Annotated in this window: 51 protein-coding genes (1 of these 51 running past the window's edge); 40 read left to right on the plus strand and 11 right to left on the minus strand. The window is 54.7% G+C overall.

Features of this window, described 5'->3' with window-relative positions:
* From ACRDCA_RS07975 to ACRDCA_RS08035, 13 genes are all read left to right on the plus strand, one after another.
* Positions 1-742, plus strand: a 742-nt coding sequence (locus ACRDCA_RS07975) for a hypothetical protein (RefSeq protein WP_438689051.1), incomplete at its 5' end; no start/stop codon positions are given.
* A gap of 16 nt (positions 743-758) precedes the next feature.
* Positions 759-1,007, plus strand: a complete 249-nt coding sequence (locus ACRDCA_RS07980; protein WP_438689052.1) for an acyl carrier protein — start codon at positions 759-761, stop codon at positions 1,005-1,007.
* A 4-nt stretch (positions 1,008-1,011) separates the two neighbouring features.
* Entirely contained in the window at positions 1,012-1,746 is a 735-nt protein-coding gene (locus ACRDCA_RS07985) for an SDR family oxidoreductase (RefSeq protein WP_438689053.1), read from the plus strand.
* Between the two features lie 341 nt (positions 1,747-2,087).
* Complete coding sequence (locus ACRDCA_RS07990) at positions 2,088-2,648, plus strand: tyrosine-type DNA invertase (protein WP_438689054.1); 561 nt, start codon at positions 2,088-2,090, stop codon at positions 2,646-2,648.
* A 536-nt stretch (positions 2,649-3,184) separates the two neighbouring features.
* Positions 3,185-3,733: a tyrosine-type DNA invertase gene (locus tag ACRDCA_RS07995; RefSeq protein WP_438689055.1), complete on the plus strand. Its 549-nt coding sequence runs from the start codon at positions 3,185-3,187 to the stop codon at positions 3,731-3,733.
* 499 nt (positions 3,734-4,232) lie between these two features.
* Entirely contained in the window at positions 4,233-4,766 is a 534-nt protein-coding gene (locus tag ACRDCA_RS08000) for a fimbrial protein (protein WP_438689056.1), read from the plus strand.
* A gap of 92 nt (positions 4,767-4,858) precedes the next feature.
* Positions 4,859-5,536, plus strand: a complete 678-nt coding sequence (locus tag ACRDCA_RS08005; RefSeq protein WP_438689057.1) for a fimbrial biogenesis chaperone — start codon at positions 4,859-4,861, stop codon at positions 5,534-5,536.
* Between the two features lie 103 nt (positions 5,537-5,639).
* Positions 5,640-8,207 (plus strand): fimbria/pilus outer membrane usher protein, encoded by a 2,568-nt coding sequence (locus ACRDCA_RS08010; RefSeq protein ID WP_438689058.1) that lies wholly within the window; start codon positions 5,640-5,642, stop codon positions 8,205-8,207.
* A gap of 6 nt (positions 8,208-8,213) precedes the next feature.
* Positions 8,214-9,245, plus strand: coding sequence for a fimbrial protein (locus ACRDCA_RS08015; RefSeq protein WP_438689059.1), 1,032 nt, complete (start codon positions 8,214-8,216; stop codon positions 9,243-9,245).
* 71 nt (positions 9,246-9,316) lie between these two features.
* Positions 9,317-9,844 carry a fimbrial protein gene (locus tag ACRDCA_RS08020; RefSeq protein WP_438689060.1) on the plus strand — a complete coding sequence of 176 codons (528 nt, stop codon included), beginning with the start codon at positions 9,317-9,319 and terminating at the stop codon, positions 9,842-9,844.
* A gap of 189 nt (positions 9,845-10,033) precedes the next feature.
* A complete protein-coding gene (locus tag ACRDCA_RS08025) occupies positions 10,034-10,726 on the plus strand; it encodes a LuxR C-terminal-related transcriptional regulator (protein WP_438689061.1) in 693 nt (230 codons plus the stop codon).
* A gap of 10 nt (positions 10,727-10,736) precedes the next feature.
* Positions 10,737-11,438 (plus strand): LuxR C-terminal-related transcriptional regulator, encoded by a 702-nt coding sequence (locus ACRDCA_RS08030; RefSeq protein ID WP_438689062.1) that lies wholly within the window; start codon positions 10,737-10,739, stop codon positions 11,436-11,438.
* The gene (locus tag ACRDCA_RS08035) at positions 11,435-12,118 is read left to right on the plus strand and encodes a helix-turn-helix transcriptional regulator (protein ID WP_438689063.1); all 684 of its coding nucleotides are present in this window, start codon (positions 11,435-11,437) and stop codon (positions 12,116-12,118) included. Before ACRDCA_RS08030 ends, ACRDCA_RS08035 begins: the two co-directional genes overlap by 4 nt.
* A 55-nt stretch (positions 12,119-12,173) precedes the next feature.
* On the opposite strand, the gene nadC is transcribed toward ACRDCA_RS08035, so the two are convergent.
* Entirely contained in the window at positions 12,174-13,064 is an 891-nt protein-coding gene (gene nadC, locus ACRDCA_RS08040; protein ID WP_025120530.1) for a carboxylating nicotinate-nucleotide diphosphorylase, read from the minus strand.
* A 266-nt stretch (positions 13,065-13,330) separates the two neighbouring features.
* Between nadC and ACRDCA_RS08045 the strand changes: the two genes are divergently transcribed.
* The 3 genes from ACRDCA_RS08045 (at position 13,331) to ampE (ending at position 14,814) form a co-directional block, all read left to right on the plus strand.
* The gene (locus tag ACRDCA_RS08045; RefSeq protein WP_438689064.1) at positions 13,331-13,531 is read left to right on the plus strand and encodes a hypothetical protein; all 201 of its coding nucleotides are present in this window, start codon (positions 13,331-13,333) and stop codon (positions 13,529-13,531) included.
* Positions 13,528-13,866, plus strand: coding sequence for a helix-turn-helix domain-containing protein (locus tag ACRDCA_RS08050; RefSeq protein ID WP_438689065.1), 339 nt, complete (start codon positions 13,528-13,530; stop codon positions 13,864-13,866). Before ACRDCA_RS08045 ends, ACRDCA_RS08050 begins: the two co-directional genes overlap by 4 nt.
* Positions 13,867-13,959: 93 nt before the next feature.
* The gene (gene ampE, locus ACRDCA_RS08055) at positions 13,960-14,814 is read left to right on the plus strand and encodes a beta-lactamase regulator AmpE (protein WP_438689066.1); all 855 of its coding nucleotides are present in this window, start codon (positions 13,960-13,962) and stop codon (positions 14,812-14,814) included.
* 37 nt (positions 14,815-14,851) lie between these two features.
* Here the strand turns inward: ampE and hemL are convergent, their stop codons facing one another.
* Positions 14,852-16,141 (minus strand): glutamate-1-semialdehyde 2,1-aminomutase, encoded by a 1,290-nt coding sequence (gene hemL / locus ACRDCA_RS08060; protein ID WP_438689067.1) that lies wholly within the window; start codon positions 16,139-16,141, stop codon positions 14,852-14,854.
* Positions 16,142-16,318: 177 nt separating this feature from the next.
* Between hemL and clcA the strand changes: the two genes are divergently transcribed.
* Both clcA and erpA read left to right on the plus strand, forming a co-directional pair.
* On the plus strand, positions 16,319-17,746 hold the full coding sequence (gene clcA, locus ACRDCA_RS08065) for a H(+)/Cl(-) exchange transporter ClcA (protein ID WP_438689068.1): 1,428 nt from the start codon (positions 16,319-16,321) through the stop codon (positions 17,744-17,746).
* Positions 17,747-17,835: 89 nt separating this feature from the next.
* Complete coding sequence (gene erpA / locus ACRDCA_RS08070) at positions 17,836-18,180, plus strand: iron-sulfur cluster insertion protein ErpA (protein WP_021179368.1); 345 nt, start codon at positions 17,836-17,838, stop codon at positions 18,178-18,180.
* Positions 18,181-18,234: 54 nt separating this feature from the next.
* Here the strand turns inward: erpA and ACRDCA_RS08075 are convergent, their stop codons facing one another.
* The 4 genes from ACRDCA_RS08075 to mtnN all read right to left on the minus strand — a co-directional run bounded on the left by ACRDCA_RS08075 (position 18,235) and on the right by mtnN (position 20,816).
* Positions 18,235-18,471 (minus strand): hypothetical protein, encoded by a 237-nt coding sequence (locus ACRDCA_RS08075; RefSeq protein ID WP_438689069.1) that lies wholly within the window; start codon positions 18,469-18,471, stop codon positions 18,235-18,237.
* Between the two features lie 224 nt (positions 18,472-18,695).
* The gene (locus tag ACRDCA_RS08080) at positions 18,696-19,310 is read right to left on the minus strand and encodes a TRIC cation channel family protein (protein ID WP_024483478.1); all 615 of its coding nucleotides are present in this window, start codon (positions 19,308-19,310) and stop codon (positions 18,696-18,698) included.
* On the minus strand, positions 19,307-20,113 hold the full coding sequence (gene btuF / locus ACRDCA_RS08085) for a vitamin B12 ABC transporter substrate-binding protein BtuF (protein WP_438689070.1): 807 nt from the start codon (positions 20,111-20,113) through the stop codon (positions 19,307-19,309). The genes ACRDCA_RS08080 and btuF overlap by 4 nt, the downstream gene beginning before the upstream one ends.
* Position 20,114: 1 nt before the next feature.
* Entirely contained in the window at positions 20,115-20,816 is a 702-nt protein-coding gene (gene mtnN / locus ACRDCA_RS08090) for a 5'-methylthioadenosine/S-adenosylhomocysteine nucleosidase (protein ID WP_438689071.1), read from the minus strand.
* Positions 20,817-20,955: 139 nt separating this feature from the next.
* Here mtnN and dgt point away from each other — a divergent pair, with 139 nt between their 5' ends.
* From dgt to ACRDCA_RS08105, 3 genes are all read left to right on the plus strand, one after another.
* Positions 20,956-22,473 carry a dGTPase gene (gene dgt / locus ACRDCA_RS08095; RefSeq protein ID WP_438689072.1) on the plus strand — a complete coding sequence of 506 codons (1,518 nt, stop codon included), beginning with the start codon at positions 20,956-20,958 and terminating at the stop codon, positions 22,471-22,473.
* A 192-nt stretch (positions 22,474-22,665) separates the two neighbouring features.
* Positions 22,666-24,072, plus strand: a complete 1,407-nt coding sequence (gene degP / locus ACRDCA_RS08100; protein ID WP_438689073.1) for a serine endoprotease DegP — start codon at positions 22,666-22,668, stop codon at positions 24,070-24,072.
* Between the two features lie 179 nt (positions 24,073-24,251).
* Positions 24,252-25,406: a CdaR family transcriptional regulator gene (locus ACRDCA_RS08105; protein WP_438689074.1), complete on the plus strand. Its 1,155-nt coding sequence runs from the start codon at positions 24,252-24,254 to the stop codon at positions 25,404-25,406.
* Between the two features lie 254 nt (positions 25,407-25,660).
* Here ACRDCA_RS08105 and garD read toward each other — a convergent pair whose 3' ends face one another.
* Positions 25,661-27,232: a galactarate dehydratase gene (garD, locus tag ACRDCA_RS08110; protein ID WP_438689075.1), complete on the minus strand. Its 1,572-nt coding sequence runs from the start codon at positions 27,230-27,232 to the stop codon at positions 25,661-25,663.
* Between the two features lie 458 nt (positions 27,233-27,690).
* On the opposite strand from garD, the gene ACRDCA_RS08115 reads away from it, so the two are divergent.
* From ACRDCA_RS08115 to ACRDCA_RS08135, 5 genes are read left to right on the plus strand one after another with little or no spacing between them, the layout of a single operon-like run.
* Positions 27,691-29,046 carry an MFS transporter gene (locus ACRDCA_RS08115; protein ID WP_438689076.1) on the plus strand — a complete coding sequence of 452 codons (1,356 nt, stop codon included), beginning with the start codon at positions 27,691-27,693 and terminating at the stop codon, positions 29,044-29,046.
* Between the two features lie 52 nt (positions 29,047-29,098).
* A complete protein-coding gene (gene gudD / locus ACRDCA_RS08120) occupies positions 29,099-30,430 on the plus strand; it encodes a glucarate dehydratase (RefSeq protein ID WP_438689077.1) in 1,332 nt (443 codons plus the stop codon).
* Positions 30,431-30,443: 13 nt separating this feature from the next.
* Positions 30,444-31,220: a 2-dehydro-3-deoxyglucarate aldolase gene (gene garL / locus ACRDCA_RS08125; protein WP_438689078.1), complete on the plus strand. Its 777-nt coding sequence runs from the start codon at positions 30,444-30,446 to the stop codon at positions 31,218-31,220.
* Positions 31,217-32,101: a 2-hydroxy-3-oxopropionate reductase gene (gene garR / locus ACRDCA_RS08130; RefSeq protein WP_438689079.1), complete on the plus strand. Its 885-nt coding sequence runs from the start codon at positions 31,217-31,219 to the stop codon at positions 32,099-32,101. The genes garL and garR overlap by 4 nt, the downstream gene beginning before the upstream one ends.
* A 58-nt stretch (positions 32,102-32,159) precedes the next feature.
* Positions 32,160-33,296, plus strand: a complete 1,137-nt coding sequence (locus ACRDCA_RS08135) for a glycerate kinase (protein ID WP_438689080.1) — start codon at positions 32,160-32,162, stop codon at positions 33,294-33,296.
* 39 nt (positions 33,297-33,335) lie between these two features.
* On the opposite strand, the gene barA is transcribed toward ACRDCA_RS08135, so the two are convergent.
* The gene (gene barA, locus ACRDCA_RS08140) at positions 33,336-36,068 is read right to left on the minus strand and encodes a two-component sensor histidine kinase BarA (RefSeq protein WP_438689081.1); all 2,733 of its coding nucleotides are present in this window, start codon (positions 36,066-36,068) and stop codon (positions 33,336-33,338) included.
* 62 nt (positions 36,069-36,130) lie between these two features.
* On the opposite strand from barA, the gene rlmD reads away from it, so the two are divergent.
* The 14 genes from rlmD to ACRDCA_RS08210 all read left to right on the plus strand — a co-directional run bounded on the left by rlmD (position 36,131) and on the right by ACRDCA_RS08210 (position 54,954).
* Complete coding sequence (gene rlmD, locus ACRDCA_RS08145) at positions 36,131-37,489, plus strand: 23S rRNA (uracil(1939)-C(5))-methyltransferase RlmD (protein ID WP_438689082.1); 1,359 nt, start codon at positions 36,131-36,133, stop codon at positions 37,487-37,489.
* Complete coding sequence (gene relA / locus ACRDCA_RS08150; RefSeq protein ID WP_438689083.1) at positions 37,477-39,711, plus strand: GTP diphosphokinase; 2,235 nt, start codon at positions 37,477-37,479, stop codon at positions 39,709-39,711. Before rlmD ends, relA begins: the two co-directional genes overlap by 13 nt.
* Before the next feature lie 224 nt (positions 39,712-39,935).
* Positions 39,936-40,730, plus strand: coding sequence for a nucleoside triphosphate pyrophosphohydrolase (gene mazG / locus ACRDCA_RS08155; RefSeq protein WP_438689084.1), 795 nt, complete (start codon positions 39,936-39,938; stop codon positions 40,728-40,730).
* 365 nt (positions 40,731-41,095) lie between these two features.
* Positions 41,096-42,733 (plus strand): glutamine hydrolyzing CTP synthase, encoded by a 1,638-nt coding sequence (gene pyrG, locus ACRDCA_RS08160; protein WP_025122777.1) that lies wholly within the window; start codon positions 41,096-41,098, stop codon positions 42,731-42,733.
* An 80-nt stretch (positions 42,734-42,813) separates the two neighbouring features.
* Positions 42,814-44,109 carry a phosphopyruvate hydratase gene (eno, locus tag ACRDCA_RS08165; protein WP_024483441.1) on the plus strand — a complete coding sequence of 432 codons (1,296 nt, stop codon included), beginning with the start codon at positions 42,814-42,816 and terminating at the stop codon, positions 44,107-44,109.
* Positions 44,110-44,874: 765 nt separating this feature from the next.
* Positions 44,875-45,408, plus strand: coding sequence for a fimbrial protein (locus tag ACRDCA_RS08170; RefSeq protein WP_438689085.1), 534 nt, complete (start codon positions 44,875-44,877; stop codon positions 45,406-45,408).
* A 126-nt stretch (positions 45,409-45,534) separates the two neighbouring features.
* Complete coding sequence (locus ACRDCA_RS08175; protein ID WP_438689086.1) at positions 45,535-46,263, plus strand: fimbrial biogenesis chaperone; 729 nt, start codon at positions 45,535-45,537, stop codon at positions 46,261-46,263.
* 114 nt (positions 46,264-46,377) lie between these two features.
* On the plus strand, positions 46,378-48,849 hold the full coding sequence (locus ACRDCA_RS08180) for a fimbria/pilus outer membrane usher protein (RefSeq protein ID WP_438689189.1): 2,472 nt from the start codon (positions 46,378-46,380) through the stop codon (positions 48,847-48,849).
* 29 nt (positions 48,850-48,878) lie between these two features.
* Positions 48,879-50,219 carry a fimbrial protein gene (locus tag ACRDCA_RS08185; RefSeq protein ID WP_438689087.1) on the plus strand — a complete coding sequence of 447 codons (1,341 nt, stop codon included), beginning with the start codon at positions 48,879-48,881 and terminating at the stop codon, positions 50,217-50,219.
* 8 nt (positions 50,220-50,227) lie between these two features.
* Entirely contained in the window at positions 50,228-50,971 is a 744-nt protein-coding gene (locus ACRDCA_RS08190; RefSeq protein ID WP_438689088.1) for a fimbrial biogenesis chaperone, read from the plus strand.
* 31 nt (positions 50,972-51,002) lie between these two features.
* Complete coding sequence (locus ACRDCA_RS08195; protein WP_438689089.1) at positions 51,003-51,863, plus strand: hypothetical protein; 861 nt, start codon at positions 51,003-51,005, stop codon at positions 51,861-51,863.
* A gap of 290 nt (positions 51,864-52,153) precedes the next feature.
* The gene (locus ACRDCA_RS08200; protein ID WP_438689090.1) at positions 52,154-53,344 is read left to right on the plus strand and encodes an NAD(P)/FAD-dependent oxidoreductase; all 1,191 of its coding nucleotides are present in this window, start codon (positions 52,154-52,156) and stop codon (positions 53,342-53,344) included.
* Between the two features lie 11 nt (positions 53,345-53,355).
* Entirely contained in the window at positions 53,356-53,727 is a 372-nt protein-coding gene (locus ACRDCA_RS08205) for a hypothetical protein (protein WP_438689091.1), read from the plus strand.
* A 33-nt stretch (positions 53,728-53,760) separates the two neighbouring features.
* The gene (locus ACRDCA_RS08210) at positions 53,761-54,954 is read left to right on the plus strand and encodes a methionine gamma-lyase (RefSeq protein WP_438689092.1); all 1,194 of its coding nucleotides are present in this window, start codon (positions 53,761-53,763) and stop codon (positions 54,952-54,954) included.
* 62 nt (positions 54,955-55,016) lie between these two features.
* Here the strand turns inward: ACRDCA_RS08210 and ACRDCA_RS08215 are convergent, their stop codons facing one another.
* The 3 genes in view from ACRDCA_RS08215 to ACRDCA_RS08225 are tightly spaced (at most 10 nt apart) and all read right to left on the minus strand, a layout consistent with a single transcriptional unit that may run on beyond the window.
* Positions 55,017-56,534 (minus strand): HAL/PAL/TAL family ammonia-lyase, encoded by a 1,518-nt coding sequence (locus ACRDCA_RS08215; protein WP_438689093.1) that lies wholly within the window; start codon positions 56,532-56,534, stop codon positions 55,017-55,019.
* A gap of 10 nt (positions 56,535-56,544) precedes the next feature.
* Positions 56,545-57,402, minus strand: coding sequence for a quaternary amine ABC transporter ATP-binding protein (locus ACRDCA_RS08220; RefSeq protein ID WP_438689094.1), 858 nt, complete (start codon positions 57,400-57,402; stop codon positions 56,545-56,547).
* A 5-nt stretch (positions 57,403-57,407) separates the two neighbouring features.
* Positions 57,408-57,671, minus strand: the 3' end of a protein-coding gene (locus tag ACRDCA_RS08225; RefSeq protein WP_438689095.1) for an ABC transporter permease. The gene runs 582 nt beyond the window's last position; the window shows 264 of its 846 coding nt (coding positions 583-846); the start codon falls outside the window, past its right edge — the gene reads right to left on this strand; the stop codon is at positions 57,408-57,410.

Consider the following 57,671-nt stretch of genomic DNA (forward strand, 5'->3'; position numbering starts at 1 on the left):
CCCGATCCACTTTGATCTGCAACACGTCCGCAAAATGGGGGCCGATCAACTGAGCGTCCATGGGATGCGGGCGATGCTGGACATGAAACGCCATTTGAGTGCGACGCTGCTTTCAGCCCCGCCGGAACATGATTTTTATATTTTCAGCACCCGCATGCGGCGGCCAGTGCTGTGCGAGACGCCGTATGATTTGCAGATTGCCAATAACGGCCAACAGATCACCGGTAAATTGCTGGACTGCGCCACTCAGCAAAACTGCTTCAACAGCAAACTGGCTCCGGCCCGAGGGCTGGAGCTGGCGGCTGGCGATCACGAGCATGCGTTGACCGTGCCCGAGGTGATGGCGCTCGGTCAGCCCTTCCCGGGGCAGGCATCGGAAGCTACACAGGCGTGGAGTTTCTTTGATGCCCTGCTGTTCCAACTGCTGGTCAAGTCCCCGCAAACCCTGGCGTCGCTAACCACGGCGCTACCGGAACTCCAGGCCGCCACGTTGATCGAGGTGTTTGCCCAGATCCCGGTGGTACAGACGCATCATGAAACTCACTTCAGCGCCCGCCTATTTAACCCCGCGAGGCTGTTTGAATCCGAAGATCGGTTGTACTACACCATCCAGCCGATGTTGATTATCGGGGACAGAAGCAGCGGCTTTGTATTACGCGCGGTGATCGAGGCCAGAACGCAGCGGCACCCGCTGCTCGTCACCTCGGTGACCTTAAAAACATGGCCATTGGCCAACAATTAACTCTAGGGATATCACCATGGAAAAGTACCAACAGGTTTATGACACCGTCACTGAAATGATTTGTGATGCCAAAGATCTCGAGATGAGCGATCTGGCACCGGAGATGCCACTGCATCAGTTGAAGCTGGACAGCCTGGACTATGTGGAGCTGATGGTGCTGGCCAAACGCGAGTTTGGGGCCACGCTGACTGCCGAAATGTTCATCGACAAGCCGAATATGACGCTGGGTGAACTCTGTCAAAGCCTGGTCGATGCACAACAGTGATCCTATGACAAAACAATGGGTGTTAGTGACAGGCGGTAGCCGGGGCATTGGCCGCGCGCTGGTGGAAGAGCTGGCCAGGCAGTGGAACGTGGTGTTCACCTGCCGTAGTGGCTCGGGGGCGGAGTCGGCAGTGAAGGAAGCCTGCGCCGGTTTATCGGGCTGGGTGGAAAGCTGCGTGTGTGACGGCAGCGACGAGCAGGCGGTGGATGCCGTGGCTCCGCAGCTGCTGGCACGCCATGGTGCGCCTTTTGCGGTGATCCATAACGCCGGGATCACGTTGGATAACCTGCATATCCAGCAAACCGGTGAGCGCTGGCGGCAGGTGATCGACACCAACCTCAACGCCATTTTCTACTGGAATCGCCATCTGCTGCCGGCGATGATGGCACAGGGGGAGGGGGCGATGGTGCTGATGTCTTCGGTGACGGGAATCAAGGGCAACACCGGGCAAACGGCCTACGGGGCCAGCAAAGCGGCGATGATCGGCATGGGGAAATCCCTGGCGCTGGAAGTGGCCCGTTTTGGTATCCGGGTGAACTGCCTGTTGCCAGGAATTATAGAAAGCGAGATGACGCAGGCGATTCCACCGGAGGCGCTGAAGGCGCTGCGCAAGCAAATCCCGCTGCGCCGCCTGGGCAAAGCCAGCGAAGTGGCGCGCACCACCGCATTTTTGATCGGTGATGACAGCCGTTATATGACGGGCCAAAGCCTGATCCTGGATGGGGGGTTAACCGTTTAAAATAAGCCCGGGGGTATCTTTGCATACCCCAGCTTCCTTTGAAAATCCCCTTTATATTACAACTCCAGGGTTGCTCTTTATCACCAGACCACCTCTTGGTAAATGATTTCTAGCTCAAAATAGTTAGGGTTAAATAAATTCCCCAGGTTGAAATTTGGTTCAAAAAATAATCTATTACACATTTTGTTACTAAAGGTTACAAATGGATTGAGGTTCTAAACCCATTGAAATTAGAGTTATTCCACAAAGTCCTGATAAGCACCTGGCTAGGTGCTTGACCAGAATTTTCTTATGTCGTTAAATCTAATTTCTGAACATAAATGGGTATAGGGAAATACTGCATGACGGCTAACACCAATCGTAAGTTTTTGAGTATGGATGAAGTACAGCGTTTACTCGATGCAATTCCTGAACATAAGAATACTGTTCGTGACAAATGCATGTTGCTGGTTTGCTTCATACATGGATTGCGCGTCTCTGAACTCTGTAATCTGCGGCTGCAGGATTTGGATTTAATCAGCGATAAATTGTATGTCAATCGCCTGAAAAACGGTTTCTCCGTCCAGCATCCGATCCAGCCTCGTGAGCGGTCTGCTTTGGTCAGTTGGTTAGCTCAGCGCCCGCAATATCTTGAAGCAGACAGTGATTTTCTGTTTTTGTCACGCCAGGGGGGTCGGCTTTCTCGTCAGCAACTGCATCGCCTGATCCGCGAGTATGGTGAACTTGCAGATCTGAATGTTCCTGTGCATCCGCATATGTTACGCCACTCCTGCGGTTATGCGCTGGCAGATACCGGTATCGATACGCGTTTAATTCAGGATTATCTGGGTCATAAAAATATTCAAAACACGGTGATTTATACCGCTAGTAATGCCTGGCGTTTTCGCTCGATTTCGTTATAAATTAAAACCGGTAGGGAAAGCAACCTCCTTAATTCATCAATGATAGTTAGTGTCATCTAATGATGATTGAGCTTAGTTTGATAGCTATACTCTCTCTAATGAAATCAGGTGGTCATTAAGGGGGGGCTCTAAGCTCGACTCCTCTGGGTTATTTAAGATGGTTCAAGATCGGACGCGCCATAAAGGGTGAAAGCCTGCTGGAACCATTAAAATAAATTGGCATTCATATAAGTCAATATCGGTTATTATCCTCACTGTCGAGTGCTTATTTTGTTACTGCGCAATTAAATTATCTAGGAACTATCTTAGAAAAGAAGAGAAAGTAACTCTTATCGACAGGCTTTTGCGGCTTGGGATTTTTTCTGCCAGATACCCTTAGTCATTCCATGGCTGTTGTCATTTTTCCTCTCCGCTATACTGATCTAGGGGCGGCTGAAGCTGTAACCACCCTTGCATCAGCGATCCCATTAATCTTGTAGGTATGTAAAAGGATGAATAGCCCTGCACATTTCTTTGTAAAGTTACAGTGAGGCACTATGAATAATCGCAAGCATCTGACTCCTTCCGAAGTTGCGCGCCTGCTTGGGGCTACCCAGCAAGGTAAGCACCCGGAGCGCGATTACTGTTTGATTTGGATGTGTTTTATCCACGGGTGTCGCGTCAGTGAGATCAACCGTTGGCGCCTTTCCGATATCGATCTGGAGGGTAAAAGCATTTATATCCATCGATTGAAAAACGGCTTTTCCACCATTCATCCTTTATATGCCAAAGAACATAAAGCGCTACGCGCCTGGCTGAAAGTCAGAAGTAATTATCGAGGTGCTGACAGCGACTGGTTATTCCTTTCCGAGAAAGGCAATCATCTATCCCGCCAGCGGATCTATTGGTTAATGCGCAATTACAGTGAGTTGGCTGGTCTGGAGGTCAATGCCCACCCCCACATGCTGCGGCATGGCTGCGGATTTGCACTGGCAGACCGAGGGATAGATACTCGATTGATTCAGGATTTCCTGGGGCATAAGAATATTCAGCATACCGTACTTTATACGGCCAGCAACGCGCGGAGGTTTAAGGAAGTTTGGTAAACGAAATGTAATGATTTAATTCACCCGGTACACTTTGAACTAAACTGTCACGCACTCTAAGGATTATCTTTTTGCGAGTCAACAAATTTGTTATAGCGAGTGTTTTTATTTTTTAAATTTCACTTATATCAATGAATTGCGTCGTTTTCTTGCCAATTTTTTTTCATGGTTTTTTCCCAGTTCGTTCTTGTTTATCACTTTTCAGACCTATCATGACGCCCCCTCACTTCCGATCAGAATAGTCCCATTGGTTAGCTATTGTTTACTATCTGATCTTCTGCTGAAGTTTAATGCTGTCAATTTTAAAATTTCAGTACAAAAAACTGGACGGTACACTTTAGTTCAAAATGACTCGTCGGTTAGACAAGGCTTAACGGCCCGAGCAGTTATTTAACGGGCGAGGTTATCGCTAGGAACTAAATAAACAGGGAACGACATAAGGCTATGTCAAATAATTTTGCTATGCACATGGGTGCATTACATTAAAGGAAAGTGTTGTATGAAAAAGAATCTGATCGCTGTTGCCGTATTGGCCTCTTCTGTATTTGCCGTTACTGCTGCTGCCGCTGCTGATGGTCAAGTTGATTTTGTTGGTAAAATCACCGATGACGCTTGTGTTGTGACTAACAACCCAAGCAGCCCGCTGCAAGTGAACCTGGGTGAAGTCGCTACCACTTCTTTCAACGTTGCTGGCGTTCCGACTGCGGGTGTTAAATCTTCTGCAACCAATTTCACCATCAAATTGACTGGCTGCCCGGCTGCGGCAACTCAAGCTTCAGTCAAATTTGACGGTGTCGCTGTTTCTGGTGACAACACCGTGCTGGCACTGACTGCTGGTGGCGCAACGGGCGTAGGTATTCAGTTGAGCGATGATGCTAACACTGTAGTACCACTGTTTACCGCTTCCAAGTCATATCCACTGGTTGTGGGTAATAACGACCTGAACTTCGTTGCACGCTATATCTCTACCTCCGCCACCATTACTTCTGGTGTTGCGAACTCCACCGCTAGCTTCACCCTTAACTACAACTAAGACTTTACCGATTCGACGTAGAGATTAGTGGTTCTGATTTCAGGCCAGCGGTAGTTGAGCTGGCCTTTATGTCTCATTTTAGGGGTGTTTGTATGAAATTTATTCCTGCCACAGTACTGATGAGCTTGCTGATGATGAGTTGTGCAACTCAGGCCGGCGTAATTGTGGGCGGTACGCGTCTGATTTATGAAGGCGGTAAAAAGGAGTCTTCACTGAGCGTCAGTAACCCGGACAAGGGGCCGTACCTCATCCAGACCTGGGTAGAGACCACCGCAGGTGGCGCTGAGAAAGCCCCCTTTGTGGTGACCCCGCCGCTGTTCCGCCTGGATGGCGACCAGAAAAACGTCCTGCGCGTGGTGCGTGCCGGGGGCAATCTGCCCTCCGATAAAGAATCGTTGTATTGGATGAATATCAAGTCCATCCCCGCAGCCAGCAAAGGTGAAGTCCACAATACGCTGCAAATTGCGGTGAAGACGCGCATCAAGCTGATTTACCGCCCTCAGGGCATCAAAGGCACGCCGGAGCAAGTCTCAGAGAAACTTACCTGGCAGCGCAGTGGTAATAACCTGCAGGTGACCAACCCGACGCCGTTTTATATGAATTTCTATGAAGTGAAGGTTGCAGGCAAGAAATTGAACGATGTGACCTATGTGGCTCCGATGAGTACGGCAAGCTTTGCACTGCCAACCGGAGTGAGCGGTGGCCCGCTCAGCTGGAAGATTATCAATGACTACGGGGCGGTAAGCAAAGAGCAACTCGCGGCGTTATAGCAGGACTTGCAAGGTATAGCGTTGATTGAGTAGGCATCCCCACAGGCCGTGGGGCACAGGACACAGGGGGGGATTTCACCCTGCAGGCAATGGAGTAAAACGGATGAATAACAATAAAAGCCAGGCCGGGCATTCGCCACGCATCAGCAGGCTGGCTTATTTGATTGCTACCCAGTTGGCATTGATGGGAACCCTATCCTTTAGCGTACAGGCGCGTGACTATTTTAACCCTGCACTGCTGCAAATGGATAACCCAAACCAGGGCGCGACAGATTTAACGGTTTTTGAAGAAGGCATAGGTCAGGCACCAGGCACCTATCGGGTCGATGTCTATCTCAATAACGAACAGCAGGACACAAGGGATGTCACGTTCAGCATGCAAAAAGGGGCTGATGGCAAAGAGCATCTGCAACCTTGTCTGAGCGTAGAGCAACTTAGTGCTTTGGGGGTGAAAACCGATCTTTTCCCAGCGCTGGGTGATGCCAAGACACAATGCGCCAACATCAGTGCCATTCCCCAGGCCAGCGCCAAGTTCCGTTTCAGCGAACAGCAATTGCTGATCAGTATTCCTCAGGCAGCCCTCTCACAGAAAGCACGCGGTTACGTTCCTGAAAGCCAGTGGGATCAAGGTATCCCGGCATTACTGCTCAACTACAACATGAGCGGTGCCAATACTTATGCACGTAATGGCAATAGCCGAGACAGCAACAGCCAGTACGTCAACCTGCGGCCAGGTGTCAACATCGGGGCGTGGCGGTTGCGTAATTATACGACCTGGAGCCGAAGCAGTGATGGGCAGGATAAATGGGACACCATCTATACCTATGCCCAGCGTGACATTATCGCGCTGAAAAGTCAGATGACGCTGGGGGATAGCAGTTCGCCTTCGGACGTGTTCGACAGCGTACCGTTCCGCGGCGGGCAGTTGGCCTCGGACGACGAAATGATACCGGACAGCATGAAGGGCTATGCGCCAGTGGTACGGGGTATTGCACGAACCAATGCGCAGGTGATTATCCGCCAGAACGGCTACGTGATTTACCAGAGTTACGTGGCGCCAGGTGCCTTTGAAATCAATGATATGTTCCCTACCGGGGGCAGCGGTGACCTGGTGGTGACTATCAAGGAAGCCGACGGTAGCCAACAGCAGATGGTGGTGCCGTTTGCCTCGCTGCCAGTGCTGCAGCGTGAGGGTCGTCTGAAGTACTCGCTCACCAGCGGGCAGTACCGTTCTTATGACAACAGCATAGACAAGACCCTGTTCAGCCAGGGTACGGCGATTTATGGTCTGTCCAATGGCTTTACTGCCTACGGCGGTGGCCAGTTTGCCAGCAAGTACCAGTCAGTGGCCTTGGGGCTGGGCAAGAACATGGGTGACATCGGTGCCATATCGGCAGACGTAACCCAGGCTTGGTCTACGATGCAAGACCAACCTAAAACCGATGGCCAATCATGGCGAGTTCGTTACAGCAAGAACCTCGTACAGACCGGTACCAACTTCTCGATTGCCGGTTACCGTTACTCTACTGCTGGCTACTACAGCTTGCAGGAAGTAATGGACACCTACCGTGACGGTAGTAGCTACCGGCTCACCGACCGCAAGCGCAACCGCAGCGAGTTGACCATCAGCCAGAACCTGGGAGATGCGGCGGGGACCCTGTCATTAAACTGGATCAGCGAAGACTATTGGAACAGCGATCGCACCTTACGCTCGATTGGTGCCGGCTATAACAACAGCTGGAACGGCATTAGTTACGGGTTGAGCTACAGCTATAACGAAAACTCGACGGCCAGTGGCAACAGCAGCGGCGCCGTTTATGACCGCGATCAGATATTTGCGCTTAACGTCAGCATACCGCTGGATCGTTGGTTGAGCAGGACTTATGCCAGCTACAACATGAACACCAGCCAGAAAGGATCCACCAACAATTCTGTCGGCCTGAACGGCACGGCGTTAGCGGACAACAACCTGAGCTGGGGCGTACAGGAAAGCTATGGCAACAAAGGCATCGGCAACGGCGGCAACCTGAATGCCGACTATCGCGGTACCTATGGGGAAGTATTGGCGGGTTATGCCTACGATCGCAATAGTCAACGTCTGAACTACGGCCTGACAGGCGGTATTGTGGCGCACCAGGACGGGGTGACCTTCGGCCAACCGTTGGGTGAAACCATTGCGCTGGTGAAAGCACCAGGAGCCAACGGCACGGGAGTTAACAACCAGACCGGGGTGAAAACCGACTGGCGTGGCTATGCCATCGTGCCGTACGTCAGCCCTTATCGCAAGAATCAGGTGCAGCTGAATACCGAAACTATGGCGGATGACGTTGAGGTGGAGTTGACCTCTCAGAACGTGGTGCCAACCCGTGGCGCGGTGGTTCGAGCTAACTTCCAGGCCAACGTGGGTCAGCGAATATTGATGACGCTGTTACGCCAGGGCGGCGCACCGGTACCGTTCGGTGCCACGGTGAGCGATCCGGCACAGAAAACAGCACAGGGCTTTATCGTCGGGGACGGTGGCCAGGTTTACCTGACCGGCATGGCAGACAGCGGCAGCCTGAACGTGAAGTGGGGCAGCGGTTCAGACCAACAGTGTCAGGTGAGTTACTCCCTGACAAAACAGACAACAGAAAGTGCTGGCATTCAGATGTTGAATGCGCAGTGCCGGTAAGGAACTATGATGAAGTTAATCAGGTTAGTTAAATTAACACTGGGCGGCCTGCTGTGCCTGTTTTCCGTATCCAGCTTTGCGGCAACCGGCTGGTGTAGCACGGTAGGCGGCACGAAGATATATAACTTCCCCTTTGTCAAACAGTTCGACAATCCAGAGGATAACAAGGCTGGCACGTATTTTAATCGAACCTATCAGTGGAATTTAGGTGGGAATTACTCTGCTGATTGTGATTGTACAGGTTCGGCTATTACCTACTATAAGGCAGAGGTACCTGGCAATCTGACCTATACACGGGACTATGATGGATTACATTTTTATTCAATAAATCAATATTTGGAAGTTGCCACTGAATTGTGGGTTGGTGGGGCTGCGGTGGATTATTTCCCCACCCCGTTCACGACAGAGGTGAGCAATAAGTATGTCAGTGCTTGTAAAGGGATAACTAACTGGTCGTCCGGTAATAATGGCTATGTTTCTTTGTACTTTACCAGGCCATTTGTGGGACAGGTTGTCATACCCAATACCAAGATCCTGGACCTTTATGGCACAAAAGTCAGCGGATCCTATGGCGGGATGCCGATGTCGTCTATCTATATGAGCGGGTCGGTAACGGTACCACAATCTTGTAATATTAATGCCGGACAGGTCATTAATGTCAATTTTGGCAATATCATGTCAAATGACATCAAAACCAAGGGTGATATTGCCAATGGATTTACCCCCAAAGTCGTTAATATGACGTTGGCGTGTAGCAATATTTCTGACGGTGTAGTCGTTAGCTTATCCTTTAGTGGCGAGCCATCGGATGGGGATCCAACCGCATTGAAGACGGACAATAATGCTATCGGGGTTCGGGTACGCGATGCAAACGATAATATCGTGCCGCCGGTCAATGGACGTCTGCCTGTCACCTTCGACTATCCCTCACAATCGGGTACCAGCTCTATGACTCTGGCACCCATGAACGTGACTGGCAATGCTCCGACGGTAGGGCAGTTTAATGCCGTGGCCACCATTAATGCAGAAATTAACTAAGTTTTTTTAACTCAAGGAAATCAGGCAGGAATTTCCTGCCTGAATATAGACGGGAACAGTAAGGAAACCTCATGAAAAAACAAACTCAACGCACGCTGCTCGCCTTGGTTATTTTGGGTGCCGGTGTTCATCAGGTAGTGGCAGCCCCAACTCAGGTCAATATTACCGGCGTTGTGGTCGCTTCACCTTGTACGGTAGACACCACCAACTCAGATTTGAACGTTAGTCTGGGGACCAATATTCAGGCGAGGGACCTGACGACGGCAGGAAACACCTCCACGGCGGTGCCATTCAAGCTGGTAGTGAAGGACTGTCCAACTGCAACCACCAAAGTTACCGCAGCGTTTAGCGGCACGGCGGACGCTGCGGCTGGCGGGCGCTACGCGACGACCAGCGGTGCGGGTATGGCAGATAACGTGGCGGTAGAAGTGGCGCAAGATGTGGCCCCTTATACCTTGCAAAACCCGGGATCTACCATGGATACGACGGTGGTAGGAACCTCGGCAACATTTTTACTGAGAGCCAGTGCTTATGCCAAAGGCGTGGTTACGCCGGGTAATATCGCTTCGGTAATGTCAGTCGACTTTACCTATAACTGATGAGCCAAGTCAGTTATCGCGGTGGGTAAACGCGGTTAAGTTTGACGGTCCGTAGATATTTTTCTGGCCATTGAACAATAAATACCAAGCTGCGAATTGGCGAAGAGAGCCTTCATATTGGCACCCAGTTTATTTTGGGTGCCAATCATTATCAGGGCAAGCCGGGTCATTAATAAAGGAACTATGATCATGATGACATCAACCGTATGGAACAGCATTCCGCTACCGAAAATGCAGACGGCATGCCGCATAGATCGGCTATTGCTGATGGACGCTTGCCCGATAACCCGAGCCGGGATCTATTCTGCATTTCAGCCGCCGCAATTTCAGGTCCTTGATTGTGTGCAGGTAGAGAAAGTGCGCGATCTGCCTGCTGCGATGCAGCAGGGCAAAGTGAACGTAGTGGTTACCGAACTCTGTGGAGAAGGTGAGTCGGTATTAGAGGGCCTGCGCATGATTGGCCATTTGCGCCAGTACTGGGAGCGGGTACCGCTTATCGTCGCTACCACCTTGCAGGAGCCGCACCTGCTGGCACAGTTGAGAAATTTACGGGTCGGCGGTATTTACCTCAAGCAGGATCCCCTGTCATCACTGACACAAGGCGTGCTCTGTGCGCTGGCGGGGTTGTCCAGCCTTAGCCCGTCAGCGGTGGCATTGCTGGGCAGTGGCGCGCCGTCATTGTCGTTAACCGGACGTGAGATGGACGTACTGGAGTGCCTGTTTTCCGGTAGAACGGTGACTGAAACGGCACGGGTGTTGGCTCGGGATGTCCGCACTATCAGCACCCACAAACGCCGAGCGATGTATAAACTCGGTTTCCACAGTGATAGCGATCTCTACACTCGTGGAGATTATCTAGCGCGTAATGGATTACTGGTCTAGGAGTCGCCGCATGAAAACATCCTTATCGGTCATAAAGTTGGCCGTCGTTGCCCCCTTACCTCCGTTGCAGGCCGGGGTTGCACATTTTATTCAGAGCTTGGGTCCTTCCTCTCACTTTGTGGTGATGGTTTCTTCGCTGGAGCAGTTGCTGGCGCAGTGGTCGCCGCCACAAATCGACCTGTTGGCGGTGGTACTCAGTGGTTCGCCGCAGGAGATTGCTCACGATACGCAGCAGTTGCTGCTGCTCTCTGAACGTGTTCCTACGCTGCATATCGTGGTGTGTACCTATTGTCGGGACATGTCGTTGTTAACGCTGCTGAATGCCAGGCCTCACATCAGCCTGCTTGCCCGTCAGGAGTCGCAGGATCAGACGCGCCGGGATATGGCGCTGGCGTTGACCGGTGCCAAGGTCTGTAGCCCCAGCCTGGCAAAGTACCTGCAGCCCAATTCCTCTCCTGCACAAGAGCAAGACAATTTGGTGGTGCTGACACAGGCAGAGCACAAGGTACTGGAGCATTTGCAGCAGGGAATGAGCGTTTCTGACGTTGCTGATTTACTGCATCGCAGTGTCAAAACCATCAGCGCACATAAGTGTAATAGCATGCGCAAGCTGGGGGTTCGCAACGACGCTGAATTGTTCCACCACTTGCGTGGTCTGGTCACCGACACGCCGCGTGGCATGCTGCATTATCCTTTGCAGGCCACGACGTGATAAGCCTGAAGCGAGACCGCGTGGTGGTAGTTTCACCGTGCTGTTTCTTTCAGGCAGGGATTTGGACATTACTTACCACCCACTCGCTATCACGGGTCTGGCACTGCCAGAAGATCGCACAGGCGCAACGGTATCTGGCTGCACAGCCCGTTGATATGGTGGTTATGTCCTTGCACATCGGTCAACAGGCGGACCTATTGCTGGCCTTGCGCTTTATTCAGCAGGTGCGTATCTCTTTCCCCGGTGTCGCGCTACTGGTTACTTTGGATGTTCCCATTCCGTATCTGGTTACGCGGTTGTATCGTTTGGGGGTGAGGCATATCCTGCGTCTGGGGCAACCATTGGGCCTATGGCAGGCTCAGTTGCGTCAGATGTTGTTGGGGGAGGATAGCCGGGTGGGTGGCGCTTTGCCGGGGGCCGATGAGGAAACGTTGTCCATGGCAGAGAGGCAAGTGGTGGAATACCTGATACAGGGGAAAACCCTGGCAGAAATTGCCACACTGACGAGGCGCAGTATCAAAACGATCTCGACACAGAAGACACAGGCAATGCACAAACTGGGGATCCGCCACTATGCCCAACTGATCGCGGTACAAAGCATTTTTGTCGACAGTGGGTTGTCCCATGACCGAATACCGGTGGCCGGAGGTTCGGCACCAACCCTTTGGTATTATTGGTAACTGGCAACCCCGCCTCTCAGCCGAAGCCGAAAGGCGGCCAGGAAAGTAAAACGGATCAGCTAAAACGCATCGAGAGGTCGAGCGCGGTAACGTGTTTGGTCAGTGCCCCAACGGAAATATAATCTACCCCGGTTTCGGCAAATTCGCGCAGGGTTCGATCGGTGACGTTACCGGAGACTTCCAACTGCGTACGTCCTTGGGCCAGGGCTACGGCCTCGCGCATCATCTCGACGCTGAAATTGTCCAGCATCACTATGTCAGCCCCGGCATCCAATGCCTGTTGCAACTCATCCAACGATTCGACTTCCACCTCTACCGGCACATCTGCATGCAGCCAAAAGGCTTTCGCTACCGCGTTCTTGATCGAGCCAGCAGCAATAATATGGTTTTCCTTGATCAGGAATGCATCCGAAAGACCCAGACGGTGATTACTGCCACCGCCACACAGCACGGCATATTTCAGCGCAGTGCGCAGGCCGGGCAGAGTCTTACGGGTATCCAGCAGCCGGGTTTGCGTGCCTTGCAGCAGTTCGACATAACGGTTTACCGCCGAGGCCACGCCAGACAGCGTTTGCACAAAGTTCAGCGCGGTACGTTCACCCGTCAGCAGGATGCGTGCCGAGCCACTCAGGTGGCATAGCGGTTGGTTGGGCACCAGTTTATCGCCATCTTCTACTAACCACTCGATCTTCACCTGTCCACCCAGTTGGATAAACACCTCTTCCAACCAGCGGCGGCCACAGAAGACGCCGGGTTCACGGGTGATCACCGTGGCTTTGGCCTGTTTATCGGCGGGTAACAGTTGTGCGGTGATATCGCGCTCGGCATCTACGGTGCCCCCCAGATCTTCGCTCAGCGCCTGGGCGACGGCGGCAGGGACATCATTGGCAATACGTTCGAGAAGCGCGGTACGGCGGCTGTCGGCACTGTAGCGACGTGTCGGCATAGCAAACTCCGGAAATGGACGGTAGGTCGGTGGATCCACATGCTACTCTGTTTTATAGCCCCGCGCCAGCCGCTAGTTTTACATAATATCAATGAGTTAGAAAGGCCAGCCAGGGGGCGTGAGATGCAGGTGAAATCATTCAGCATCATTAGAACACCGGTGTAAATATCTCCGCAGTTGGCCATTGATTGTGTCTGCAACTTGATTGCATTCTTGAATAGTTGTGTATAAAATTTTATACAGTAATGCAATGGGAGTCTTGGCGGATGGATCCAAAAAAGATTGACTGGCGCGGTAGTTCTCTTAAGGATTTGCAAGCGTTTCCAGAAGATACCCGCGCCATTGCTGGCCATGAATTGCGTAAAGTGCAGTTTGGGCAGGAACCCGCTGACTTGAAGTCGATAAATGACTGGGGTTCTGGCGTCATAGAAATTCGATTGGTTAACGAGCGGAGCAAAAAGAAATGACAGAGAAAATTGATACGGCCTCGTGCCATGTCACTCATCCTGGTGACAATATCTTCGCTGATTTGGGTTTCTCTGAGGGGAAAGCTGCAGAATTGTTGGCCAAATCCAATGAAGATATTGCACAAACCAATGAAATGAAAAAGCAGCTAATGTCTGAGATCTCCGGCTGGATAAAGGTTAAAGGGTATAAGCAAGTAAAAGCAGCACAGATATTGCGAGTATCCCGCCCAAGAGTCTCTGATGTCGTTAACCAGAAAACGGAAAAGTTCACCCTGGACTCGCTGGTTGGGATGATGGGCAGTATCGGCAAAAAAGTCAGAATGATTATTGAGTAACAAAACCGCCGTGTTGAACAGCACCTTGTCGCTGAAGCTGTTACCATCGTAAGTACTATGCTGAGGAACTTGACTGAGGGAGAGGATTAGCTAATGACGCTGTTTACGCTATTACTGGTTTTGGCGTGGGAACGCCTGTTTAAACTGGGTGAGCATTGGCAGTTGGATCATCGTTTAGAAGTGGTGTTTCAGCGGCTGCATCGGTTTTCTTTGGCACAGACCCTGGCGTTGACCCTGGTCTGGATGTTCGTCGTATGGGGCATCCTGTGGTTGGCACAGGGCCTGTTCTTCGGCGTGGTGGCACTGCTGCTGTGGATTGTGATCGGCCTGCTGTGCGTTGGGGCCGGGATCAAGCGCAAACATTATCGGGCCTATTTGCAGGCCGCGCGGCAGGGCGATAGCCACGCCAGCGATCAGATGGCGGAAGAGTTGGCGCTGATCCACGGTTTGCCGGTGGATTGCAGCGAGGAAGAACGCTTGCGTGAGTTGCAAAACGCCCTGCTATGGATTAACTATCGTTACTACCTGGCTCCGCTATTCTGGTTTGCGGTGTGCGGGCCCTATGGGCCAATCGCCCTGGCGGGCTATGCGTTTCTGCGTGCCTACCAAACCTGGTTGGCAAGACACCATTCGCCGTTGCAACGCTCGCAAACGGGCATCGACTTCTTGTTGCATGTGGCTGACTGGATCCCGGTTCGTCTGGCAGGGGTGGCCTATGCGCTGATCGGCCATGGTGAAAGGGCGCTGCCCGCGTGGTTTGCTTCGCTGGGGGATCGCCATACTTCGCAGTATCAGGTGTTGACGCGTCTGGCGCAGTTCTCTCTGGCCCGCGAACCGCATAACGATCCGGTGCAGACGCCGCGTGCGGCGGTGACTTTGGCGCGTAAGGTGACGATGATTGTGGTGGTCGTCGTGGCGATATTAACCATCTACGGCACCTTGCTTTGAGGGTAACGGCGGGCGCAGAGTTGCGCCCGCCAGCAGATTACAGCTTGGCGAAGCAGCGGCGTGCGGCATCGATGGTGCGCTGAATATCTTCGTCGCTGTGTGCAACAGACATAAAGCCAGCCTCGAACGCTGACGGCGCCAGATAAACTCCCTCATCCAACATCAGATGGAAGAAGCGCTTGAAGCGCTCAACATCGCAACCCATCACGTCTTGATAGCAGGTGACCGTCGGCGCGTCGGTAAAGAACAGCCCGAACATGCCGCCCACATGGTTGACGACAAACGGGATATTCTCCGCCTTGGCCGCTGCCAACAGGCCTTCTGCCAGCTTGGTGGTCAGTTCGGTCAACGTCTGGTGAATGCCAACCTGGGAAACCTCGGTCAGACAGGCGAAACCGGCGGCCATGGCAATCGGGTTGCCAGACAGCGTACCTGCCTGATACACCGGCCCGGTAGGCGCCAGGGCAGCCATCACTTCACGGCGGCCACCGAAGGCCCCCACCGGCATACCGCCACCGATAATTTTGCCCAGACAGGTCAGGTCTGGCACCACATCGTAATAAGACTGAGCACCGGCCAGTGCGACGCGGAAACCGGTCATTACTTCGTCAATGATCAACAGCGCGCCATATTTGTCGCACAGAGCGCGCAGGCCAGGCAGGAAGTCAGGCTGCGGTGGAATGCAGTTCATGTTGCCCGCGACAGGCTCAACGATGATACAGGCGATCTCTGAAGGGTACTGCTCAAACGCGGTACGCACGGAATCGAGATCGTTATAGGTGCAGGTCAGCGTGTGCTTGGCGAAGTCTGCCGGCACGCCCGGTGAGTTCGGCTGGCCCAGCGTCAGTGCACCGGAACCGGCTTTCACCAGCAGGCAGTCGGCATGGCCGTGGTAGCAGCCTTCAAACTTGATGATTTTGTCACGGTTGGTGTACCCCCGAGCCAGACGAATAGCGCTCATGGTTGCTTCTGTACCGGAGTTGACCATACGTACCATATCCATCGTTGGCACCAGCGTGGTCACCAACTCGGCCATTTTCACTTCCATCTCGGTAGGTGCGCCGAAGCTCAGGCCGCGCTGTGCCGCCTCGATCACCGCATTGCGGATCGCCGGATGATTATGGCCCAGCACCATCGGGCCCCAGGAACCTACATAATCGATATAGGCTTTGCCATCGGCATCAAACAGATAGGCACCGTCGGCACGTTCGATAAACAGCGGAGTACCGCCTACACCGGTGAATGCACGCACTGGGGAGTTAACTCCGCCTGGGATCAGCTGTTGCGCCTGGGCGTACAGACTTTCGGACTTACTGTGTAAGCTCATAAACCGGCTCCTGGGTTAGCTTTTGAATGATTTGACCGCGCTATTCTAGTGGAGAGTACGCAGTTATGAAACGATCACCGTCCAATACCTACTTTGAGGAAGCGATAGGGTAACGACTGAGCTAGAATAGTATGTATCGCTATTGGCATGATTTTCACGGCAAAAATGAGCCCCATTATGACTGAATTACAGCAGCAGCCTCCTGTGGCACTTGGCCCGCGTCTAAAGCGTAGTGATAGGATCCGTCAGCTTCTGCGCCAGGATAAGACGCCGGTTGCCATCCTGCTTATGGCGGCGGTGGTGGGGACCTTGGCGGGATTATTGGGCGTTGCTTTTGATAAAGCGGTGGATTGGGTGCAACAGCAGCGGTTGTCGGGCCTGGCCTATGTCGCCGATTCTTGGATGCTGGTGTGGCCGCTGGCGTTTATTTTTTCCGGTGTTCTGGCCGCTTTGGGGTTTTATCTGGTTAAACGTTTTGCGCCAGAAGCGGGCGGTTCGGGGATCCCAGAGATCGAGGGCGCGCTGGAGGAGTTGCGGCCGGTACGCTGGTGGCGGGTGATCCCGGTGAAATTTATCGGCGGCATGGGCACGCTAGGTGCGGGGATGGTACTGGGGCGTGAAGGGCCAACGGTGCAGATGGGGGCCAATGCCGGGCGAATGGTGCTGGATATTTTTCGCATACGTAGTGCCGAGGCACGCCACTCCATGCTGGCCACCGGTGCCGCAGCTGGCCTGGCCGCCGCATTTAACGCCCCCTTGGCGGGGATCCTGTTCGTTATTGAAGAGATGCGCCCGCAGTTTCGTTACAACCTGATTTCAGTCAAGGCGGTGTTTATCGGCGTGATTATGTCGAGCATTGTCTTTCGTGTATTTAATGGTGACAGTCCGCTGATCGAAGTGGGTAAACTTGCTTCGGCACCGCTCAATACGCTGTGGTTGTACCTGGTGTTAGGGACGGTGTTTGGCGCTGTGGGGGTGATGTTTAACGCTTTAGTGTTTCGTACGCAGGATATGTTCGCCCGCTTCCATGGTGGCAAGACTGGCAAGATCCTGCTGATTGGTGCTCTGCTTGGGGGCGCTTGTGGCGTGCTTGGGTTGCTCGAGCCAGCGGCTGCTGGTGGTGGTTCGGCCTTGATCCCGAGCGCGGTGGCGGGCAACTACAGCATAGGCATGCTGCTGTTTATCTTTATTGCACGGGTGATCACCACGCTGCTCTGTTTCGGCTCAGGTGCGCCAGGTGGTATTTTTGCGCCAATGCTGGCCCTGGGGACGCTGCTCGGCACCGCTTTTGGTCTTTTCAGCGGTCACCTGTTCCCAGAGTATGGTCTTGAGGCTGGCACTTTTGCTATTGCGGGTATGGGGGCGCTGTTTGCCGCTACCGTGCGTGCACCGTTAACCGGTATTGTGCTGGTATTGGAAATGACCGATAACTATCAGCTGATTTTACCGATGATCGTCACCTGCTTGGGGGCGACCCTGGTGGCGCAGTTTATGGGCGGTAAGCCATTGTATTCCGCCATTTTAGCCCGCACCTTACAAAAGCAGCAGCAAGAGCAGGCCGAGAAAACAGGTAAAGAAAATACAACAAATGCGGTGAATACTTGAACGCAACACTCAGGTATTAGATAATCAGCAACATTAATCGGGTCGCCATAGCAGTAACCTGATGCGAAACACTGTTGGGAGTAACGAGTATGAGTGATGAAACAGCACTGCCCCTGCAATTTACCGAGGCAGCAGCAAGCAAGGTGAAATTCCTGATTGCTGACGAAGAGAATCCAAACCTGAAGTTGCGGGTTTACATTACCGGTGGCGGCTGCAGTGGATTCCAGTACGGCTTCACCTTTGATGACAAGATCAACGACGGTGACATGACCATCGAGAAACAGGGCGTCGCGCTGGTGGTTGATCCGATGAGCCTGCAATATCTGGTGGGTGGCGCGGTGGATTACACCGAAGGGTTGGAAGGTTCGCGCTTTATCGTGACTAACCCGAATGCCAAAACCACCTGTGGCTGTGGCTCTTCATTCAGCATCTGATCCTGCCATCGTCAAAAACCCGCTTGCCTGAACGGTACGTGGGTTTTTTTATGCCTACCATTCCACGGTGACCACTTCGTTTTGCCGATCGCCTACCACCCGCTTGCTGGAGCTCATCTTAGGCTGCAAGGTGGTGCTATTGCCGCAGGTTGCCTGTGGCACGTTGCCGGTCAGGGTGACGCTACAGGTGGGTACTATCGTGATGCTGATACCAATCTTGCCGCTGGTGTTCTCGGCCATGGCGCTGCTGCTCAACAGCAACGCGCTGATTATCAATAAGTGTTTCTTCATTCTTAGACTCAAAGCGATACCTGTCCGTGGGTCAAAGCACTATGACCTATCGGCAAAAGTAAACGGAACTTAACAGCGCGGGATAATTTTTAACGGATGATTAAATAGTTGATTACATTATTCGTGCGCAATTTATTAGCGCAAAATAATAGCACGATGGCTATATAATAGTCGAATATACTGTTTTATAGGTGAGCCTCCGCCGAAGCTGGCGGAGACCAGAATTACTGTTCGAGGATAAAGGCGGGGAGCTTCAGGTGCCAACGAATGGCGGCCAGGCGGATGCCCAGCGTGATGATCATGCCCAGCATCATGGCATGCTGTAACGGCATACCGAAGGTGTAGAACGCCGTGACGTGTACCGTTCCGCCGACGATGCAGGCGGTGGCGTAGACTTCGGTTCGCAGGATCATCGGGATCTCTCGGGCCAATACGTCGCGGATGATCCCGCCGCCGACGCCGGTAATGACGCCCATACAGACCGCCACCAGCGGCCCGCTGCCAGCGGCGAACGCCTTATTGACGCCGATCCCCACAAACACCGCCAGCCCGATGGCATCCAGCACCGGCAGGATCCATTTCGGCAATCGGCGTGGCTGGCGCACCAGCAGCAGCGTGAGCACGCAGGTGATCATCGCTACCACCAGATCGGTGGGATCCTTGACCCAGAATACCGGGCCGTTGGCGAGCGCCATATCACGGATCGTCCCGCCACCGACTGCGGTCACTACCCCCAGTACCAATACGCCAAAGGGATCCATCCGTAATTTGCCCGCCAGTAACACACCGGAAATGGCAAATACCGCAGTACCAAGAATATCCAGCCAAAATACCATCAATGGATCTCCGCCAATTGACTGCATAGTGATTGCGCCGCCAGCATGATGCGTGGCCCGGCGCGGTTAAACCAATCTTCCTCAAGGGCGATCACCGGCACGTCCAGCTGTGGCCCCCAGAAGGCTTTTACATTGGCGATCTGCTGGGTGCTGCCGCCGATCACGATAGCCTGCGGTTTACGCACCAGCACCTGTTCACGGCTCACCTGCGGCCAGGGAACAGGGCTATCGGCAAAAATATTTTCTGCGCCACATAAGCTCAGAACCTGGCTTTGCAACGTGGCGGCCGAACTGGTGAACAGTGGCTGAGTGCCAAATTGCAGCAGCACTGGCCTTGGCGAGTTGCTGGCATAGTGCGTTTTCAGCTCCTCGACTTGTTGACGAAGCTGGGCTGCGGCCTGATGTGCCTGTTCGGGATGAGGGCTGTACTGCGCTAACTCGTCCAGCGACTGGGCGATCTCGTCAATATTCTTGGCATCCGCGTAGAAAATCGGAATGCCAAAGGAAGCAAGCTGATCTAACACCCGCTGGGGATTACCGCCACGCCAGGCCAGCACCAGATCGGGTTTTAACGCCAGGATCCGCTCCAGGTTGATCCCTTGCCAGGAGGCGACCTGTTCCAGTTTTTGGGCGGCAGGTGGGTAATTGGAGTAGGCGCTGACGGCCAGCAGGGTATCCCCCATGCCGGCCGCATAGGCAAGCTCCGTGGTGCTGGGAGCCAGGCTGATCACCCGTTGGGCGGCGCTGGCGGGCAGCACCATCCACAGGATCAGCCAGCTCAGCAGGGCGCACAGACGCGGCTTCACATTAACCGCGCTTGGCCAGGGTTTGCAGCATGGCGTTAACCATCATCGAGGACTGCTTGGCGGCTACCACCAGGAACTCGTCGAAGCTCATATGGGATTCACTGTCGGCCACGTCGGAAATCGCGCGTACTACCACGAATGGCGTACCGAACAGATGGCAAACGTGGCCAATGGCGGCGGCTTCCATTTCAACCGCAGCCACGGTTGGGAAGGTATTGCGGATGCGGGCCAGTGGCTCGGCACCGTTGATGAAAGCGTCACCGCTGCAAATCAGGCCGCGCACCGCGTTCAGCTCAAGCTGTTTGATGCAGTTTTCGGCCAGTGCAATCAACGCAGGATTAGCAACGAACGCTGGCGGACAACCGGCCATCTGGCCTGGTTCATAGCCAAAGGCGGTCACGTCGGCGTCATGGTAGCGGACTTCTTCAGAGACCACGATATCGCCCACTTTCAGCGTAGCGGCCAGGCCACCGGCGGAACCGGTATTGATCACCACGTCGGGCTGGCACTGTTCCAGCAGCAGGGTGGTACCCAGCGCTGCGGCCACTTTACCGATGCCTGACTTGAGCAAGGCCACTTCCATGCCGTTGATTTGGCCGGTGTAGATTTCACAACCCGCGCGTTGAACGGTCTGGCGGTTCACAATTTGCTCGCGCAGCAGGGTGACTTCTTGTTCCATTGCGCCGATGATGCCTACTTTCATAAATAACACTCGCTGATAGGGTATGGAAATTGCGCCATAGTCTATCATGGCTCTCAGAGAGAGATAATCCGCAATACCGTTGCATCCGCCGCCGGGAATTGTTATCACGGAAGCACTGCGCAACGGGGGGGAGAAACAGATGTCCGGGATCGACTTTAAGCAGAAGATCAGCTTCCAGCGGCCATTTAGCAAGCCAATAGAAGCTGAAGAAGAGTACGACATCATTCGCCAGTTTGAGAGCGACCGCGGGCGCATCGTCAATTCTGCGGCGATCCGCCGTTTACAGCAGAAAACACAGGTGTTTCCGCTGGAGCGCAACGCGGCGGTGCGTAGCCGCCTGACCCACTCGATGGAAGTGCAGCAGGTGGGGCGGCATATTGCCAAAGAGATCCTCAACCGCTTCAAACAGGAAAAGCGCATTGATGTGCTCGGCTTGAGCAAGCTGCTCGATCCTTTCGAAAGCATTGTCGAGATGGCCTGCCTGATGCACGACATTGGCAATCCGCCGTTTGGCCATTTCGGCGAGTCGGCCATCAACGACTGGTTCCGCCAGCGGCTCGATCCGGCCAGCTGTGGCAGCGAGCCGGGTAGCCACGACCGCTGTCAGGTGGAGGTGTTGCACCTGCATGAAGGAGAGAGCGATCTTAACCGGCTACGCAGCCGTATTCGCCACGATCTCTGCCATTTTGAGGGCAATGCTCAGGCGATCCGCCTGGTCTACACGCTGTTGAAATTGAATCTGACCTATGCGCAGGTGGGCTGCATCCTGAAATACACCCGTCCGGCCTATTGGGCGAGCGATATTCCCGCCAGTCACAGCTATCTGATGAAGAAGCCGGGCTTTTACCTGGCGGAAGAAGCTTTTGTCGATCGCCTGCGGCGTGAATTGCATATGGGAGAGTTCGATCGTTTCCCTCTCACCTATATTATGGAGGCCGCCGATGATATTTCTTACTGCGTGGCCGATCTGGAAGACGCGGTAGAAAAGAACATCTTTACCGTGGAGCAGCTCTATCAGCATTTAACCCAGGAATGGGGCGAAGTTGTTCCGGGGGATCTGTTTGACAAGACCGTTGCCAGCGCGTTTCGTAAAATCGAGCGTAGCGGGGCGCGGCGTAGTTCGGAAGATCAGTTCTTTATGTATCTGCGGGTCTTTACCGTCGGCAAGCTGGTTCCCCATGCGGCCCAGCGATTTATCGATAATCTGGATGCGGTGTATCACGGTCACTTTAACGGTGCGCTGCTGGAGGATGCCAGCCCGGCTTGTCGCCTGCTCGATATCTTCAAGAACGTGGCGTTCAAGCACGTATTCAACCACCCGGAAGTGGAGCAGTTGGAACTACAGGGGTACCGGGTGATTAACGGATTGCTGGATATCTACAGCCCGTTGCTGGCCATGCCACTGGCGGACTTCAGCCAGTTGGTGCGGGAAGACAGCCACCGTGCGTTCCCGATTGAAACGCGGCTGTTTCACAAACTCTCTACCAAACACCGCCTGGCCTATGTTGAGGCGGTAGAGGGCTTGCAGCATCTTTCTGCCGAACAGCAGGCGATCCGGGAATATTATTTCCGTGCGCGGCTGTTACAGGATTATATCAGTGGCATGACCGATCTATATGCCTATGATGAATATCGGCGTTTGATGGCAGCGGAATAATTTACGCGCCAGACAGTAGCTTATTTTTCCAAGATAAATCTTAAGCTGGAACATTATTTCGAGTTTTGTAAAGACCGACAATATTTGTTTACTATTACCGGGCAGCGCAATGGGAACTTCGGCTTCTCTGCAGGCTCTTACTAAGCACCAAGACCCGGTATTCCTTTTGAACGATTTTTAAGAGACACACAGATGAAGAAAACAGCACTGGTTTTAAGCGCACTGGCTTTGAGTATTAGTTTGGCAATGGGTCCGGTAACTACCGCCAATGCCGCAGAAACGGCTTCGGCCTCCACGACTGCCCAACCGATGCCGAGCCTGGCGCCGATGTTGGAAAAAGTGATGCCTTCGGTGGTCAGTATCAACGTGGAAGGTAGCGCCGCGGTAGATGCGAAAACGGTGCAGCAAATGTCACCGTTCTGCCAGGATGGTTCACCTTTCCAGGGTTCCCCAATGTGCCAAGGTGGTGTGCCGGGTGGCCCAACCACCCAGGAAGCCTTTAAAGCCCTGGGTTCTGGCGTCATCATCGATGCGGCTAAAGGCTACGTGGTGACCAACAACCACGTGGTAGACAATGCCAGCAAGATCACGGTACAGCTCAGCGATGGTCGTCGCTTTGAAGCCAAGGTGATTGGCAAGGATCCGCGTTCTGATATCGCGTTGATCCAGCTGAAAGACGGCAAAAACCTGACGGCAATCAAAATGGCCGATTCCGAGCAGCTGCGCGTGGGTGATTACACCGTTGCGATCGGTAACCCGTATGGCCTGGGTGAAACCGTGACCTCCGGGATCGTTTCTGCTCTGGGGCGCAGCGGCCTGAACATTGAAAACTACGAAAACTTTATCCAGACCGATGCGGCGATCAACCGGGGTAACTCCGGCGGCGCATTGGTAAACCTGAACGGTGAGCTGATCGGTATTAACACCGCGATCCTGGCACCGGACGGCGGCAACATCGGTATCGGTTTCGCCATTCCAAGCAACATGGTGAAAAACCTGACGTCGCAAATGGTGGAATTCGGCCAGGTGAAACGTGGTGAGCTGGGCATTATGGGCACCGAACTGAACTCTGAACTGGCGCAGGCGATGAAGGTTGACGCCCAGCGGGGCGCGTTCGTCAGCCAGGTGATGCCGAAGTCTTCTGCCGCCAAGGCCGGTATCAAGGCCGGTGACGTGATTGTCACCATGAACGGGAAAGCCATCTCCAGCTTTGCGTCGTTCCGTGCCGAGATTGGTACCCTGCCTGTCGGCACCAAGATGGCGCTGGGCATCATCCGTGATGGTAAGCCGGTGACCATTGACGTTACGCTTGAGCAAAGCAGCCAGGATCAGGTTGATTCCAGCAATATTTACGCCGGTATTGAAGGCGCAGAGCTGAGCAACAGCACCGACAAAGTGAAAGGCGTGAAGGTTGAGAAGGTGAAACCTGGCAGCGCTGCGGCACGCATCGGGCTGAAAAAAGGCGACGTGATCATGGGTGTGAACCAACAGCCGATCAATAACCTGGGCGAGCTGCGGAAAGTGCTCGACAGCAAGCCTTCGGTGTTGGCGCTGAACATCCAACGTGGTGATGCGACGCTGTATCTGCTGATGCAGTGATTCGCTCCCGCGATCGCACAAGGGCACGCTTCGGCGTGCCTTTTTTTTATGGTGGCAAACTGTGAGTTTGAGCACAACTCGTCGCTGGCCAAAATGCATTTGGGCATCTGCACAATGTGTGCGGGAAAGCGCGTCGGTATGCTGAACGTTGGTTTATCATCCGACGGGGGCAAGATGCAATGGCGGAATATCACCTTGATGCCAAGCTAGCCAGGGAAATTGTCGCTCGCACCATGAAAATTATTGATAGCAATATCAACGTAATGGATAACCGGGGGCGGATTATTGGCAGTGGCGATCCAGAGCGTCTGGGGGAGCTGCATGAAGGGGCGTTACTGGTGCTGTCACAGGCCAGAGTGGTCGCTATCGACGATGCCGTTGCCCGTCATTTGCACGGCGTTCGGCCCGGCATCAATCTGCCTTTGCACGTTGACGGTAATATCGTTGGGGTCATCGGCCTGACGGGCGATCCGGTGCAGCTACGGCAGTTTGGTGAACTGGTCTGCATGACGGCTGAAATGATGTTGGAGCAGGCGCGTTTGTTAAGCCTGTTGGCGCAGGACAGCCGCTTTCGTGAAGAGTTTGTTCTGAACCTGATCCGCACGGAGGAGCTGTCACCGGCCTTGATGGAATGGGCGCATCGTCTGGGGATAGATCCCAATCAACCTCGCGTCGCGGCGGTCGTGGAGGTGGATAGCGGCCAGTTGGGGGTCGATAGTGCGATGGCCGAATTACAGCAGTTACAGGAACTGCTGACGCTGCCGGAACGTGACAACCTGATCGCCATTGTTTCCCTTAGCGAAATGGTGGTGCTTAAACCGGCGTTGAATCACCATGGGCGTTGGGATGCCGAGGCTCACCGGCGGCGAGTGGAGAATCTGCTGGTGCGGATCAATGAAAGTAGCCGTTTGCGCGTGCGCATTGCCCTCGGTAACTATTTCATTGGCCCTGGCAGTTTGGTGCGTTCCTACCGCACTGCACGTACCACTATGGCCGTTGGCAAGCAGCGTATGCCCGAGCGCTGGGCCTATTATTATCAGGATCTGATGCTGCCGGTGTTGCTGGGCAGCCTGCGTAGCGGTTGGCAGGCGGATGAGCTGGCGCGGCCGTTGGAGCGTTTGAAAGCCATGGATGGGAATGGCTTGTTGCTGCGAACCTTAAACGCCTGGTTTCTCAATAACGTACAGCCTACCGCGACCGCCAAAGCGCTGTATATTCACCGCAATACGCTGGAATATCGTCTCAACCGCATTTCCGAACTCACCGGCTTGAACCTGGCCAATTTCGATGCACGCCTATTGTTGTATGTAGGGTTGCAGCTTGATGAAGACTAGCCCGGCTGTACGCAATAGTGCTGCTGGCGGGAGTCATGCAGAACGCCGACACGCTGTGAACCCGTCCCAGGGGGCTCGCAATCGCGCATCCGTGCGCTCAACGGTCGGCTAACCTGCATGACTTCCACCAGCCTCAAGCTTCAGATTTCGCGGGATTTAAACCCCAGCAAAACGGAGTCGAGGTCTAGCTAGGAAATTAAATAGTGGCACGTTCGGTTCGCTCTCCCTGTGGGTTAGGGTGAGGGGCATTGCACTCAAGTCACAGGCGCAGGATTAAACACCGCCAGCGCATTGAACAAACCCCATTGATCCGACCAGGTTTGCTTACGTCCGCTGGCGATATCCAGGATCAGTTCGAACAATTGCCAACCGACCTGCTCAATGGTCGCTTCGCCGGTGGCGATAGTTCCGGCGTTGATGTCGATCAGATCGTGCCAGCGTTCGGCCAGCGCACTGCGCGTCGCCATTTTGATCACCGGCACGGCAATCAGGCCGTAAGGCGTTCCCCGGCCGGTAGTGAACACTTGCACCGTCATACCGGAAGCCAACTGCTGGGTGCCGCAAACAAAGTCGCTGGCAGGAGTGGCGGCATAAATCAGCCCACGCTTGCTGGGGCGCTGGCCGGGTGACAGCACTTCGACAATCGCGCTGCTGCCCGATTTGGCGATCGAGCCTAAAGCCTTCTCCACCACGTTGGCCAAACCGCCTTTCTTGTTACCCGGTGAAGGGTTGGCGCTACGATCGGTTTGCCCTTGATTGAGGTAATCGTCATACCAGGCCATCTCCTCCAGTAAGCGCTTGCCAACCTGTTTGTCCGCGACCCGTGGGGTTAACAGGTGGATAGCATCACGCACTTCGGTGACTTCTGAGAACATCACGGTAGCCCCGCAGCGTACCAGCAGGTCGGAGGCAAAACCCACCGCCGGATTGGCCGTCACCCCGGAAAAGGCATCGCTTCCACCACATTGCATTCCCACCACCAGTTCCGAGGCCGGTACGGTTTCCCGCTGGCGGCGGTTCAGGCGTTGCAGGTGCTGTTCTGCGACGGCCAGGATCTCGGCTACCATGGCTTGAAAGCCGACGTGCTTCTCATCTTGCAGGCGCACAATCCGGCTGTCATCCAGCGCAATGGGTTGTACATCTGGGGTTCCCTGCAGCAGGCGTTCCGGTTGCAACTTCTCACAGCCGAGCCCTACCACCATCACTTCGCCGCCAAAGTTCGGGTTGAGCGCCAGATTATGCAGGGTACGGATGGGCACCACCGCAGCAGGGGCGTTGATAGCGACTCCGCAGCCATAGAGATGGTTCAGACCGACCACGCCATCGACGTTGGGATACTTCGCCAGCAGGTCGCGCTCAATGATTTTCACCACATAATCCACCACACCGGCCACGCAGTGCACGCTGGTGGTGATAGCCAGCAGGTTCTTGCTGCCCACGCTGCCATCGGCATTGCGGTAGCCTTCAAAGGTATACCCTTCCAAAGGCGGTAATGTCTGGGGCACATTATTGGCTAGCGGCAGGCTAGCCAACTCGGGGGCCGGAGGAAGTAGCACCAGTGATTCATCAATCCAACTGCCACGGCGGATAGCTCGCGCAGCAAAGCCAATCACTTCGCCATAGCGCAAAATGTTGCCACCTTGCGGAATATCTTGTAGCGCAACTTTATGTCCCTGAGGAATAGACTCCAATAATGTCAGACCGCAGGGAAATAGTGCTCCTGTAGGCAGTCCATGGTCATTAACGACAATGGCGACGTTATCTTGTCGATGAACCTGAATATAGCGCGGTAATTCTTGGTTATTGCTAACTGCATATTCGGACATAGTGAAACCTCACGCACCCTAACTTGTGTACGCCGTGGGTAATAATCGAAAGTTCAGCTCAGCGAAAAGCATAACATTGGCTAGCGGGACGGACATTATGCAAATGACCTAGATTTTGCCGTTTGTTGCCGCCTTTCTTTGGCATTGTGCTAACCCGCTGTGATGTGGCTCACGCTGCGTCTGGATCCGTGAGCCAGTCCGCGCACGGTTGGGCATCCGCCATAAACCTGGCGCCATATTCACGGCGTTATTGGGTTATTTGCACGATGTTTCGGCGCTTGCCGTTCCCTATACTTTTATTCCACCAAGCGTTAATGCGTTTAAAGATTGCCAGTGCCGTATTAATCGAACTGCTCAAAAAAGGCCGCAATTAAATTTAAACCTTTCGTTCTGAGATATTTATATCGGCGGTTCAGGATGATGAATATAGCTCCGGCTATAGAGTTCAGGAGAGCACCATGTCTACTATTAGCACTGCCAACAGTGCAATAAAACGAACCAATAAGCGTTACTGGATCGTGGTAATGCTGTTTATTGTCACCTCATTCAACTATGGCGACCGGGCCACGCTTTCCATCGCCGGTACCGCCATGGCGCAGGATATTGGCCTCGATCCGGTCGGAATGGGCTATATCTTTTCGGCGTTTTCCTGGGCCTATGTGATTGGCCAGATCCCCGGCGGCTGGTTACTGGATCGCTTCGGCTCCAAGCGGGTCTATTTCTGGAGCATCTTTATTTGGTCGTTATTTACCTTGCTGCAAGGCTTCGTGGATATCTTCAGCGGCTTTGGCATCGTGGCTGCGCTGTTCGCTCTGCGTTTCCTGGTCGGCCTGGCAGAAGCCCCGTCATTCCCCGGTAACAGCCGGATTGTGGCCGCCTGGTTCCCTGCCCATGAGCGTGGTACGGCGGTATCGATCTTCAACTCGGCCCAATACTTTGCCACGGTGATCTTCGCACCGATCATGGGCTGGCTGACACATGCCGTGGGCTGGTCGCACGTGTTCTTCTTTATGGGCGGGCTGGGCATCATCCTGAGCTTTATCTGGCTCAAGGTGCTGCACGATCCCAAAGATCACCCCAGCATCAACCAGGCCGAGCTGGACTATATCGAAGCCGGCGGTGCCTTGATCAATATGGATCAGCATCAGGCTACGTCGGTGAAGGTCAAAGGCGAGAAGTGGTTCCAGATCAAGCAGCTGCTGCAATCACGCATGATGATTGGCGTGTATATCGGCCAGTACTGCATCAACGCGATGACCTATTTCTTTATCACCTGGTTCCCGGTGTATCTGGTGCAGGCGCGCGGCATGTCGATCCTCAAAGCCGGCTTTGTCGCCTCGGTTCCGGCCATTTGCGGCTTTATTGGCGGGGTGCTCGGCGGCGTGATTTCCGATTACCTGATGCGCCGCACCCAGTCGCTGACCTTCGCCCGTAAAACACCGATCGTGCTGGGCATGCTGTTGTCGATGTCGATGATTTTCTGCAACTACGTCGAAACCGAGTGGATGGTGGTCGGCATCATGGCCGCCGCGTTCTTCGGCAAGGGGCTGGGGGCGTTGGGCTGGGCCGTGATGGCGGATACCGCTCCCAAAGAAATCAGCGGCCTGAGCGGCGGCCTGTTCAATATGTTCGGCAATATCTCGGGCATCGTCACGCCGATCGCTATCGGCTACATCATTGGCTCCACCGGATCGTTTAACGGCGCGCTGGTCTACGTCGGGATCCATGCCCTGCTGGCGGTGGCCAGCTATCTGTTCATCGTAGGTGACATCAAGCGCATCGAGTTGCAACCGATGGTGAAGCGGCCGCAATAGCCGTAAACGGTCAGCACTTGGCTACGGAACCTACCTTTCTGAGGACATTGTTATGACTACAGCACCAAAAATTACCACCATGCAGGTTGTACCGGTGGCCGGCTACGACAGCATGCTGCTCAATCTCAGCGGCGCTCATGCCCCCTTTTTCACCCGCAATATCGTGATCTTGCAGGATAACGCCGGTAACACCGGGCTGGGGGAGATCCCAGGGGGCGAGAAAATCCGCCAAACCCTGGAGGAGGCGCAATCCCTGGTCGTGGGCAAAACCCTGGGCGAATACAAAAACGTGATGAACAGCGTGCGTGAACGCTTTGCCGATCGTGACGCTACCGGGCGCGGGTTACAGACTTTCGATTTGCGTACCACTATCCATGTGGTGACCGGCATTGAAGCGGCGATGTTGGATCTGCTCGGGCAATTTCTCGAGGTGCCGGTGGCAGCCCTGCTGGGTGATGGGCAGCAGCGTGACTCGGTGGAAATGCTTGGCTATCTGTTTTATGTCGGCGATCGCAACAAAACGCCGCTGCCTTACCAAAGCCAGCCGGATGATGCCTGCGACTGGTATCGCCTGCGCCACGAGGAAGCGCTGACGCCGCAAAGCATTGTACGTCTGGCGGAGGCAGCGTTTGACCAGTATGGCTTCAACGATTTCAAGCTAAAGGGAGGCGTATTGGCAGGTAGTGAAGAGGCCGAGGCCGTTACGGCGCTGGCGCAGCGTTTTCCTCAGGCGCGCATTACGCTCGATCCCAACGGAGCCTGGTCGCTGAAGGAGGCGATCGTGCTGGGTAAGCAACTGCGTAACGTGCTGGCCTATGCCGAAGATCCTTGCGGTGCCGAGCAGGGCTTCTCTGGCCGGGAAGTGATGGCGGAGTTCCGCCGTGCTACCGGCCTGCCAACCGCGACCAATATGATCGCCACCGACTGGCGGCAGATGGGGCATACGTTACAGCTGCAATCGGTGGATATCCCGTTGGCCGATCCGCATTTCTGGACCATGCAGGGATCGGTACGCGTTGCCCAGATGTGCCATGAGTTCGGCCTGACCTGGGGTTCACACTCCAATAACCACTTCGATATCTCGCTGGCGATGTTCACTCACGTGGCGGCAGCAGCACCGGGCAACATTGCCGCGATCGACACGCACTGGATCTGGCAGGAGGGCAACCAGCGGCTGACGCGGGATCCGTTGCAGATCGTCGGTGGCCGCGTGCAGGTGCCGCAACGGCCAGGGCTGGGGATCGAGCTGGATTGGGATCGGCTGATGCAGGGCCATGAGCTGTACAAGAAACATGGGCTGGGCGCACGCGACGATGCGCAGGGCATGCAGTACCTGATCCCGGGTTGGATCTTTGATAACAAACGCCCGTGCCTGGTGCGCTAACAGAGGAAACATCATGAAGAGCTGTCATAACCCTTTCCGCCAGTCGCTGCTGGCAGGGGAAACCCTGATCGGCTGCTGGTCTGCGCTTGCCAACCCGATCTCCACCGAAGTCCTGGGGTTGGCCGGTTTCGACTGGCTGGTGCTGGATGGCGAACATGCGCCGAATGATATTGGCACTTTTGTGCCGCAGCTGATGGCGTTGAAGGGAAGCCCCAGTGCCGCGGTGGTACGGCCGCCGTGCAACGAACCGGTGATCATCAAGCGCCTGCTGGATATCGGTTTCTCCAACGTGCTGATCCCGTTTGTGGAAAGTGCCGAGCAGGCACAGCAGGCGGTAGCGTCAACGCGTTATCCTCCGGCGGGGATCCGTGGTGTCTCCGTTTCGCACCGCAGCAACGGTTATGGCACCGTGCCGGACTATTTCGCCCAGATCAACGAGCAGATTGCGGTGCTGGTGCAGATCGAAAGCCAGCAGGGGGTCGATAACCTGGACGCGATCGCTGGCGTAGAGGGGGTCGATGGGATCTTTGTCGGGCCGGGGGATCTTTCCGCCGCGCTGGGTTATCTCGGCCAGCCCAACCACCCAGAGGTGCAAGCGGTGATCCGCCATATCTTCCAGCGGGCCAGTGCGCACGGCAAAGCCAGCGGCATCCTGGCCCCGGCGGAGGCGGATGCTCGTCGTTATCTGGAATGGGGAGCCAGGTTCGTGGCCGTCGGCAGCGATCTTGGCGTATTCCGCACGGCCACACAGGCCTTGTGCGATCGGTTTAAACAGAGGGATGTAAAATGAAAATCGGCTTTATTGGTTTAGGGATCATGGGTAAACCCATGAGCAAAAACCTGCTGCAAGCGGGCTATTCACTGGTGGTGATGGATCGCAATGCCGCAGCTGTGGCGGAGCTGGCCGCGCTGGGGGCCGAGGTTGCCGCCACGCCAAAGGCGGTGGCCGCACTGAGCGATATCGTGATCACCATGCTGCCTAACTCACCGCAGGTGCGGGAAGTGGCGCTAGGCGAAAATGGCCTGATTGAGGGAGCCAAAGCGGGTAGCGTACTGATCGACATGAGTTCTATTGCGCCACTGGCCAGTCGTGAAATCAGCGCGGCCCTGGCAGCCAAACAGATTGCCATGCTCGATGCGCCGGTGAGCGGCGGTGAACCTAAAGCTATAGATGCCACGCTGTCGGTGATGGTGGGCGGTGATAAAGAGGTCTTCGATCGCTGTTTTGAAGTGATGAAAACCATGGCCGGTTCGGTGGTCCACACCGGGGATATTGGCGCTGGTAACGTCACCAAGCTGGCGAACCAGGTGATTGTGGCGCTGAATATTGCGGCCATGTCTGAAGCACTGGTATTGGCCACCAAGGCTGGCGTTAATCCTGACCTGGTTTTCCAGGCGATCCGTGGCGGCCTGGCGGGCAGTACGGTGTTGGAAGCCAAGGCACCGATGGTGATGGATCGCAATTTCAGACCGGGATTCCGTATTGACTTGCACATTAAGGATCTGGCTAACGCGCTGGATACCTCCCATGGCGTGGGGGCGCAACTACCGCTGACCGCTGCGGTGATGGAGATGATGCAGGCGCTGCGGGCCGATGGTCTGGGCAATGCCGATCACAGCGCGCTGGCGTGTTATTACGAACAGTTAGCCAAGGTAGAAGTCTCCCGATAAGGGCATATATCTGCGGGGCTGGAGGGCGCGGCCCCTACCGCTCGGGAGCATATAATCGATGAAAATAGTGATTGCGCCAGACTCGTTTAAAGAAAGCCTTAGCGCATTTGAAGTGGCCTGCTGCATTGAGGCCGGATTTCAGGAGGTATTCCCCCAGGCCAGCTACCTGAAACTGCCCATGGCAGACGGGGGGGAGGGGACGGTGGAGGTCATGGTTGCCGCTACCGCTGGTCGCATGATTGATGTCGAGGTCACCGGGCCGTTGGGTGAGAAGGTGAGGGCTTTTTTCGGGCTGTCTGGCGATGGGCAAAGCGCGTTTATCGAAATGGCGGCGGCCAGTGGCCTGGAACTGGTGCCCAGACATCGGCGTAACCCGCTCAAAACTACTTCCTACGGCACCGGGGAATTGATCCGTCATGCGCTGGATCAGGGGGTACAGCACTGCATTATCGGCATTGGCGGCAGTGCTACCAACGATGGCGGTGCGGGGATGGTTCAAGCGCTAGGTGCCCGGTTGCTCGATAGCCAGGAGCAACAGCTTGGTTTTGGTGGCGAAGCGTTGGCCCAACTGGCCCGCATTGACGTTAGTGGATTAGACCCGCGTATCAGGCAGTGCCGATTCGAGATTGGCTGCGATGTCACCAACCCACTCACCGGCAACCACGGTGCTTCGGCGATTTTTGGTCCGCAAAAAGGGGCTACTACGCAAATGGTGGCTCAGTTGGATAGCGCCCTGCGTCATTACGCGCAGATGATCGCATACTGGCTGGATATCGAGGTTGAGCAGGCGGCGGGAGCAGGCGCTGCCGGTGGTATGGGGGCGGCGCTATTGGCCTTCTGCCAGGCGGAGCTGCGCCAGGGGATTGAGATTGTCACCGACGCGTTGAAGCTGGACGAACGGGTGCGCGATGCCACCTTGGTGATCACCGGTGAAGGGCGGATCGATAGCCAGAGCCTCAACGGCAAGGTGCCGATCGGCGTGGCCAGGGTGGCCAAACGTCATAATAAGCCGGTGATTGGCATTGCTGGTAGCCTGAGCCCAGACGTCAGCGTGGTGCATCAGCAGGGGATTGACGCAGTGTTCAGTGTGCTGCATCACCCCTGCACGTTAGAGGAAGCACTAGCCCAAGCCGCAGAAAACGTGCGGATGACGGCGCGTAATATTGCGGCGGTGATCAAGCTGGCCCAAGGTTAAATCACTCTGCCCCTTTCCTACCAGAAAGGGGCATCACTGTTATCCCAGTTGGAACTTGGCTTCCGTTTTCACCAGCTCAATCTCATCCAGCAGTTCCAGCCATTCCGGTTCTAAATCACCGTTGCTGGCACCCTGACGCAGTTGCTGCTCAAGATAGAAACACAGCTGTTTCAGACGTGGAACGCCGCTATAGCTGCAACTGCCGTGCAGCTTGTGGATCAGATCGAGGATGGTGGCATCCTCTTCCCCATCCAGCACGGCTTTTACCCGCTCGCTGACCTGTGGCAGGAATTCGACCAGCATCTGCAACAGATCGCGCGCCAGATCCTCTTTATTGGCGGCCTGACGTAAGGCCAACGGCCAATCCAGCGATAACGGCGGTTCAGCCGGGGTACGCGGCTGCGTTGGCTCCGGTTCAAGTTCGACGGTGTGATAACGGGAAAGCACTCTGGTGAGCATGGCTTCGTCTATGGGCTTGGCCAGATAGTCATCCATACCGGCCTGCAACAGATGTTCACGTTCACCGCTCACCGCATGGGCGGTCACCGCGACGATCGGCGTAGAGTTGTGATGTGGCATTTGGCGGATCATCTCGCTGGCGCGGATGCCGTCAATGTTCGGCATCTGAATATCCATCAGGATCATGTCCAGCACGTTATCGCGTGCCAGCACGATGGCTTCCTCACCGCTTTCACACAGCAGCGTTTTCTCCACCTGTTCTGCCAGCAACGCGCCGATCAGCTTCAGGTTGGCCGGGTTATCATCCACCGCCATCACCGTCAGCGGCAAGCGTTTATGCACCGCTGGTGCGTTCAGGCGCAGCGGGGCCTCCATACGCAGTAACGGATACAGACGGTTGCTGCTGATCGGCTTGGTCAGGCAGCCGATAGCGCCCAGTTTCTTCATTTGCTCGGCATCGATCTGCGACTGGCTCGGCATAGCCAGGATCACCCGGTCAGCCAGTTTCAGTGATTCCAGCAGCTTGTCGCGATGCTGGCCGATACTGTCTCTGTAGGGGATCGGCACGCCCGCCAGCAGGAAGTCGTAATGACCTTTCGGCAATTGCCCCAGGGTTGGCGAATGGGTCACCACCAGATGGGTAGCGCTCAACATATTCAGCGTGGCCTGAGCCGCCGTAGGGTTGGCTTCGATGTAGGCCAGCGTTTTCCCGCGCAGATCCGGCAGGCTTGGCGGCAGCGACAGCATGCCCTCATTGAGATCGATGGTAATGTGGAACCAGAAGGTCGAGCCACGATTGAGCTGGCTGTGGAAGTTGATATCACCTCCCATCTCTTTCACCAGCTTCTGGGTGATCACCAGCCCCAGCCCGGTGCCGCCGTGGCGGCGCGAGATACTGGCATCAGCCTGACGGAAGGCTTGGAACAGCTGCGATTGCTGGCGTTCGGAAATGCCGATGCCGGTATCGTGGATCTGGACTTCCAGTTCAACTTGACGTTCCAGCTGATTACGCAGCTCGACGCGGATATCGATATTGCCGGTTTCGGTGAACTTCACCGCATTGCCGAGCAGGTTGGTGATCACCTGTTGCAGGCGCAGTGAATCGCCAATCACCTGTTCTGGCACATCGTTTTGCACATCCAGGGTCAGCTCCAGCCCTTTGTCGTGCGCGCTGGGGGCCAGCAATACCAGCACCTCATCCAGCGTTTCACGCAGTGAGAACGGAATATGTTCCAGGATCAGCTTGCCAGCCTCCAGCTTCGAGAAGTCCAGCACGTCGTTGATGATGGTCAGCAGGTTGTTGGCCGAGCGTTCGATGGTTTGCAGATAGTCGGTCTGGGTGGCGCTCAGGTCGGTTTTCAGCGTCTGGCGGGTAAAGCCGATCACGCCATTGAGCGGAGTACGCAGCTCGTGGGACATATTGGCCAGGAATTCCGATTTGATACGGGCAGCCTCCTGCGCGCGCTTTTTCGCCAGATCCAGTTCAACGTTCTGGATCTCCATTTGCTCCAGCGTTTCGCGCAGATCGGAGGTGGCCTGATCGATATTCTGCTGCATCTCCTCGTGATAGGCGGTCAGCGACATGGCCATCGAGTTGATGCCGTTTTTCAGCATTTGCAGTTCGCCGAGCATAAAGCCTTCTACCCGGCTATCCAACTGGCCACGGCGGATACGGTCGACGGTGTTGACCATATTGCGGATCGGGCCGGTGACGTCGCGCATCAGGCGGTAGGCAAACAGAATGGCAATACACATGCATAACAGCAGCAGCAGGGTAGACACGAACACTTCTTTATACTGCTGCAAGCGCACCGATTGCAGATCCAGCTCGATCGCCACATAGCCCAGATTGTTGTCAGGATGGAGCTCTTCGTTGGCGTTCTCGTCCGGGAACTGCGACTCCGACAGGATTGGCGTACGCAGGATCAGGGAATCACCACGCCGGGTCAGCATCAGGTCGGTGGGCATCGGCACACCTTTGGGCAACTGCAACTGGGTATAGTTGTGATGATAGTTGGAGGTGACAAACAGATTGTTCTGCGCATCAAACACGGTGATCGCCCGGACGATATCCGAATGGCGACGATGCAGCAGGCTGACCAGTTGCCGGACCGACTCACGGCTGCGGAAGGTCATGCCATATTCGCTGGCGACGGCCAGAGGTTCGATGATGCTGGCACCGGCATCGACCAACTGCTCTTGCAGCTCGTTGTAGCGGTGGACCACAAAGAAGGTGCTGAGCAGCAGACCGATCAATAAAGTCGGTGCCAGGATCAGGATCATCATGCGCGCGCGCAAGCTGTATTTGGTCATGGGAGTCCAATGTGGGAGAATTGGAGGCTAATCTTAGCTTAATTAACCAACACACAATCATTATGGCGCAATTCTACTCTCCGAAACGCCGCGTGACGACCCGGCAAGCTTCACAAATATTCACGGTAACGGTAACGGACCTCGATCCATTTGGCCAGGGAGTGGCGCGCCATGAAGGCAAAGCGGTATTTGTTCCCGGTGTTTTACCGGGAGAACAGGCCGAAATTCAGCTGACGCAGGACCAACGGCAGTTCGCCAAAGGTAAGCTCAAGCAGCTGTTGAATTGCAGCATACAACGTGTTGAGCCGCGTTGCCCGCACTTTGGGGTGTGCGGGGGTTGCCAACAGCAGCATGTCTCCGAGCAACTGCAACAGCAAAGTAAAGCGGCGGCGTTGGGGCGATTGATCTGCCGCGCCACCGGAGAAACGCCGCAGCAGGAGCCGGTGATTGCCGGGCCGCAATATGGCTACCGTCGGCGGGCGCGTCTGGGATTGCAGTGGCAGCCCCAGCAGCACCGTTTGTTGATGGGGTTTCACCAGGCCGCCTCGTCCGATCTGGTGGCGGTGAAGCAGTGTCCGGTGCTGGCACCGGAACTGGAGCGGCTGCTGGTGCCGTTGTATCAATGCCTGAGCGGCCTGCGGGCCGTGCAGCGGCTGGGGCATGCTGAGCTGGTGCTGGCAGATAATGGCCCGGTGCTGGTATTACGCCATCTGGATGCGCTCAAGCAGGACGATCGTCAGTCTTTACAGCAGTTTGCTGAGCAACATAGCGCCGCCGTTTTTTTGGCACCAGACAGCGATCGGCTGGAAAAACTGTGCGGTGAAACGCCGTATTATCAGGTTGACGGTCTACGCTTAGACTTTAATCCGCGTGATTTTATTCAGGTTAATGACGCGGTAAATCAGCAAATGGTGGCTCAGGCCCTTGAATGGCTCGAGATTGATCCCAATGATCGCATACTGGATCTGTTTTGCGGCATGGGCAATTTTACCTTGCCGTTGGCCAAGCGAGCCAAGGCGGTGGTCGGCATTGAAGGTGTTGCCACGCTGGTAGCGAATGGGCAAAATAACGCCCATAGGAATAAGCTCAGTAATGTCTCCTTTTTCCATGAAAATCTGGAAGATGACGTTGCGCGACAACCATGGGCAGCACAGGGATTTGATAAGGTGATGCTGGATCCGGCCCGCGCTGGCGCGGCGGGTGTGATGTCACATATTGTTAAACTGGCGCCAGAGCGCGTGGTGTATATATCCTGCAACCCCACGACGTTGGCACGCGACAGCAAAGTGCTGCTGGACGCCGGTTATCGTCTTGCGCGTGTGCGGATGTTGGATATGTTCCCGCACACGGGGCATCTTGAATCCATGGCGCTGTTTACCCACGGATCGCGGAAAAGTAGGGAGAAGTTATGGTCGCGGTAAGAACTGCACATCTGAATACGGCGGGTGAATTCGCGCTTGATGACTGGATCGCCAGCCTGGGGCTTCCCAACCCGCAGTCCGGTGAGCGTTTAGCCGCAACCTGGCGTTATTGCGAACAGCAGACGAAGGACCATCCCGACGCGTCGTTGCTGCTGTGGCGCGGCCTGGAAATGGTAGAGATCCTCTCGACCCTCAGCATGGATAACGACAGTATGCGCGCGGCGCTGCTGTTCCCGTTGGTCGACGCGGCGATTGTCCCCGAAGCTACCCTCACCGAAGAGTTCGGTTCCGGCATTACCTCCCTGGTGCATGGCGTACGCGATATGGATGCCATTCGCCAACTGAAAGCCACCCACAACGACTCAATGGGCTCCGAGCAGGTCGATAACGTTCGCCGCATGTTGCTGGCGATGGTGGAAGATTTCCGCTGCGTGGTGATCAAGCTGGCCGAGCGTATTGCCCACCTGCGTGAAGTGAAGGATGCGCCGGAAGACGAACGCGTGCTGGCGGCCAAAGAGTGTTCCAATATTTATGCTCCATTGGCCAACCGCCTCGGCATCGGCCAGTTGAAGTGGGAGCTGGAAGACTTCTGTTTCCGCTATCTGCATCCCGATGAATACAAACGCATTGCCAAGCTGCTGCACGAACGCCGTATCGATCGCGAGCAGTTTATTGATGACTTCGTGGCGACCTTGCACGGTGCGATGGAAGTTGAAGGTATCAAGGCGGACATTTATGGCCGCCCGAAACACATTTACAGCATCTGGCGCAAGATGCAGAAAAAATCGCTGGCGTTCGATGAACTGTTCGACGTGCGCGCGGTGCGTGTGGTGGTAGAACGCCTGCAAGATTGCTATGCGGCTCTGGGGATCGTTCATACCCATTTCCGCCATCTGCCGGATGAGTTCGACGATTACGTCGCCAACCCGAAACCTAACGGTTATCAGTCGATCCATACCGTGGTGCTCGGGCCGCGGGGCAAAACGCTGGAGATCCAGATCCGCACCCGCCAGATGCACGAAGATGCCGAACTGGGCGTCGCCGCGCACTGGAAATACAAGGAAGGCGCGGTGGTTACGGCACGTTCCGGCTACGAAGAACGTATTGCCTGGCTGCGTAAGCTGATTGCCTGGCAGGAAGAGATGGCGGACTCGGGTGAATTGCTCGACGAAGTGCGTAGTCAGGTGTTTGACGATCGGGTCTACGTGTTTACGCCGAAGGGCGACGTGGTGGATCTGCCGACCGGCTCCACACCGCTCGACTTTGCCTACCACATCCACAGCGACGTGGGCCACCGCTGCATCGGTGCCAAAATTGGCGGCCGTATCGTGCCCTTTACCTACCAGTTGCAAATGGGCGATCAGATTGAAATCATCACCCAGAAACAGCCGAACCCGAGCCGCGACTGGCTGAACCCGAACCTGGGCTATGTCACCACCAGCCGTGGGCGTTCCAAGATCCATAACTGGTTCCGCAAGCAGGATCGCGATAAAAACATCCTGGCCGGGCGGCAGATGCTCGATAACGAGCTGGAACATCTCGGTATCAGCCTGCGGGAAGCCGAAAAACTGCTGATCCCGCGCTATAACGTCAACTCGCTGGATGAAGTACTGGCGGGGATTGGCGGCGGTGATATTCGCCTGAACCAGATGGTGAACTTCCTCCAGGGCAAGCTCAACAAGCCGAGCGCCGAGGAGCAGGATCGCGAAGCGCTGCGCCAGTTGACCCAGCAGAAGGCCCCGGCAACGGCGGCCCGCAGCAAAGATAATGGCCGGGTCGTGGTCGAAGGCGTGGGCAACCTGATGCACCACATCGCCCGCTGCTGCCAGCCGATCCCAGGTGACGACATTGTCGGCTTTATCACTCAGGGCCGGGGGATCTCGATCCACCGTGCGGATTGCGATCAACTGGCAGAGCTACAGTCTCACGCGCCGGAACGTATCGTGGATGCGGTGTGGGGGGAGAGCTACTCCAGCGGTTATTCGCTGGTGGTGCGCGTGGTGGCCAACGATCGCAGCGGCCTGCTGCGTGATATCACCACCATCCTGGCCAACGAGAAGGTCAACGTATTGGGCGTTGCCAGCCGCAGCGACACCAAAAAGCAACTGGCCACCATTGATATGGATATCGAGATTTATAACCAGGTGGTGCTGGGCCGCGTGTTGGCCAAGCTCAATCAACTGCCGGACGTGATAGACGCCAAACGCCTGCACGGTGCCTAATGTTTGTCAAAGGCGTGCGATAGCCCCTCACCCCGACCCTCTCCCGATATAGGGCCCTGGGACATCATGTGCATAGTGGTGGGGAGAGGGGCTAGTCCGGAGCCAGGGGCAAGCGCAGGTGCCAATTTGTAGCACACTCGGTTCTCTCTCCCTGTGGGAGAGGGCTAGGGTGAGGGGTATCACTAACGCCGCGTCCCTACGTATTCATTATCCAGAGACTCAACATGACCCAATCAACGCCACTGCAACGCCTGCTGACCATCATGAAGACCCTGCGCGATCCCCAGGCGGGCTGCCCGTGGGACCGTAAGCAGACTTTCGCCACCATCGCGCCTTACACCCTGGAAGAAACCTACGAAGTGCTGGACGCCATCGAGCGCCAGGACTATGCCGATCTGCGTGACGAACTGGGCGATCTGCTGTTCCAGGTGGTGTTTTATGCCCAGATGGGGCAGGAGCAGGGGCTGTTTGATTTCGATCAGGTGTGCACTGCCATCAGTGACAAGCTGGAACGCCGCCACCCGCATATCTTTGGTGAGGCCGAGGCGGCAGACAGCGAGGCGGTGTCCGCCCGCTGGGAGCAGTTGAAGGCTGGTGAACGGGCAGAGAAAGCGTTGCACTCGGCGCTGGATGATATTCCCAACGCCTTACCGGCGCTGATGAAGGCTCACAAGATCCAGAAACGCTGTGCCGCAGTCGGCTTCGACTGGAACACTCTGGGGCCGGTGCTGGGTAAAGTGTACGAAGAGCTGGATGAGGTGATGCACGAAGCGCAGCAAGCGGTGGTGGATGAGCACAAGCTGGAAGAAGAGATTGGCGATCTGCTGTTTGCCACGGTCAATCTTTCCCGCCATCTTGGGCATAAAGCGGAAAATGCGCTGCAGGCGGCCAACCGCAAGTTTGAACGCCGTTTCCGCCAGGTTGAGGAAATCGTGCAAAGCCGCGGCCTATTGATGCAGGACGCCACGCTGGAGCAGATGGAAGAGGCCTGGCAGCAGGTAAAAAGCCAGGAAAACTAAACGCTGAACGCGTTGTCCTAACAGTGTTGCTTGTTTGATCGGCGACAATATTTATTCTAGCTGAAACGGTTAAGCTCGGGTATGGTTTGCTGAATCTGGCTTGACGGGGGAGCAAAAGCCAACAAACTGAAATCTAAGGTATTTTATTGCGTCAGAGGTCAGTTTAGTTACGGTTTTTTGCGCTAACCCATTGTTTTAAAAAGGCACGTCTCATGGTGCCGTTCAATTAAAGCGGGATCAACTCACGAGGATGGCAGAGATGAGGGTGGATAAAACGATCGTTTGTAGGTCAAGAGAGGTTCGGGTATACTACTTTCCCGTCTTGGTACTTCCATCGTCTTTAAACCTAAACTCTCAGGTTCAGCATGACAACTAATTATATTTTTGTGACCGGCGGGGTCGTATCCTCTCTGGGTAAAGGCATTGCCGCAGCCTCCCTGGCGGCTATTCTCGAAGCCCGTGGCCTTAACGTCACCATCATGAAACTGGACCCGTACATCAACGTGGATCCGGGCACCATGAGCCCGATTCAACACGGGGAAGTTTTCGTCACCGAAGACGGGGCAGAAACCGATCTGGATCTGGGCCACTACGAGCGCTTCATCCGCACCAAAATGACGCGTCGTAACAACTTCACCACCGGGCGTATCTACTCCGATGTGCTGCGCAAAGAGCGCCGTGGCGACTATCTGGGGGCTACCGTACAGGTGATCCCGCATATCACCAACGCCATCAAAGAACGCATTATCGAAGGCGCTGAAGGCCACGATGTGGTGCTGGTCGAAATCGGCGGCACCGTCGGCGATATCGAATCCCTGCCGTTCCTGGAAGCGATCCGCCAGATGGCCGTCGAAGTGGGCCGTGAGCACACGCTGTACATGCACCTGACACTGGTGCCGTACCTGGCTGCTGCGGGTGAAGTGAAAACCAAGCCTACCCAGCATTCGGTAAAAGAGCTGCTTTCCATCGGTATTCAGCCAGATGTGCTGATCTGCCGTTCCGATCGCGCCGTTCCTGCTAATGAACGCGCCAAAATCGCCCTTTTCTGTAACGTACCGGAAAAAGCGGTTATCTCCCTGAAAGACGTTGATTCGATTTATAAAATCCCGGGCCTCTTGAAATCTCAGGGCCTGGACGATTATATTTGTAAACGATTCAGCCTGACACCGCCGGAAGCCAATCTGGGCGAGTGGGAGCAGGTGATCTACGAAGAAGCCAATCCAGGCGGCGAAGTGACCATCGGCATGGTCGGCAAATATGTCGAACTGCCGGATGCTTACAAGTCAGTGATCGAAGCGCTGAAACACGGTGGCCTGAAAAACCGTCTGACCGTCAACATCAAGCTGATCGATTCGCAGGATGTAGAAACCCGTGGCGTTGAAGTGCTTAAAGATCTGGATGCGATCCTGATCCCAGGCGGCTTTGGCTATCGCGGCGTAGAAGGCAAGGTGATGACCGCACGCTACGCGCGTGAAAACAAAATTCCTTATCTGGGCATTTGCCTGGGTATGCAGGTCGCGTTGATGGAGTTTGCGCGCAACGTGGCGGGGATGGAAAATGCCAACTCCACCGAATTTGTGCCAGACTGTAAGTACCCGGTTGTTGCACTGATCACCGAGTGGCGTGACGAAGACGGTAACGTCGAAGTCCGTACCGAAGAAAGCGATCTGGGTGGCACGATGCGTGTCGGTGGCCAACAATGTCACCTGACCGACAACAGCCTGGTGCGCAAGATGTACGGCGAGCCAACCATCGTGGAACGTCACCGTCACCGTTACGAAGTCAACAACATGCTGTTGAAGCCGATCGAAGCCGCAGGTATGCGTGTGGCAGGTCGTTCTGCGGACAACAAGCTGGTTGAGATTATTGAGTTGCCTGATCATCCGTGGTTTGTGGCCTGTCAGTTCCATCCGGAATTTACGTCGACGCCGCGTGATGGACATCCGTTGTTTGCTGGTTTCGTCAAGGCGGCCGGTGAGCACCAGAAGCGTCAGGTGAAATAAGAGTTTTAGTAAGCAACGCGCGGCCAAAACCGCGCGTTGTTTGTCTGGAGTTTTAGTTTAACTTGTCTGAGGAAAACCTAATGTCCAAAATCATTAAAGTCATCGGTCGTGAAATCATCGACTCACGCGGCAACCCAACTGTTGAAGCCGAAGTTCATCTGGAAGGCGGTTTCGTCGGTCTGGCTGCAGCGCCGTCAGGTGCTTCTACCGGTTCCCGTGAAGCACTGGAACTGCGTGACGGTGACAAGTCTCGTTTCCTGGGTAAAGGCGTACTGAAAGCCGTTGCCGCAGTAAATGGCCCAATCGCTCAGGCAGTGGTGGGCAAAGATGCCAAAGACCAGGCTAACATCGACAAGATCATGATCGATCTGGACGGTACCGAGAACAAATCCCAGTTTGGTGCCAACGCCATCCTGGCCGTTTCTCTGGCTGCTGCCAAGGCTGCTGCTGCCTCTAAAGGTATGCCGCTGTATGAGCACATCGCTGAACTGAACGGCACCCCAGGCAAATTCTCTATGCCGTTGCCAATGATGAACATCATCAACGGTGGTGAGCACGCCGACAACAACGTTGATATTCAAGAGTTCATGATCCAGCCTGTTGGCGCTAAAACTCTGAAAGAAGCCGTACGTATGGGTTCTGAAGTGTTCCACACCCTGGCTAAAGTGCTGAAGTCTAAAGGCATGGGCACTTCCGTTGGTGACGAAGGTGGCTACGCGCCAAACCTGGGTTCTAACGCCGAAGCGCTGGCTGTTATCGCTGAAGCGGTAAAAGCGGCAGGTTACGAGCTGGGTAAAGACATCACCCTGGCGATGGACTGTGCAGCGTCTGAGTTCTACAAAGACGGCAAATACGTGCTGGCTGGCGAAGGTAACAAAGCCTTCACTTCTGAAGAGTTCACTCACTTCCTGGAAGACCTGACCAAGCAATACCCAATCGTCTCTATCGAAGACGGCCTGGACGAATCTGACTGGGATGGTTTCGCCTACCAGACCAAAGTGCTGGGCGACAAAATCCAGCTGGTGGGCGACGACCTGTTCGTTACCAACACCAAGATCCTGAAAGAAGGCATCGAGAAAGGCATCGCTAACTCCATCCTGATCAAATTCAACCAGATCGGTTCTCTGACCGAAACTCTGGCTGCTATCAAGATGGCGAAAGACGCAGGCTACACCGCGGTGATCTCTCACCGTTCAGGTGAAACCGAAGACGCAACCATCGCAGATCTCGCGGTAGGTACTGCGGCTGGCCAGATCAAAACCGGTTCTATGAGCCGTTCTGACCGCGTTGCCAAATACAACCAACTGATCCGTATCGAAGAAGCGCTGGGCAACCGCGCACCGTTTAACGGCCTGAAAGAAGTTAAAGGTCAGTAATTTATACCCTATGGATTGCAAATTGCAGCCAGGCGACAAGCTTACTCATCCCAGGAGCTTACTTTTAGGTAAGTGACTGGAGTGAGTAAGTGCAGGTAACAACGCTGCAGCTTGAAAGACGACGGGTATCACGGTTTGATTCGTTACTGAGTCAGTATGACAACGGGGAGTGCCGGAAGGTGCTCCCCGTTTTTTTATGCCTGAATAAGCATAATTCACTGTGGTGAAATTTGATAATAACGCAGTGTAATAATAAGTATTGAGATTTAGCTTAGATAAATTTGAGAAGATTACTTAGCCTGTAGATAAACCAAATTACCCTTTTTCCCCGCACGATAATTGCAATTATCCTGGCTGACCAGTGTCCTTATCATCCTTAAAATCGCTTATAAAGAACTTAAATTCATGAAAATTGCGGGAATAATCCTAACGTCAGGGAATGCCCCTAAAAAGGGATGTGTATTTCAAAATGTTTCAAATGATGACTAATTGATACATTGATGTTTTTAACTTATTGAAATCAAACCAATTTAATTTTAATCCTGGCCAATCAATAAAATGTAACAAAATGTGTTTTTAATGAAAATCCCAAAATTTATGAAAGAAAAGCATTGTTAAGAAAATTCTTGTGTTGTTAGACTAATAGCACATGTCCACAAGACGTCTCGTAAATGGGTGCGACATGTTTATCTCAGTGCGTTTAAATCAGTAAGGAATTACTGTCAGGACTGCTTTATTTTAAAAGTAAATTAAAAGGTATTTCTAATGAAGATCAAGATGATGACTCTCGCTTTAATTGCATTTTCCAGCGCTGCCATGGCTGACTCTGCCAACACAGTGCAATTCAAGGGTGAAGTTAGTACACAGACCTGTTCAGTCAATATCAATGGCGATGAAAGTCATCCGGTGGTGTTATTACGTACCGTGGCAGCAACCAAGCTGGCAACCAAGGGGGCTACTGCGGAAGAGACCAACTTCACCGTAAATGTGACCGGCTGTACCACTGCGGCCAGCGATACTTCCATCAAGACGGTATTTGTCGGTAATAACGCCACTGCCAATGGCAACCTGGGCAATACCGGTGATGCAACCAACGTGTCTATCCAGTTACTCGATAGCGATGGCTCCACCCCACTGAACTTTACCGCGGGTTCTAGCACCACCACCAGCGCCATGACGCTGGCAAAAGGCGCAGTATCAACTTCCCAAGAGCTGACCGCGCGTTATTACGCGGAAGACGCCGGGGTAGGCGCGGGTTCGGTAAACGCTACGGCTCAGTTCGCTATCACCTATAAATAATACTCTGCCGTTCTAAGGTTGTTTCCAGCAGTCGGGTCGGCCCGATGGTTGGAAACAACCTGTTATTCATAGTAATACCCGCACTGCCAGCCACGCTGAGTAGTGCTGAGTTGACTGGTCAATTTTATGGCGTATACAACACGCACCTTTGCCTGCTGGACGGCAGTGCTACTCTGTCTGACAGCGATCGCTATCAATAGCGCTTATGCCAGCGTCACCATGCTGGGTAACCGAATTATCTATCCGGCTGAGGCTCGTGAGAAGACGCTGCAGTTTACCAATGATGATCCTGTCCCGGCGCTGATCCAAATCTGGCTTGATATTGATAATGCCCAATCGACACCGCAAACCGCCGACGCTCCCTTTGTGGCTTCGCCTCAGATCTTCCGTATGAATGCTCATAGCGGCCAAATGGTGCGACTGGTCTATACCGGCAAAGGCTTGCCTACCGATCGCGAATCCTTATTTCACCTTAATTTCCTTCAGGTACCCGCCGTAAAAGAAAGCCATACGGATAAAAACAAACTGGTGCTGCTGGTGAGTAACCGGCTGAAGGTGTTCTATCGGCCCGAAGGGCTGGCGGGGGAGGCCAAAATGGTGGGCAAACAGCTACGTATTCAACGTAATGGCAATGTATTGCAGGTCAGTAATCCAACGCCTTATTACGCCAGTATCAGCTATGCCAAAAGCGGCAATCAAAGTCTGCATATTGAACCTGCCGATATGATCGCGCCTTTTTCACAGGTGAGTTGGCCAATAAGTACTGTATTACCTAAAGGGAAGCTGAAATTGGTGCTGGGTGTGATGAATGATTACGGGGTAGAGGTTCCTGTAACTCTAGAGACACAGCACTAAAAAAAGGACAGGGAGGTCCTGATGTCGCAAAAAAACTATCCCGCATTTCCGCTATCACTGCTCTCAGTGTGCTGCCGCTATGGACTTTTATTGCTGCCCCTTGGCGGCATCCCCATGGCACAGGGCGCAACGGACGATTACTCCTTTGATGCCGATTTATTACGTGGCAGCGTTTTCGGTAGTACCCAGCTTGAACAGTTTAACCAGCAAGATCTGCTGACGCCGGGAGACTATCAGGTCGATTTGTTTAACAACGGTTCGTTTGTGGAACGCGAGCAAATTCGCTTTGTTCGCGGCGACAACCAGCGCGTCCTGCCTTGCTTTGACCGCCAGCAGCTTGAGCGTTTTGGCTTAAAGTCTATCCCACCGCTACCTGAAGATGGCTGCCTGCAACCTGAACGCGACCTTAAAGATATTCAGGTTCAGGCCGATATGTCACAACTAAGATTGGATCTCAGCATCCCGCAGATTTTGCTGAACCATAAACCCCGTGGCAGCGTGAGCTCAGGCAGTCTGAGCAGTGGCGAATCAATGATGTTTATCAACTACAATATCAACCAGTATCACGTCAAATACCGCCAGGGCCAGTCTAAGGATCTCAACTCCACCTTCGCCAACCTGAACGGGGGATTTAACCTGGGAATGTGGCGTTACCGCCAGCAATCCAGCTTCCGCCTGGATAATGAATTTGGCAACCACTGGGATACCAGCCGCCGTTTTGTCCAACGGGCCGTGTTGCCACTGCGCAGTGAAGTGTTACTGGGGGAGGGCTTTACCGACGGCCACTTCTTCGCCGGTCTGGGGTTTCGTGGCGTCAGGATGACGTCGGACGATCGTATGCTGCCGAACTCGCTGCGGGGCTACGCTCCTGTGGTGCGCGGCATCGCTAACAGCAACGCCAGAGTCACGGTGCTGCAGGGCAAAAGCCAGCTGTATGAAACCACGGTAGCACCAGGGCCATTTGCCATTAACGATCTGTTTGCTACCAATTTCTCCGGCGACCTGACGGTAGTGGTGACCGAGGCCGATGGCAGCGTGAATACCTTCACCGTGCCATTCTCTGCCGTTCCCCAATCCGTCCGCCCTGGTTATTCACGCTATTCGGCGACCATCGGGCGCTCTCGTTTTATCGGCGACAATGACCTGTTCAGCGAGTTGACCTGGCAGCATGGCCTGACCAACTCCCTGACGTTCAACCTCGGCAACCAACTGGCCGACGGTTATCAGGCCATGATGCTCGGTGGCGTTTACAGCAATCAGTTGGGCGCTTTTGGCCTCGACAGTACCTACTCTCATGCCAGCCTGCCGGAAGGCAGCACCTCCGGCTGGATGCTGCATCTGTCCTACAGTAAAACCTTTGCCCCGACGGATACCACGCTTTCTATTGCTGGCTATCGTTACTCCACCGAAGGGTTCCGAGACCTGAGCGACGTGCTCGGCGTACGCCAGGCCGCCAGAAACGGCCAAAACTGGTATTCCGATTCTTATCGCCAGCAGTCGCGCTTTGAAGTTGCCGTCAATCAGGGCATTGGCGAATTGGGCAACCTGACGCTATCTGGTTCAACTCAGGATTACCGTGACGGGCGCGGCCGGGATAATCAGTTGCAGCTGGGCTGGGGCAAGATATTTGGCAATGGCGTCGCACTGAACCTTTCGGTGACGCGCACCCGCCGCCTGAACGGCAGCAATCACGCCTATTACGACGGCGAGCAGTACGGCGGCAGCAATAGTTTCTCGCAGTCCAACACATCGCAAACCGTCAGCGCACTGTCCATCTCATTCCCTCTGGGTCGTTCATCTTCAGCGCCTTCTGCGTCTTTGTTAGCCAATCATAGCCAAGGACAGGGGGGAAATTATCAGGCGGTGATCTCAGGCAGCATGGGGGAAAAACAGCCGGTTGGCTACGGGCTTAACTTCAGTACCGACGACAAGAATAACAACAGCGTCTGGGGCGGCAATCTGCAAACCCGTCTGCCTTACGCCAGTACTAACGGCTCGCTGTCAGCCTCGCGTCAGTATTGGCAGGGATCGGCTTCGCTACAGGGGGCGGTGGTCGCTCACAGTGGTGGGGTCACGTTGGGGCCTTATGTGGGGGATACTTTTGCCCTGATTGATGCCCCTGGCGCGAGCGGTGCCCAAGTTATGGATGGGCAGGGGGCGCGCGTCGATCGCTTCGGCTATGCGCTAGTGCCTTCGCTGGTGCCTTATCAGTACAACTCGGTAGCCCTAAATCCGCAGGGAATGAACAGCAAAGCGGAATTGGAAGACGGGCAACAGCGCGTGGCACCTTATGCCGGAGCCACGGTACGGCTGCACTTCAAAACAATCCGTGGGCAGGCCGTGCTGATCAAGGTTCAACGGCCAGATGGCAGCACTATCCCGATGGGCACCGCGGTTTTTGATAGCAACGAGCAGGATGTTGGTATGGTCGGGCAGGCCAATCAGGTCTACCTGCGTAGTGACAAACAGCAGGGGAAACTGACGTTACGCTGGGGGAAAGGCGCCACGCAACAGTGCAGCATGTCCTATCAGCTACCGCCGCCCACTGATGACCCTATCCTGCTGCTGAATGCGACATGTCGCTGATTTACCGACTATTAACCGGAGGTTTTATCATGGTTCTGTTTCCACTGCTACGGCTGGCGCTGTGGGCAAGTTTACTGGTTGGGATCAGCCTGCCCGCGGCGGCAAGATGCACCCGCGTTTCACCGGCTATTGATGCTGGCTGTGACGCCTGTGGCGTTGGGATTGGCCTGGGGAAAGTCAACCTGACCAGTACTTACCTGCAACCCATCGGCTCGCCGCTGGGCAGCAGCGTATTTAATCTGACTTCCGGCGTACGCTATCCGAATGCGGACAAAGTATTGTATGAGTGCGATGCCAGCGATATCGGACAGATATTTGAAGTGTTTGCCACCAACGGTGATGACCGGGTGGGGGGCCATTTTGATTTGGGCGCGATCGATGGCAACCCAAATTATTACGCCACCTACTTTCCCTATGTCGGCATTCGCCTGACCCATCTGGATTCGGGCAGGGTATTCACCCGTTATTGGCAGGCCACGCCGATCACCCGCTATGCCCGCGTAGGTAACAAGATCCAGATCCGGGTCAAGGATTTCAGCCCTATCCGCGCCGATCTGATCCGTATCCGTACGTTGCCCGGCCGTGGTGCCAGTAACTACTGTGGTTACAGTGCATCCAATGTGCTTAGTGGGATGGCTTCCGCCACCGGTAACGCGAGTTATACCTGCAACCAGCCCAATGGTTACGTCACTTTCCAAGGGCCGGGTATCGCCAGCGATACCATCGGCAGCGATTCTTCCAGCAATTATGTGACCTGGGCAACCGGGCGTTGGAACGCCATGGGCATGGGCACGGCACCGATTTCTTCCCTGTCACATACCGCCACCTGCGTGGTGCGTAACGTCACGCCATTGGTCATCCTGCCAACCATTGCCGTCAGCCAGTTAAATGCGGGGCAAACTTCGCAAGCCCAGTTCACCATCAATGTGGAATGTGACAACGCGGCGGTTTCCGGGGTGAGCAGCAATCGCACGGCGATGGGGCTGCAGGTCCCTTATGCCAGCTTCGAGTTAGCCCAACGGATTGGCCTGGTTAACGCCAGTGGTGGTGTTCGCTATCTGCTCTCCGACGGCTATGCCACGGACCCCAACATAGCGACCGGTGTAGGGATCACCATTGCCAATAGTACAACCGGCACGCAGATGAATTTTCTCGGCTGGAACCACTGTGGTACCACGGGGACGTGCCCGCAGGGTAATAACGCAGGTTGGTATCCGGTGCATGATGGTGCAAGCAATGCGGGTAGTACCGCCGCTGGCTATACCCATTACACCACCCAGTTGACGGCCACTCTGACACGCTTGCCGGGGCACATCGTAACGCCAGGGCTGGTCGATGCCAAAGCTTATGTTTGGGTCAAGGTTCAATAGAGAAATCCATGAAGAAAATCGTATGTGCGTTGCTGTTACTTGGTGGGTTGTTACCTGCAATGCTGGCCCAGGCCGGTATTATTGCCTCTGCGACGCGGGTGATTTTTCGTGAGGGTGAGAGCGAGAACAGCCTGATGCTGCTCAATACCAATGACTACCCGGTAGTGGTACAAACCTGGGTTGACGATGGGGATGTCAATGCGGCTCCCGAGCAATCAACCGCCCCTTTTGTCAGCTTGCCTGCGGTGTTCAGCATGCAACCCAATACCATGAAAGGGCTGCGGCTGGTTTACAACCAGCAGGCACTGCCCGCTGACAGGGAATCTGTCTTCTGGATTAACCTGTACGAAATCCCGCCGACGCGCCCGGTCAGCCCCCCGCAACTGGCTAGCGTAACCATGGCGATGAATACCCAGATGAAAATTTTCTATCGCCCCAAGGCACTGGAGGTCAGCGAGCGGGAGGTGCCAATGCCGGTATTCTCATTACAAAAAGAAGATAATCATTATGTGTTGCTGTGCGAAAACCGCTCGGCTTTCCACCTCTCTTTTGCCCGTATTTCGCTGCGCGTCGGCCAGCGGGATTATCCGGTGCAGCTTGAGAGTGACATGATGACGCCGCCTTTTAGCAGCAAAAAATATCGGCTAGACGAGATGGGGCAACCGGGAGCCACTGCCTCACCGCTGGTTGTCGCTGCCATTATCGATGACCAGGGTAATGCGGTCGATCAGCAGTATGCCGTACGGCAATAAAAGCTGCGCTATGCAGACTAGGAAGAATACGATGATACCCAATAAACATCAGCTCGAGCTTGAAATGGAACTCCGAGCCACCCGGATAAGAAACTCGCCACAGTTCCATCAGATGATTCTTCAACATGGTGTAATGATCGAGCAGACCTATCAGCATCACCCGCTGTTTTACAAAATTATCTTTCGTAACAGCCGGTTTATCATCTGTTCGACACTGATGTATATTTATTACACCCAAAGCGGGGCGGCACTGAAGGATGTGAAAGCCTTTTTTAAAGGCAAAAATATTATCAGCGAGAACTCGTTGGATTCGTTTCTGTTCTTCTTGCGTGTCGGTCGTTGGCTAGAGGTCAAAAAGGATGTGCAAGACCGGCGGACGCTACTGTTTACGCCCTCCGAATATGCCCTGCGTGAGGTCCGTCAGTTGGTATCCTCGATGGCGTTGCCTTACCAGATAGTGGCTCCTGAAATTCCGGTGGACGAACTGCTCGAGCATGGCCGCTTTTTACCGGCGTTCTTCAAGAATTACGGCCAACTGATGGCGAGGGAGATCTATCTGATCGACCTGGTACCACAGGTCGGATTATTTATTACCAAAGATGCGGGCCATATGGTGCTGCTGATCCTGTTTATGGAAAGTATCCGTCACAATTCCCATATGCTGTTGTTGTCCTCGGCAGAAATTGCCAAGTTCAGCTCGGTGTCCCGTACGCATATCAATCGCATCCTGCAGGCTGCGGAAAAATCAGGCTTGCTTACCACTAAAAACAACGTGCTGATTGAGTTAAATAGTTCGTTTATTGTGATGGCAGAACGTTACTTTAGCCTGTATATGGCGATGGTCGGTTATGGCCTGGAGGCGGTGTCGCGCGATTATGCTGCCAAGCCTTAGCGGGTGAAAGCTGCGAAGGTGATATAGATGCAATGTTGAATTGATAGCATTCCATTAATTACTCTGATATTAATGTTATGTTTCATTCAACATAATGCTATGATTTCTTTGGTGTAATAAAATTCCTATTTTTATAGTTCTTTTTGTTTTGCCTTATAGTATTTAACTACTAGACTTTTAAATCTATAAGGGGAATGCCTCATTTCCTCTTGCTGAAATACGTCGGACAGCGCCGGTGGAATAACTCCATTGGCTATCGTACTTTATTGCATACAGGCTGCGAGGTTGGCATGCGAAGTAGGATAATTATTGTAGGTGGTGGTACGGGAGGTACCATACTGGCTAATCTTTTGGCCGCCAAGCTCCACCGGGAGGTTATCAATAATCAGGTTGAAATCATGATGATTTCCGACTCTCCGGTGCATTATTACAAGCCCGCGTTTATGTATGTCGCCTTTAACGCTTTTTTTAAACAAGAATTGACCCGGCCGCAACAGAGCTTATTGCGGCCAGAAATTCAGTTTATAGTTGATAAGGCTGAACAGTTCGACTTATCACAGCGCTGTATTTATACCCGCGATGGGAATAAATATAACTATGACTTTTTAGTCTTTGCCACCGGTTGTGTGCCTTGGCCAGAACAGATTGAGGGATTAGCCCAGGCTGGCGATCACTTTTATCAATATCAGGCGGCGCGCCAATTGGCACAAAAGCTGGCCACCATCGAGAAAGGCCGCATTTTTATCACCGTGTCGTTCCCGCAAACGCCTAACGTTCCGCACCAATGTGGTATTGCCCCGGTAGAAACGACCCTGATGCTGGACGACTATCTCCGGCGGCGCGGGGTACGTAACAACATCGAAATTGTCTATACCTACCCGACCATTTCACAGCTGCTGCGTAATTGCCTGTTCCTGCAACGCCCCACCGGCGAGGTTCTGCCCAGCATTTTTGCCGCCCGCGACATCAAGCATCAGCGCGGTTTTACCCTGGGAAAAGTAGATAGTGAACGGCGCATTGCCTATTCCACCGAGGGTGACGAACAACCCTTCGACATCCTGATGGCCACCCCGCCGATCCGTGCGGTGGAAGCGGTGCGTAACACCGGGCTGAGCGATATCGATAACGGTGAAGGTTGGCTGCCCACCGATCACCAGACGCTACAGGTTTATGGCCAGCAGGGCGTGTATGTGATTGGCGATACCGTCGATCTGCCGGTGAGCAAGGCGGGCGGCTCCTGTCATAACCAGGCCCCGGTGATTGCCGACAATATTGTCGCGGAACTGCGCCTGGGCCAGCCTCACAGCCATTACGACGGCAAGGTACAGGCGATTGCCCAAATGGGGCTACAGGCCGGTATGCCGCTGGTTTATGACTATCGCCATGACGTGCTCCCCACTCCCGCCACCAAACTGGGCGGCATGCTGCGCAACGGATTTAACCGTGGCCTGTACTGGGCCACCGTGCGTGGACTGATCTGAACGGAGGAAATATGGACTCATCGCAAGCACAGCCGTTAGATGCCCTGTTGGCAAAGCTCGATCCGCTGCTGGCGACCGGCAGGCTGGATAACGTGGTCGATTTGCTGTCGTTGCTGTCCGATCTGACGGACATTGCGGATAATGCTCTGGTGGAAAAACTGGCTGGCGTGTTTGAGGGCGTTGTTGCCGCCGGTTGGGAAGGCGGCATGGCGCTGAAGATGGCGCATAGCGAACTGCAAATGAATACTTCAGCGGCCAATTACCGTTCGGTTTATGCGCTGCTACGCCAGCCGGACACCTTATTGGGATTGATGCTGGTGCTGCGCACGTTGCAAATCATCGGCCAGCGTTTACGTACCTCGGCCTTGCCACCAGACACCTGATGGCAAGCCTTCCCCCTGCAACAGGACATCGCTATGTCAATGCAATCCAAACAGGCGTTCGCTACACGCGCCATTCATCACGGCTATGATCCGCAGCAATTTCTGGGCGCGCTTTGCCCACCGGTGTTTATGAGCTCGACCTTTACCTTTCCCTCGGCTGAATATGGGGGAGCCTGTTTTGCAGGCACCGAATCGGGTTATTTCTACTCGCGTATTGCCAATCCAACGCTGAATTTACTGGAGCAGCGTATCGCCAACCTGGAGGGGGGAGAGGCCGCCGTGGCCTTCTCCTCCGGTATGGGGGCGATCACCGCCTGCTGCTGGACGCTGCTGGCACCGGGTGATGAACTGATCGTCGATGAAACCATTTATGGCTGCACCTTCAGCTACTTCCATCATGGTCTGGCGCGTTATGGCGTGAAAATCACCCACGTTGACCTGACGCGGCCAGAGCAACTGGCGCAGGCCATTGGGCCACGTACCCGGTTGGTGTATTGCGAAACGCCAGCCAACCCGAATATGCGCCTGATTGATATCGCGGCGATTGCCGCAATCACCCATGGGAAACCGCGGGCGCTGTTGCTGGTGGATAACACCTATTGCACGCCTTATCTGCAACAGCCACTGGCGTTGGGGGCAGATATGGTGGTGCACTCTGCCACCAAATATCTGGGTGGACATGGCGATCTGCTAGCCGGACTGGTGATCGCCAAGGCTGAACTGGCACAGGAGATCCGCTTGATTGGTTTGAAGGATATGACCGGTGCGGTGTTGTCGGCGCAGGATGCGTCTCTGTTGCTACGCGGCCTGAAAACCCTGCCATTACGTATGGAGCGCCATTGCGACAATGCTCAGCAACTCGCCGAGCTGTTGGCTCAACACCCTGCGGTGGAACGCGTGTATTACCCGGGATTAGAGGGCTTCCCACAGTATGAATTGGCTCATCGGCAGATGAGTCGCCCCGGTGGGATGCTGGCTTTTGAACTGAAAGGGGGTATGGATGCCGGGATCCGCTTCCTCAACGGGTTACAGCTGATCTTGCGGGCGGTGAGCCTGGGGGATTGTGAATCATTGGCACAGCACCCGGCGAGCATGACGCATTCGGCTTACAGCGCAGAGGAGCGTCAGCGGCACCATATCAGCGACGGCCTGATCAGGCTTTCGGCGGGGCTGGAAGATATTGAGGATCTGAAGGCCGATATCCATCAGGCGCTGGCGCATTGCTGAAGGGCAAGGGTCGAACATGTTCGACCCGATCGACCTTATTGATTATAGAAGAGGGTGTTGTGTCAAAACGGTATTATCTCGGCCAGCAACCGTTCGTCAGCCAGTATGGCCGCACTGGTGGCAATATCCGGCGCTAACCAGCGATCCTGATCGTAAGGAGTCACCTTCTGGCGTAATAGCTGCCAGGCACGCTGTGTACCCTCGCCAAAACGTTCAACCTTGAGGAATTCGAAGGCCTGCGCCGCCAGCAGGTATTCAATCGCCAGGATCTGCGTGCTGTTGGCAATCGCCCGGTGTAGCCGCAAAGCGGCCCCGGTGCCCAGGCTGAGATGATCCTCCTGCAGGGCCGAGGTCACGTAGTTATCGACCACGCAAGGCTGCGCCAACTGGCGGTTTTCCGCGCACAGCGACGCGGCGACGTATTGGGCAATCATCATACCGGAGTTGACGCCCGGATTGCTGACCAGGAAGGCCGGTAACCCGCTGACCAACGGATTGATCAGGCGATCGATTCGGCGCTCGGCAATACCCCCCAACTCTGCCAGCACGATGGCCAGCAGATCGGCGGCCATCGCCACGGATTCGCCATGCGGGTTGGCCTGCGACATGATGCGGTAATGCTCTGGCGTACCGAGTAACAAAGGATTGTCGGTCGCGCCGTTGAGCTCGGTTTCAATTTGCTGCGCAGCATGGGCGAATTGATCGCGGCAAGCGCCGTGCACCTGCGGAATGGAGCGAATGCTCAAGGCATCTTGCGTACGGATCCCCAGACTGGAGGCAATCACTTCACTACCTGCCAGCAGCGTCCGCAGATTACGCCCAACCAACTGCATACCGGGGTGGGGCTTCAGCGCCAGGATCTCTTCATCAAAGGCGGCGATTTGCCCGCGTAACGCTTCAAAGCTCATTGCCCCTAAAACGTCAGCCCAGCGCAGCAGGCGGTGAATATCCGCCAAGGCCAGGCAGCTCAAGCCGCTCATGCATGGAGTACCATTGACCAGGCACAGCCCGTCTTTGGCCCCCAAGGTCGGCATGATGATATCCTCGGCCGCTAGCGCCTGCGCGGCGGGGACGATTTGGCCACCATAGCTGACCTCACCTAACCCCAGCAGCGCCACGCCAACGTGAGCCATATGCGTCAGGTAACCAACCGACCCCTGCGACGGCACGCGGGGGGTAATTCCCCGATTGAGCAATGCCAGTAATGCCTCGACAACCGGACGCTGGATACCTGATTTACCCTGACTGTAGTTGATAATGGCACAGCAGATAATGGCGCGGGTCTGCTCATCGGACAGTGGCTCGCCCACTCCGCAGGCATGGCTGAGCAGGGTATTGCTGGAGAGTTTGGCCAGTTGTTCTCCCTCCAGCGTCTGGTTGCACAAGGCACCCAGCCCGGTATTGACGCCGTAGGCGCGCTGCTGGCTGGTGACGATATGCTGAACAATCGCCTGGGCATTCTCTATACGCGCCCAAGCGGCGGCAGAAAGGCTCAGTGGAGCCTGGTGACGTGCCACTGCCGTGACGTCTTGCCAACGCACTGGCTGGCTGTCGATCACCACCTCAGTTGGATAAATCATTCCAGACTCCTCAAGCGCTGGCGACGGCCAGTGGACGCGGTTTTTGTACATTCTCATCCAGTGCCAGGCGGCGCTGCACGAAACGGTTCACATACTCATCGGCCGGGTGGTTGAGGATTTCATGCGGCGTACCGACCTGGATCAGTTTGCCATCTTTCAGGATGGCAATGCGGTTGCCGATGCGTACCGCTTCGTCCAGATCGTGGGTGATAAACACCAGCGTTTTATGTAGCTCTTTTTGCAGCGCCAGCAGTTGATCCTGCATCTCGGCACGGATCAGCGGGTCGAGCGCACTGAAGGCTTCATCCAGCAAAATGATATCGGTATTGGTCGCCAGCGCACGCGCCAAACCCACTCGTTGGCGCATACCGCCGGAAAGCTGATGTGGGTAAGATTTCTCATAGCCTTTCAGGCCAACGGTGTTGATCCAGTGGATCGCCCGTTCCTGGCAGGTTTCTTTGCTCTCGCCGCGTACTTTCAGCCCATAGGCGACGTTCTCCAGCACCGTTTTATGCGGTAACAGGCCGAAGCTTTGAAACACCATGCTGATCTTGTGGCGACGAAAGTGCTCCAACTGTTTTTCGTCGTAACGCAGGATGTCTTCGCCATCTACCAGGATCTCGCCGCTGGTGGGATCGATCAGGCGGTTGAAGTGGCGTACCAGCGTGGACTTACCGGAGCCGGACAGCCCCATGATCACGAAGATCTCTCCGGCTTCGATCGACATCGACAGATCGTGCACGCCGATCACGCAGTCCGTGGCCGCCTGGACTTCCTGCTTGGTTTTACCTTGCTGGCTCAGGGCCAGAGCGGCCGCCGTTTTGTGACCAAAAATCTTGTAGACGTTTCTGATTTCGATTTTGTTCATCGGGATTACCTCGCAAAGGCGGTACGGCCATAGGCCTGAGTGATACGGTCGATGACCACGGCCAGAATAACGATGGCCAGCCCGGCCTCCAGGCCCAGTCCGACGTTCAGCGTTTGAATGCCCACCAGCACATCTTCACCCAAGCCCCGTGCGCCGATCATTGAGGCGACGACGACCATTGAGAGCGACATCATGGTGGTCTGATTGATACCGGCCATAATGCTCGGCAACGCCAGCGGTAATTGTACGCCGAACAGTTTCTGCCAGCG

The sequence above is a fragment of the Serratia sp. (in: enterobacteria) genome, assembly GCF_051654945.1.
Taxonomy (GTDB): Bacteria; Pseudomonadota; Gammaproteobacteria; order Enterobacterales; family Enterobacteriaceae; genus Chania.

Bases quoted from the DNA above. Each gene is read 5' to 3' on its own strand.
- ACRDCA_RS07980 (WP_438689052.1), top strand. From the start codon at position 759: ATGGAAAAGTACCAACAGGTTTATGACACCGTCACTGAAATGATTTGT.
- ACRDCA_RS07985 (WP_438689053.1), top strand. From the start codon at position 1,012: ATGACAAAACAATGGGTGTTAGTGACAGGCGGTAGCCGGGGCATTGGC.
- ACRDCA_RS07990 (WP_438689054.1), top strand. From the start codon at position 2,088: ATGACGGCTAACACCAATCGTAAGTTTTTGAGTATGGATGAAGTACAG.
- ACRDCA_RS07995 (WP_438689055.1), top strand. From the start codon at position 3,185: ATGAATAATCGCAAGCATCTGACTCCTTCCGAAGTTGCGCGCCTGCTT.
- ACRDCA_RS08000 (WP_438689056.1), top strand. From the start codon at position 4,233: ATGAAAAAGAATCTGATCGCTGTTGCCGTATTGGCCTCTTCTGTATTT.
- ACRDCA_RS08005 (WP_438689057.1), top strand. From the start codon at position 4,859: ATGAAATTTATTCCTGCCACAGTACTGATGAGCTTGCTGATGATGAGT.
- ACRDCA_RS08010 (WP_438689058.1), top strand. From the start codon at position 5,640: ATGAATAACAATAAAAGCCAGGCCGGGCATTCGCCACGCATCAGCAGG.
- ACRDCA_RS08015 (WP_438689059.1), top strand. From the start codon at position 8,214: ATGATGAAGTTAATCAGGTTAGTTAAATTAACACTGGGCGGCCTGCTG.
- ACRDCA_RS08020 (WP_438689060.1), top strand. From the start codon at position 9,317: ATGAAAAAACAAACTCAACGCACGCTGCTCGCCTTGGTTATTTTGGGT.
- ACRDCA_RS08025 (WP_438689061.1), top strand. From the start codon at position 10,034: ATGATGACATCAACCGTATGGAACAGCATTCCGCTACCGAAAATGCAG.
- ACRDCA_RS08030 (WP_438689062.1), top strand. From the start codon at position 10,737: ATGAAAACATCCTTATCGGTCATAAAGTTGGCCGTCGTTGCCCCCTTA.
- nadC (WP_025120530.1), bottom strand. From the start codon at position 13,064: ATGCCGACACGTCGCTACAGTGCCGACAGCCGCCGTACCGCGCTTCTC.
- ACRDCA_RS08045 (WP_438689064.1), top strand. From the start codon at position 13,331: ATGGATCCAAAAAAGATTGACTGGCGCGGTAGTTCTCTTAAGGATTTG.
- ACRDCA_RS08050 (WP_438689065.1), top strand. From the start codon at position 13,528: ATGACAGAGAAAATTGATACGGCCTCGTGCCATGTCACTCATCCTGGT.
- ampE (WP_438689066.1), top strand. From the start codon at position 13,960: ATGACGCTGTTTACGCTATTACTGGTTTTGGCGTGGGAACGCCTGTTT.
- hemL (WP_438689067.1), bottom strand. From the start codon at position 16,141: ATGAGCTTACACAGTAAGTCCGAAAGTCTGTACGCCCAGGCGCAACAG.
- clcA (WP_438689068.1), top strand. From the start codon at position 16,319: ATGACTGAATTACAGCAGCAGCCTCCTGTGGCACTTGGCCCGCGTCTA.
- erpA (WP_021179368.1), top strand. From the start codon at position 17,836: ATGAGTGATGAAACAGCACTGCCCCTGCAATTTACCGAGGCAGCAGCA.
- ACRDCA_RS08075 (WP_438689069.1), bottom strand. From the start codon at position 18,471: ATGAAGAAACACTTATTGATAATCAGCGCGTTGCTGTTGAGCAGCAGC.
- mtnN (WP_438689071.1), bottom strand. From the start codon at position 20,816: ATGAAAGTAGGCATCATCGGCGCAATGGAACAAGAAGTCACCCTGCTG.
- dgt (WP_438689072.1), top strand. From the start codon at position 20,956: ATGTCCGGGATCGACTTTAAGCAGAAGATCAGCTTCCAGCGGCCATTT.
- degP (WP_438689073.1), top strand. From the start codon at position 22,666: ATGAAGAAAACAGCACTGGTTTTAAGCGCACTGGCTTTGAGTATTAGT.
- ACRDCA_RS08105 (WP_438689074.1), top strand. From the start codon at position 24,252: ATGGCGGAATATCACCTTGATGCCAAGCTAGCCAGGGAAATTGTCGCT.
- garD (WP_438689075.1), bottom strand. From the start codon at position 27,232: ATGTCCGAATATGCAGTTAGCAATAACCAAGAATTACCGCGCTATATT.
- ACRDCA_RS08115 (WP_438689076.1), top strand. From the start codon at position 27,691: ATGTCTACTATTAGCACTGCCAACAGTGCAATAAAACGAACCAATAAG.
- gudD (WP_438689077.1), top strand. From the start codon at position 29,099: ATGACTACAGCACCAAAAATTACCACCATGCAGGTTGTACCGGTGGCC.
- garL (WP_438689078.1), top strand. From the start codon at position 30,444: ATGAAGAGCTGTCATAACCCTTTCCGCCAGTCGCTGCTGGCAGGGGAA.
- garR (WP_438689079.1), top strand. From the start codon at position 31,217: ATGAAAATCGGCTTTATTGGTTTAGGGATCATGGGTAAACCCATGAGC.
- ACRDCA_RS08135 (WP_438689080.1), top strand. From the start codon at position 32,160: ATGAAAATAGTGATTGCGCCAGACTCGTTTAAAGAAAGCCTTAGCGCA.
- barA (WP_438689081.1), bottom strand. From the start codon at position 36,068: ATGACCAAATACAGCTTGCGCGCGCGCATGATGATCCTGATCCTGGCA.
- rlmD (WP_438689082.1), top strand. From the start codon at position 36,131: ATGGCGCAATTCTACTCTCCGAAACGCCGCGTGACGACCCGGCAAGCT.
- relA (WP_438689083.1), top strand. From the start codon at position 37,477: ATGGTCGCGGTAAGAACTGCACATCTGAATACGGCGGGTGAATTCGCG.
- mazG (WP_438689084.1), top strand. From the start codon at position 39,936: ATGACCCAATCAACGCCACTGCAACGCCTGCTGACCATCATGAAGACC.
- pyrG (WP_025122777.1), top strand. From the start codon at position 41,096: ATGACAACTAATTATATTTTTGTGACCGGCGGGGTCGTATCCTCTCTG.
- eno (WP_024483441.1), top strand. From the start codon at position 42,814: ATGTCCAAAATCATTAAAGTCATCGGTCGTGAAATCATCGACTCACGC.
- ACRDCA_RS08170 (WP_438689085.1), top strand. From the start codon at position 44,875: ATGAAGATCAAGATGATGACTCTCGCTTTAATTGCATTTTCCAGCGCT.
- ACRDCA_RS08175 (WP_438689086.1), top strand. From the start codon at position 45,535: ATGGCGTATACAACACGCACCTTTGCCTGCTGGACGGCAGTGCTACTC.
- ACRDCA_RS08180 (WP_438689189.1), top strand. From the start codon at position 46,378: ATGGCACAGGGCGCAACGGACGATTACTCCTTTGATGCCGATTTATTA.
- ACRDCA_RS08185 (WP_438689087.1), top strand. From the start codon at position 48,879: ATGGTTCTGTTTCCACTGCTACGGCTGGCGCTGTGGGCAAGTTTACTG.
- ACRDCA_RS08190 (WP_438689088.1), top strand. From the start codon at position 50,228: ATGAAGAAAATCGTATGTGCGTTGCTGTTACTTGGTGGGTTGTTACCT.
- ACRDCA_RS08195 (WP_438689089.1), top strand. From the start codon at position 51,003: ATGATACCCAATAAACATCAGCTCGAGCTTGAAATGGAACTCCGAGCC.
- ACRDCA_RS08200 (WP_438689090.1), top strand. From the start codon at position 52,154: ATGCGAAGTAGGATAATTATTGTAGGTGGTGGTACGGGAGGTACCATA.
- ACRDCA_RS08205 (WP_438689091.1), top strand. From the start codon at position 53,356: ATGGACTCATCGCAAGCACAGCCGTTAGATGCCCTGTTGGCAAAGCTC.
- ACRDCA_RS08210 (WP_438689092.1), top strand. From the start codon at position 53,761: ATGTCAATGCAATCCAAACAGGCGTTCGCTACACGCGCCATTCATCAC.
- ACRDCA_RS08215 (WP_438689093.1), bottom strand. From the start codon at position 56,534: ATGATTTATCCAACTGAGGTGGTGATCGACAGCCAGCCAGTGCGTTGG.
- ACRDCA_RS08220 (WP_438689094.1), bottom strand. From the start codon at position 57,402: ATGAACAAAATCGAAATCAGAAACGTCTACAAGATTTTTGGTCACAAA.